The sequence below is a fragment of the Streptococcus caecimuris genome (assembly GCF_943193075.1).
GTDB classification, from domain to species: Bacteria; Bacillota; Bacilli; order Lactobacillales; family Streptococcaceae; genus Streptococcus; species Streptococcus caecimuris.
This window is the reverse complement of record NZ_CALPCT010000002.1, coordinates 1-57,671: the sequence shown is the minus strand read 5'-3', so window position 1 is coordinate 57,671 and position 57,671 is coordinate 1. Positions and strand designations below refer to the sequence as shown.

At 42.2% G+C, this 57,671-nt stretch carries 54 protein-coding genes, 1 tRNA gene, 1 other RNA gene and 2 pseudogenes (1 of these 58 running past the window's edge); 20 read left to right on the top strand and 38 right to left on the bottom strand.

The genetic code is table 11. From position 1 onward, the window contains the following. The 4 genes from NFR56_RS01130 to NFR56_RS01115 form a co-directional block, all read right to left on the bottom strand. Positions 1–524: the 5' portion of a transporter substrate-binding domain-containing protein gene (locus NFR56_RS01130; RefSeq protein WP_003004175.1), read on the bottom strand. It extends 355 nt beyond the left edge of the window; 524 of the gene's 879 nt are visible here — the first part of the coding sequence; it begins with the start codon at positions 522–524; its stop codon lies off the left edge, out of view. Positions 525–551: 27 nt separating this feature from the next. Beyond that, complete coding sequence (locus tag NFR56_RS01125; RefSeq protein ID WP_134974670.1) at positions 552–1,553, bottom strand: uroporphyrinogen decarboxylase family protein; 1,002 nt, start codon at positions 1,551–1,553, stop codon at positions 552–554. A gap of 99 nt (positions 1,554–1,652) precedes the next feature. After that, positions 1,653–1,853 (bottom strand): hypothetical protein, encoded by a 201-nt coding sequence (locus NFR56_RS01120; protein ID WP_003009954.1) that lies wholly within the window; start codon positions 1,851–1,853, stop codon positions 1,653–1,655. Positions 1,854–1,870: 17 nt separating this feature from the next. Then, positions 1,871–2,872, bottom strand: coding sequence for a uroporphyrinogen decarboxylase family protein (locus NFR56_RS01115; protein ID WP_134974669.1), 1,002 nt, complete (start codon positions 2,870–2,872; stop codon positions 1,871–1,873). Between the two features lie 435 nt (positions 2,873–3,307). On the opposite strand from NFR56_RS01115, the gene NFR56_RS01110 reads away from it, so the two are divergent. Next, the gene (locus NFR56_RS01110) at positions 3,308–4,165 is read left to right on the top strand and encodes a 5'-nucleotidase, lipoprotein e(P4) family (RefSeq protein WP_003004374.1); all 858 of its coding nucleotides are present in this window, start codon (positions 3,308–3,310) and stop codon (positions 4,163–4,165) included. Between the two features lie 62 nt (positions 4,166–4,227). Here the strand turns inward: NFR56_RS01110 and glmS are convergent, their stop codons facing one another. The 4 genes from glmS to NFR56_RS01090 all read right to left on the bottom strand — a co-directional run bounded on the left by glmS (position 4,228) and on the right by NFR56_RS01090 (position 9,351). Then, the gene (glmS, locus tag NFR56_RS01105; RefSeq protein ID WP_049482357.1) at positions 4,228–6,036 is read right to left on the bottom strand and encodes a glutamine--fructose-6-phosphate transaminase (isomerizing); all 1,809 of its coding nucleotides are present in this window, start codon (positions 6,034–6,036) and stop codon (positions 4,228–4,230) included. A gap of 373 nt (positions 6,037–6,409) precedes the next feature. Further along, positions 6,410–7,795, bottom strand: a complete 1,386-nt coding sequence (locus NFR56_RS01100) for a 6-phospho-beta-glucosidase GmuD (RefSeq protein ID WP_251457125.1) — start codon at positions 7,793–7,795, stop codon at positions 6,410–6,412. A 134-nt stretch (positions 7,796–7,929) separates the two neighbouring features. Next, a complete protein-coding gene (locus tag NFR56_RS01095) occupies positions 7,930–8,625 on the bottom strand; it encodes a gamma-glutamyl-gamma-aminobutyrate hydrolase family protein (protein ID WP_023919554.1) in 696 nt (231 codons plus the stop codon). 177 nt (positions 8,626–8,802) lie between these two features. Next, positions 8,803–9,351, bottom strand: a complete 549-nt coding sequence (locus NFR56_RS01090; RefSeq protein ID WP_003009944.1) for a TetR/AcrR family transcriptional regulator — start codon at positions 9,349–9,351, stop codon at positions 8,803–8,805. A gap of 229 nt (positions 9,352–9,580) precedes the next feature. On the opposite strand from NFR56_RS01090, the gene NFR56_RS01085 reads away from it, so the two are divergent. The 3 genes and pseudogenes from NFR56_RS01085 to NFR56_RS01075 form a co-directional block, all read left to right on the top strand. Beyond that, on the top strand, positions 9,581–10,282 hold the full coding sequence (locus NFR56_RS01085) for an ABC transporter ATP-binding protein (RefSeq protein ID WP_023919558.1): 702 nt from the start codon (positions 9,581–9,583) through the stop codon (positions 10,280–10,282). Positions 10,283–10,294: 12 nt separating this feature from the next. Next, on the top strand, positions 10,295–12,958 hold the full coding sequence (locus NFR56_RS01080) for an ABC transporter permease (RefSeq protein WP_021154352.1): 2,664 nt from the start codon (positions 10,295–10,297) through the stop codon (positions 12,956–12,958). 231 nt (positions 12,959–13,189) lie between these two features. Further along, positions 13,190–13,420, top strand: a pseudogene (locus NFR56_RS01075) (IS3 family transposase); the annotation flags it as partial. A 76-nt stretch (positions 13,421–13,496) separates the two neighbouring features. Here NFR56_RS01075 and NFR56_RS01070 read toward each other — a convergent pair. From NFR56_RS01070 to NFR56_RS01050, 5 genes are read right to left on the bottom strand one after another with little or no spacing between them, the layout of a single operon-like run. Then, complete coding sequence (locus tag NFR56_RS01070) at positions 13,497–14,120, bottom strand: endonuclease III domain-containing protein (protein WP_003009934.1); 624 nt, start codon at positions 14,118–14,120, stop codon at positions 13,497–13,499. Next, complete coding sequence (locus NFR56_RS01065) at positions 14,117–15,637, bottom strand: ABC transporter permease/substrate-binding protein (RefSeq protein WP_049489366.1); 1,521 nt, start codon at positions 15,635–15,637, stop codon at positions 14,117–14,119. The genes NFR56_RS01070 and NFR56_RS01065 overlap by 4 nt, the downstream gene beginning before the upstream one ends. Then, entirely contained in the window at positions 15,630–16,358 is a 729-nt protein-coding gene (locus tag NFR56_RS01060) for an ATP-binding cassette domain-containing protein (RefSeq protein ID WP_023919561.1), read from the bottom strand. Before NFR56_RS01060 ends, NFR56_RS01065 begins: the two co-directional genes overlap by 8 nt. Then, positions 16,351–17,205 (bottom strand): SDR family oxidoreductase, encoded by an 855-nt coding sequence (locus NFR56_RS01055; protein WP_023919563.1) that lies wholly within the window; start codon positions 17,203–17,205, stop codon positions 16,351–16,353. Before NFR56_RS01055 ends, NFR56_RS01060 begins: the two co-directional genes overlap by 8 nt. Before the next feature lie 18 nt (positions 17,206–17,223). Beyond that, positions 17,224–17,673: a MarR family winged helix-turn-helix transcriptional regulator gene (locus tag NFR56_RS01050; protein WP_003018359.1), complete on the bottom strand. Its 450-nt coding sequence runs from the start codon at positions 17,671–17,673 to the stop codon at positions 17,224–17,226. A 290-nt stretch (positions 17,674–17,963) separates the two neighbouring features. On the opposite strand from NFR56_RS01050, the gene cbiM reads away from it, so the two are divergent. The 3 genes from cbiM to NFR56_RS01035 are packed head-to-tail and all read left to right on the top strand — an operon-like array spanning position 17,964 to position 20,466. Further along, on the top strand, positions 17,964–18,947 hold the full coding sequence (gene cbiM / locus NFR56_RS01045; RefSeq protein ID WP_021154344.1) for a cobalt transporter CbiM: 984 nt from the start codon (positions 17,964–17,966) through the stop codon (positions 18,945–18,947). Beyond that, a complete protein-coding gene (locus tag NFR56_RS01040) occupies positions 18,940–19,728 on the top strand; it encodes an energy-coupling factor transporter transmembrane component T (RefSeq protein ID WP_023919566.1) in 789 nt (262 codons plus the stop codon). The genes cbiM and NFR56_RS01040 overlap by 8 nt, the downstream gene beginning before the upstream one ends. 12 nt (positions 19,729–19,740) lie before the next feature. Further along, positions 19,741–20,466: an energy-coupling factor ABC transporter ATP-binding protein gene (locus NFR56_RS01035; protein WP_023919567.1), complete on the top strand. Its 726-nt coding sequence runs from the start codon at positions 19,741–19,743 to the stop codon at positions 20,464–20,466. 76 nt (positions 20,467–20,542) lie between these two features. On the opposite strand, the gene NFR56_RS01030 is transcribed toward NFR56_RS01035, so the two are convergent. The 3 genes from NFR56_RS01030 to NFR56_RS01020 form a co-directional block, all read right to left on the bottom strand. Next, a complete protein-coding gene (locus NFR56_RS01030) occupies positions 20,543–21,214 on the bottom strand; it encodes a DUF4352 domain-containing protein (RefSeq protein ID WP_023919569.1) in 672 nt (223 codons plus the stop codon). Positions 21,215–21,404: 190 nt separating this feature from the next. Continuing rightward, positions 21,405–23,906 carry a leucine--tRNA ligase gene (gene leuS, locus NFR56_RS01025; protein WP_251457121.1) on the bottom strand — a complete coding sequence of 834 codons (2,502 nt, stop codon included), beginning with the start codon at positions 23,904–23,906 and terminating at the stop codon, positions 21,405–21,407. A gap of 123 nt (positions 23,907–24,029) precedes the next feature. Next, positions 24,030–26,006: a peptide ABC transporter substrate-binding protein gene (locus NFR56_RS01020; RefSeq protein WP_251457118.1), complete on the bottom strand. Its 1,977-nt coding sequence runs from the start codon at positions 26,004–26,006 to the stop codon at positions 24,030–24,032. 165 nt (positions 26,007–26,171) lie between these two features. Here NFR56_RS01020 and NFR56_RS01015 point away from each other — a divergent pair, with 165 nt between their 5' ends. Further along, entirely contained in the window at positions 26,172–27,494 is a 1,323-nt protein-coding gene (locus tag NFR56_RS01015) for a DUF1958 domain-containing protein (protein ID WP_251457115.1), read from the top strand. Positions 27,495–27,809: 315 nt separating this feature from the next. Here the strand turns inward: NFR56_RS01015 and NFR56_RS01010 are convergent, their stop codons facing one another. The 8 genes from NFR56_RS01010 to NFR56_RS00975 all read right to left on the bottom strand — a co-directional run bounded on the left by NFR56_RS01010 (position 27,810) and on the right by NFR56_RS00975 (position 36,034). Next, positions 27,810–28,901 (bottom strand): glycerol dehydrogenase, encoded by a 1,092-nt coding sequence (locus NFR56_RS01010; RefSeq protein ID WP_049506401.1) that lies wholly within the window; start codon positions 28,899–28,901, stop codon positions 27,810–27,812. A 14-nt stretch (positions 28,902–28,915) separates the two neighbouring features. Next, positions 28,916–29,584, bottom strand: coding sequence for a fructose-6-phosphate aldolase (locus NFR56_RS01005; RefSeq protein ID WP_049486453.1), 669 nt, complete (start codon positions 29,582–29,584; stop codon positions 28,916–28,918). Between the two features lie 15 nt (positions 29,585–29,599). Further along, the gene (locus tag NFR56_RS01000) at positions 29,600–32,038 is read right to left on the bottom strand and encodes a glycyl radical protein (protein WP_251457112.1); all 2,439 of its coding nucleotides are present in this window, start codon (positions 32,036–32,038) and stop codon (positions 29,600–29,602) included. Between the two features lie 141 nt (positions 32,039–32,179). Then, a complete protein-coding gene (locus NFR56_RS00995) occupies positions 32,180–33,481 on the bottom strand; it encodes a PTS sugar transporter subunit IIC (protein ID WP_049486454.1) in 1,302 nt (433 codons plus the stop codon). 11 nt (positions 33,482–33,492) lie between these two features. Beyond that, positions 33,493–33,801, bottom strand: coding sequence for a PTS sugar transporter subunit IIB (locus tag NFR56_RS00990; protein ID WP_013904534.1), 309 nt, complete (start codon positions 33,799–33,801; stop codon positions 33,493–33,495). Positions 33,802–33,814: 13 nt separating this feature from the next. Continuing rightward, positions 33,815–34,138, bottom strand: coding sequence for a PTS lactose/cellobiose transporter subunit IIA (locus NFR56_RS00985; RefSeq protein ID WP_049486455.1), 324 nt, complete (start codon positions 34,136–34,138; stop codon positions 33,815–33,817). Positions 34,139–34,304: 166 nt separating this feature from the next. After that, positions 34,305–35,276 (bottom strand): sugar-binding transcriptional regulator, encoded by a 972-nt coding sequence (locus NFR56_RS00980; RefSeq protein ID WP_049486456.1) that lies wholly within the window; start codon positions 35,274–35,276, stop codon positions 34,305–34,307. Positions 35,277–35,290: 14 nt separating this feature from the next. Further along, a complete protein-coding gene (locus tag NFR56_RS00975; protein WP_048717589.1) occupies positions 35,291–36,034 on the bottom strand; it encodes a DeoR/GlpR family DNA-binding transcription regulator in 744 nt (247 codons plus the stop codon). A 130-nt stretch (positions 36,035–36,164) separates the two neighbouring features. Here NFR56_RS00975 and NFR56_RS00970 point away from each other — a divergent pair, with 130 nt between their 5' ends. Next, the gene (locus NFR56_RS00970; RefSeq protein WP_048691616.1) at positions 36,165–36,941 is read left to right on the top strand and encodes a glycyl-radical enzyme activating protein; all 777 of its coding nucleotides are present in this window, start codon (positions 36,165–36,167) and stop codon (positions 36,939–36,941) included. A gap of 166 nt (positions 36,942–37,107) precedes the next feature. Here the strand turns inward: NFR56_RS00970 and NFR56_RS00965 are convergent, their stop codons facing one another. Next, complete coding sequence (locus NFR56_RS00965; RefSeq protein WP_251457109.1) at positions 37,108–39,003, bottom strand: M13 family metallopeptidase; 1,896 nt, start codon at positions 39,001–39,003, stop codon at positions 37,108–37,110. Positions 39,004–39,195: 192 nt separating this feature from the next. Here NFR56_RS00965 and NFR56_RS00960 point away from each other — a divergent pair, with 192 nt between their 5' ends. From NFR56_RS00960 to tpx, 4 genes are all read left to right on the top strand, one after another. Beyond that, positions 39,196–39,918: a metal ABC transporter ATP-binding protein gene (locus tag NFR56_RS00960; RefSeq protein ID WP_049515716.1), complete on the top strand. Its 723-nt coding sequence runs from the start codon at positions 39,196–39,198 to the stop codon at positions 39,916–39,918. Next, positions 39,915–40,757, top strand: a complete 843-nt coding sequence (locus NFR56_RS00955; RefSeq protein ID WP_003004302.1) for a metal ABC transporter permease — start codon at positions 39,915–39,917, stop codon at positions 40,755–40,757. Before NFR56_RS00960 ends, NFR56_RS00955 begins: the two co-directional genes overlap by 4 nt. Before the next feature lie 11 nt (positions 40,758–40,768). Next, positions 40,769–41,698, top strand: coding sequence for a metal ABC transporter substrate-binding lipoprotein/fibrin-binding adhesin FimA (gene fimA / locus NFR56_RS00950; protein WP_251457107.1), 930 nt, complete (start codon positions 40,769–40,771; stop codon positions 41,696–41,698). 79 nt (positions 41,699–41,777) lie between these two features. After that, positions 41,778–42,272 carry a thiol peroxidase gene (gene tpx, locus NFR56_RS00945; protein ID WP_223345465.1) on the top strand — a complete coding sequence of 165 codons (495 nt, stop codon included), beginning with the start codon at positions 41,778–41,780 and terminating at the stop codon, positions 42,270–42,272. Between the two features lie 34 nt (positions 42,273–42,306). Here tpx and NFR56_RS00940 read toward each other — a convergent pair whose 3' ends face one another. Beyond that, positions 42,307–43,332 (bottom strand): DUF3114 domain-containing protein, encoded by a 1,026-nt coding sequence (locus tag NFR56_RS00940; protein WP_251457104.1) that lies wholly within the window; start codon positions 43,330–43,332, stop codon positions 42,307–42,309. Between the two features lie 124 nt (positions 43,333–43,456). Here NFR56_RS00940 and NFR56_RS00935 point away from each other — a divergent pair, with 124 nt between their 5' ends. Beyond that, complete coding sequence (locus NFR56_RS00935) at positions 43,457–44,110, top strand: metal-dependent transcriptional regulator (protein ID WP_251457101.1); 654 nt, start codon at positions 43,457–43,459, stop codon at positions 44,108–44,110. A gap of 21 nt (positions 44,111–44,131) precedes the next feature. Here the strand turns inward: NFR56_RS00935 and dtd are convergent, their stop codons facing one another. From dtd to NFR56_RS00875, 12 genes and pseudogenes are all read right to left on the bottom strand, one after another. Further along, positions 44,132–44,575 carry a D-aminoacyl-tRNA deacylase gene (dtd, locus tag NFR56_RS00930; RefSeq protein WP_049486459.1) on the bottom strand — a complete coding sequence of 148 codons (444 nt, stop codon included), beginning with the start codon at positions 44,573–44,575 and terminating at the stop codon, positions 44,132–44,134. A 314-nt stretch (positions 44,576–44,889) separates the two neighbouring features. Further along, positions 44,890–47,109 carry a RelA/SpoT family protein gene (locus tag NFR56_RS00925; RefSeq protein WP_013904522.1) on the bottom strand — a complete coding sequence of 740 codons (2,220 nt, stop codon included), beginning with the start codon at positions 47,107–47,109 and terminating at the stop codon, positions 44,890–44,892. 83 nt (positions 47,110–47,192) lie between these two features. Next, positions 47,193–47,486, bottom strand: a complete 294-nt coding sequence (locus NFR56_RS00920) for a hypothetical protein (protein ID WP_023919596.1) — start codon at positions 47,484–47,486, stop codon at positions 47,193–47,195. Next, complete coding sequence (locus tag NFR56_RS00915) at positions 47,473–47,862, bottom strand: hypothetical protein (RefSeq protein WP_023919598.1); 390 nt, start codon at positions 47,860–47,862, stop codon at positions 47,473–47,475. The genes NFR56_RS00920 and NFR56_RS00915 overlap by 14 nt, the downstream gene beginning before the upstream one ends. 3 nt (positions 47,863–47,865) lie before the next feature. Beyond that, positions 47,866–49,182: a hypothetical protein gene (locus NFR56_RS00910; protein WP_023919600.1), complete on the bottom strand. Its 1,317-nt coding sequence runs from the start codon at positions 49,180–49,182 to the stop codon at positions 47,866–47,868. 2 nt (positions 49,183–49,184) lie between these two features. Then, the gene (locus tag NFR56_RS00905; RefSeq protein WP_021154325.1) at positions 49,185–49,577 is read right to left on the bottom strand and encodes a DUF1310 family protein; all 393 of its coding nucleotides are present in this window, start codon (positions 49,575–49,577) and stop codon (positions 49,185–49,187) included. Between the two features lie 142 nt (positions 49,578–49,719). Further along, positions 49,720–50,463: a 16S rRNA (uracil(1498)-N(3))-methyltransferase gene (locus NFR56_RS00900; RefSeq protein WP_251457098.1), complete on the bottom strand. Its 744-nt coding sequence runs from the start codon at positions 50,461–50,463 to the stop codon at positions 49,720–49,722. A 1-nt stretch (position 50,464) separates the two neighbouring features. Continuing rightward, the gene (gene prmA / locus NFR56_RS00895) at positions 50,465–51,415 is read right to left on the bottom strand and encodes a 50S ribosomal protein L11 methyltransferase (protein WP_049486462.1); all 951 of its coding nucleotides are present in this window, start codon (positions 51,413–51,415) and stop codon (positions 50,465–50,467) included. Between the two features lie 137 nt (positions 51,416–51,552). Continuing rightward, entirely contained in the window at positions 51,553–52,026 is a 474-nt protein-coding gene (locus tag NFR56_RS00890) for a GNAT family N-acetyltransferase (RefSeq protein WP_251457095.1), read from the bottom strand. After that, the gene (locus NFR56_RS00885; protein ID WP_251457092.1) at positions 52,023–52,457 is read right to left on the bottom strand and encodes an NUDIX hydrolase; all 435 of its coding nucleotides are present in this window, start codon (positions 52,455–52,457) and stop codon (positions 52,023–52,025) included. The genes NFR56_RS00890 and NFR56_RS00885 overlap by 4 nt, the downstream gene beginning before the upstream one ends. A gap of 49 nt (positions 52,458–52,506) precedes the next feature. After that, positions 52,507–53,050 (bottom strand): annotated as a pseudogene (locus NFR56_RS00880) (hypothetical protein). A gap of 54 nt (positions 53,051–53,104) precedes the next feature. After that, complete coding sequence (locus NFR56_RS00875) at positions 53,105–53,575, bottom strand: DUF3013 family protein (RefSeq protein ID WP_251457086.1); 471 nt, start codon at positions 53,573–53,575, stop codon at positions 53,105–53,107. 114 nt (positions 53,576–53,689) lie between these two features. On the opposite strand from NFR56_RS00875, the gene NFR56_RS00870 reads away from it, so the two are divergent. The 6 genes from NFR56_RS00870 to NFR56_RS00845 all read left to right on the top strand — a co-directional run. Further along, a complete protein-coding gene (locus tag NFR56_RS00870) occupies positions 53,690–54,961 on the top strand; it encodes a replication-associated recombination protein A (RefSeq protein WP_251457083.1) in 1,272 nt (423 codons plus the stop codon). Between the two features lie 66 nt (positions 54,962–55,027). Continuing rightward, positions 55,028–55,220, top strand: a non-coding RNA gene (gene ssrS / locus NFR56_RS00865) — 6S RNA. Positions 55,221–55,225: 5 nt separating this feature from the next. Beyond that, positions 55,226–55,298, top strand: a tRNA-Lys gene (locus tag NFR56_RS00860). A gap of 96 nt (positions 55,299–55,394) precedes the next feature. Next, complete coding sequence (locus NFR56_RS00855) at positions 55,395–55,808, top strand: helix-turn-helix domain-containing protein (protein WP_081103087.1); 414 nt, start codon at positions 55,395–55,397, stop codon at positions 55,806–55,808. 322 nt (positions 55,809–56,130) lie between these two features. Continuing rightward, positions 56,131–57,141, top strand: a complete 1,011-nt coding sequence (locus NFR56_RS00850; protein WP_031576934.1) for a YeiH family protein — start codon at positions 56,131–56,133, stop codon at positions 57,139–57,141. Positions 57,142–57,348: 207 nt separating this feature from the next. Beyond that, a partial coding sequence (locus NFR56_RS00845) for a transposase (protein ID WP_251457080.1) occupies positions 57,349–57,671 on the top strand: 323 nt, incomplete at its 3' end.

The following is a 57,671-nucleotide window of genomic DNA, read 5'->3' as shown; positions in this document are numbered from 1 at the left end:
TCATTGTATTCTTTAATAACATTCCACTGCGCATTTTGTGGTGAAATTGGAACCAATTTTCCTTTTTCTTTAGCGAAGTCATCGATATTCTTGTATTTATTCGCATCTTCTTTCCGTACGGTAAATCCGATGATACTTGCTCCAATTGGTTCTTTTGGAATGATAAATTTCTTGGCACGTTCTTCGGTATACCAAGCTCCTTTGGTTCCGATATCGTATTTACCAGATTCTAGACCGATCAAGAGATCGTCATCACTTGTTCCAGTGTACTCAAACTTGTAGTCTGGTAATTTTTCGTCAATGGCTTTGAGAACGGCTACTTCATAACCATCTGATTCTCCTTTTTCATCAACGAAATCATACGGTACATAGTTTTGAGTGTGGGCTACTTTCAAGGTTGTCACCTTGTTCGATCCTGTTGAGCCTTTACTGTCGTTTGCATGGTTCAAGCTCCGTCCAAGAATGGTTGCACCTGCAATGGCAAGCACTGCCACCCCACCGATAATCCATGTTTTTTTACTCATACTTTGTTCTCCCTTTTTCTATTTTCCTTATTCTGCTGCAGCTTCACGAACCCATTCGATTCGTTCTTCATCAATGTCACTTGGAATCGTACAATCGGCACCAATGACCAATCCTGTCGTTCCTGTTTCTGCGATGATGCGTTTGGTTTCTGCTTGGATCGCAGCCTTATCTCCTGTGTAAAGAAGACCATTTTTACCATTTTCAAAACCACCAAGAACCGTGCGTCCACCGAAGATTTCGCGTCCTTCTGCTAGGCTGATGCCTTCTGGTCCGACTGCCCAGTTAATGACTTGGGCTGGGTAGTCTGTGAAGAGATGGATATCATTGCGAGCTCCTTCGTAGCCACAGATATGAAGAATATTTACGCCACCGGCTTCCTTAGCTGCCTCTAAGACATGGAGTTCACTCGGTGCAATAATGGTTTTATAGACTTCTTGTGTAACCCGCGCATCTTGGATACTTTGAACACTGAGGTAGATCCCGTCTGCTCCTGCTTCTTTAATAATTCGTTGGCTCAAACTTGCAATATCTTGGCCAATTGTATCCAATACTTTTTTAAGAGTTGCTGCATCTTGATCGATAAAGTTGGCGATCAAGTCATCTCCTCCTGAAACTTCTCCGACCAACCATTTGAAGTAGGTCACTGGAGCAAAGATATTGTAGATAGCCACAATGTCTTCTTCAAAACCGGCACGGATTTTTTTAACGAGCTCTACTTGCTCTGTGATCCATGGATGATCTGCTCCGAGTGGTTCAATCCCTGCTAAGTCAGAGATATTTTCAAGGCCTTTGTGAATGGCTGGATTTGGATAAGCAAAGTAACCATCACTCATGAGTTTGACAAAGTCTGGTTTGACCTTGTGAAGGAAGTTTTTATGGCCATTGAGGTTTTTTTCAATAATTTCCGGATTTGAAAATCCTTTCAACCATTCTTCTTCTGTTGTAAAATGATGCCAAAATCCAACTGGCACACGGTCGACTGCTTCTCCTTTGAAAGCTTTTAACACTAATTCTCTTTTTGATGACATGTTCTTACCTCGTTCTATTCTTTTCTTGTTTGTTATCTTATCACTTCGATAATTGTTTGACTAATATATATTTTTTATCAAGCTCTTCATCTTTTTTTATCACTGATCTTCGAGAAGAAGAATTCCTGCTAGATCAGACGGGCGAAGGAGGGAGAGACTATGGGCTGGAATTTTCTCCAGTCTTGCCATATCTGGATCTTTTTTTGCTTTCCCCTGACTACTTGCTAGAGCAGCTTTACTAAGCCCTAGAAGCAAAAACAAAACGGTTACCAGGATACACCATACATTGATCTTTTTCATCTCCCTCTCCTTTCTTCTTACAATACAGCTGCTTGACGTACCCAATCTAAGCGTTCCAATTGGAAATCATCTGGCACGGTACAGTCTGCTCCAAGGATCAAACCACGACTTCCGGCTTCTGCCACCAAGCGACGCGTTTCTTGCTCAATAGCTTCTCGTTCCCCTTGATAGAGCAAGCCTTTTTTGCCATTGACAAAGCCACCCAAAACGGCACGATCGCCGAAAAGTTTGCGACCTGCGGATAGGCTAAGGCCTTCATGATGGGTCGCCCAGTTAATGACTTGAGCTGGATAATCCTTGAAGAGTTCCACTTCATTGCTGGCCCCTTCAAAACCACAGATATGAAGGATATTGATGCCTCCAGCTTCATTGGCTGCTGCTAGGACAGCGATATTGCTCGGTTCAATGATCTTGCGGTATTCTTCATCTGTCACACGCTCATCTTGGACCTGCTGGGTTGAGAAGTAAATCCCTTCAATACCTGCTTCTTGGATCAAGCGGCGACTTAAAGTAGCGATGTCTCCTGCAATCACGTCAAGGACATGAGCTAAAGTTTCTGGATCTTCCTTGATAAAGTCTGCAATCACTTGGTCTCCACGGGATTGGTCCGTACGGAACCAGCGTTTCAAATAAGAAATGGGCGAGAAGATATTGTAGAAAGAAGCAATCTCTTCATGGAAATGGGAACGAATCTCCTTGACCACTTCGATTTGTTTTTCAATCCAAGGATGATGCTCTCCAATCGGTTGAATATCCTTCAATTCTCGGATCGATTTGATCTCTCTCGAATAAAGAGCACTCGGATAGCGGAAGAAGCCATCGCTCATGATCTTGACAAAATCAGGTGAAATTTCTTCAACATAGTGTTGGTGTCCCTTAATACTTTTTGCTACTACAGCCGGATTGTCTAGACCCAATTCTTTTTCTTCTTGGGTCACATAATGGAGCCAAAATCCTACAGGGATTCGCTCTACTGTTTCGCCTCGAATGGCACGAAGAACCAATTCTTTTTTACTCATACTGTGCATCCTCCTCAATATTTCTCCAATAGAAAGGCTAACTGCTTTCCTTCTGGAATTTGTAACCATGATATCACCTCGAAAAGTAGCTGACTAATATATTTTCCCTATCAAGGCCTTAAAATTTCTTTATTAAAAAAGGTATCAAAAAAACGCAAGTCCTTGAAAATAGGGACTTGCGGGTATCTTTCTTTATTCTTTCATTTTAGAAGAAAAGGACCGCTTTGATCTTTTCTTGATCCGGTTATAGCAAAAAACTATACCCCTTCTTTTAAAGGAAAAAATGGCGTATGTTAAAGCAAAGAAACCTTTCATAACAGCATTTTTCCTCCTTTGTTCTTTTCACCGATTCCTAGACACCTTCTCCTCTTTCTTGTCAGGCAAGATTGAAAGGAGTATAATTTTTATAGAATAATTTTAAGGAGTGTACGGTTTATGAAAACAACAAAAACCACCTTTACCATCGTTTCTGCTCTTGCTTCTGTCATTTTACTGACGAGTTGTGGAAGCAATACCACTAAAACGCAAGAGACAAAAGCGAGCAGCACTAAAAATCAGGTGACGATGACCTATGACCAGCAGCGCTCACAAGAAAATACCATGTCTGTCCTTTGGTACCAAAAGGCAGCAGAAACCAAGGCTTTGTATTTACAAGGCTACAATGTGGCTACTGACCGTTTGAAAGAGATCCTCCAAACTCCTTCTGATAAGCCTTATTCCATCGTCTTGGATTTGGATGAAACTGTTTTAGACAACAGCCCTTACCAAGTTCAAAACGTCAAAGATGGTACGGCCTTCAATCCTAAAGATTGGGATGTTTGGGTGAAAAAAGCAGCCGCAAAAGCGGTGCCAGGTGCCAAAGATTTCCTTCAATACGCGGATCAAAACGGGGTTCAAATCTACTACATTTCTGACCGTACAACCTCTCAAGTAGATGATACCATCAAAAACCTTGAAAAAGAAGGCATTCCTGTTCAAGGACGTGACCACCTCATGTTCTTAGAAGATGGCGTCAAATCAAAAGAAGGCCGTCGCCAAGCTGTACAAGAAAAGACCAATCTTGTCTTGCTATTCGGGGACAACCTGGTCGACTTTGCAGACTTCTCTAAGACCTCTGAAGCTGATCGTGACAAAAAATTGGACGAATTGCAAAAAGAATTTGGTGAAAAATTCATCATCTTCCCAAATCCAATGTATGGATCATGGGAATCTGCTGTTTACCAAGGTAAAAAACTAGATGCCAAGGGACAAACCGAAGAACGCCTCAAAGCCTTGCAAGGTTTTGATAAATAAAGCAAACATCCTCGCTAGGAAAAACCTAACGAGGATGTTTTTTCTATATAGAATAGACAAATTTATTCAACTGTTACAGACTTAGCAAGGTTCCGTGGTTTATCAACATCGAGTCCACGATGAAGGGTTGCAAAGTAGGCAATCAATTGGGTTGGCACCACCATTGAGATTGGAGAGAGGTAAGGGTGAACCGCTGTCAAGACCAAATCATCTGTCTCTTTAGCGACATTTTCTTCTGCAATGGTTAAAACATGGGCCCCACGTGCTGCCACTTCTTGGATGTTCCCACGTGTGTGGCTGGCTAGGACTGGATCTGACAAGAGGGCGATGACCGGTGTACCCTCTTCGATCAGAGCGATGGTACCGTGTTTCAACTCACCCGCAGCGAAGCCTTCACATTGGATGTAAGAAATTTCTTTTAGTTTCAGACTGGCTTCCATAGCAACATAGTAATCTTGGCCACGTCCGATATAGAAAGCATTGCGGGTTGTTTCCAACAAGCCACGGACTTTTTCGTCGATCACTTCTTTTTCTGAAAGGGTTGATTCGATCGATTGGGCAACGATAGACAATTCGTGCACCAAATCAAAGGCTTTGGCCTTCTCATTGCCATTGGCTTCCCCAACAGCTTTCGCAAGAAAGGCAAGGGCTGCGATTTGAGCCGTATAAGCCTTAGTAGAAGCTACCGCAATTTCAGGACCAGCATGGAGCAACATGGTCATGTCTGCTTCACGTGAAAGAGTTGAACCTGGAACATTGGTCACTGTCAAGCTTGGAATTCCCATTTCATTTGCTTTGACCAATACTTGGCGGCTATCGGCCGTTTCACCAGATTGGCTGATAAAGATGAAGAGTGGTTTCTTGCTGAGAAGTGGCATACCATACCCCCACTCAGATGAAATACCGAGTTCTACTGGAGTATCTGTCAACTCTTCCAACATTTTTTTAGACGCAAATCCAGCATGGTAAGAGGTACCAGCCGCAAGGATATAGATGCGGTCTGCTTCTTGAACAGCCTTGATAATAGCTGGATCTACCACTACTTGACCAGATTCATCTGTATAGGCTTGGATCAGCTTACGCATGACAGTTGGTTGCTCATCGATTTCTTTGAGCATGTAGTATGGGTAAGTCCCTTTTCCAATATCAGAAAGGTCGAGTTCAGCCGTGTAGCTAGCCCGTTCTTTGACGTTGCCATCATAGTCTTGCACTTCAACGCTGTCAGCCTTGACAATGACCAACTCTTGGTCATGGATTTCCATGTATTGATTGGTTTCACGAATCATGGCCATGGCATCAGAGCAGACCATATTGTAACCATCGCCAAGACCGATCAAGAGTGGTGATTTATTTTTTGCCACATAGATGGTGCTTGGATCTTCCGCATCCATCAAAGCAAAAGCATAGGCCCCACGGATGATGTGGAGGGCTTTTTTGAAGGCTTCGAGCGTAGACAAGCCATCTTCTTCAGCAAATTTTCCGATCAAGTGGGCGGCGATTTCTGTATCTGTTTGCCCCTTGAAATGGTGACCTGCTAGGTATTCTTCCTTGATTTCAAGGTAGTTTTCAATGACCCCATTGTGGACCAAAACAAAGCGACCTGTTTCAGAGCGGTGTGGGTGGGCATTGTCCTCAGTTGGTTTTCCGTGAGTGGCCCAGCGGGTATGTCCGATCCCAGCTGTCCCTTCAACACCTTCTGCCTTAGTTGACAATTCTGCAATGCGGCCAACTGCCTTTACCAATTGGCTCTTGCCTTCACTAGCCAGGAAAACACCCGCAGAGTCATAGCCTCGGTATTCGAGTTTTTCAAGTCCTTGAATCAAAATATCAGTAGCATTTGTATTTCCTACAACACCAACGATTCCGCACATAGTTTTTACGATATAGCCTTGCTATACTTTCCCCTTTACTTAGTCAAACGACCCATGGTCGATTTCTCAGTTACTTTAAAATTGGTCTAGTCTAATTTGACCAAAAAGCAACCAGCGGAGTCAGTATACAATGCTTCTTCCAGTTTGTCAACTAGGAAATTCAAGAAAATTGGTCTAGTTAAGTTAGGGTTAAGATTAGAGACAAAGTCATCTAAGAAAATTTCCACTGTAAGAAAAATGCCTGAAACAGAATGGTTTCAGACATTCGGAATAATTGAGAGTCAAACCGTTTGGGGAACTGTTTGACTCCAAACTTTAAAACGACAATGCGAGGAGGCTCAAATTGAACGAAACACAGGCTGCGGATTTTGATTTAGTCTTCAAATCCATTGGCTTGGCTTAGCTCTTTAAACCAATGGCCAGATTTTTTGAGGGTTCGTTTTTGACTTTCGAGGTCCAACTCAACTAAGCCATAGCGGTTCTTGTAGCCATTGAGCCATGACCAGCAGTCAATAAAGGTCCAGATCAAATAGCCTTTACAGTTGGCACCATCTTGAATAGCCCGGTGGAGCTCACGAAGATGGTCTTTGACAAAGTCAATCCGGTAGTCGTCTTGGATCACACCATCCTTGCGGAATTTTTCCTCTCCTTCAACCCCCATTCCATTTTCTGTCAGGATCCACTCGATATTGCCATAGTTTTCCTTGATATTTTGGGCAATGTCATACAAACCTTGCTCATAGATTTCCCAACCTCGGTGGGGATTGATCTTGCGCCCTGGCATAACGTAAGGTTCATAAAATTGCTCAAAGAGTAGGGGAGATGCTGGATTTGGAGCATAACGAGGAGCTGCTACACGGAGTGGTTGATAATAGTTAACCCCTAGGTAATCCACTGTATTTTCCTCGATCAAGCGCAATTCAAAGGGGTCATAATCCGGCAAGAGATCACGCTCCCGCAGGATCTCCACTAATTCTTCAGGATAATGACCAAGAACAGATGGATCTAAAAAAGATTTGGCTTGAAAGAGCTCGGCAATGCGCGCAGCTTTCACATCTTCTGGATGCTGGCTCCGAGGATAGGCTGGTGTCAAATTGAGCACAATCCCAATACGATAGTTAGGATCCACCTCATGACAGGCCTTGACCGCTAGAGAGCTTGCTAACTGGGTGTGGTAGGCTACTTTTACTGCTGCTGCCGCGTCTACCTTATGAGGAAAATGGGCATCATAAAAATAACCAAACTCCACAGGCACAATGGGTTCATTAAAGGTGATCCACTGATCAACCAGATCCCCATAGGTCTTGAAACAAAAACGCGCATATTCCTGGTAAGCATAGGCGGTTTCTTTATTTTCCCAACCATCCCCTTGCTCTTGAAGAGCCATCGGTAAATCAAAATGATAGAGGTTGACCAAGAGGTGAATCCCTTTTTCTTTAATCTTTTCAAAGACACGGCGGTAGAAATCAACACCTGCTTGATTGATTTCCCCTCGTCCTTCTGGGAAAATACGTGACCACTGAATAGAGGTTCGAAAGGCGGTGTGCCCAGTTTCTAACAAGAGGTCCAGATCCTCTTCCCAGTGTTCATAAAAAGTCGATGTTTTCTCTGGTCCTTGCCCTTGATAAAAGCGGTTGGGCTCGATCCTATACCAGTAATCCCAGAGATTGTCTCCCTTTCCATCCTGGGCTATACGTCCTTCTGTTTGAGGGCCCGAGGTCGAACTCCCCCATAAAAAATCCTTTGGAAATTGATACATGTCCTAATCCTCCTCATTCTACTAGCTCTATTGTAACGAATCCACCTCCAAAACCTAGGCACAATTTACAGTCTTTCTTACGCAGATTAAAGAAAAAGCCCCTTAGGAAAAATTCCTAAGGGAGCTGGTCCTCTTTACAATTGAGTCACGACATATTCAAAGAGCTTGCGATCTGCTGGGCTCTTGTCAAAACGCAGTTCCGGATGCCACTGAACGCCGAGGAAACGACTCTCATCTGTGGATTGAACAGCTTCTATGATGTCATCTTTAGGATCCCGCGCGATCACTTCTAGGCCATCTGCCAAGTCTTTAATACTTTGATGATGGAAAGAATTGATGCGACTGGTCTTACCATAAATCTCTTGCAGGACCGTCTGATCCTTGGTCACCAACTCTTGGCTGGTGTACTGACCTGGATTGTCCTGCCAGTGGTGTTCAATGTCTTGATGCAGAGTTCCCCCTAGAGCGACATTATAGAGCTGGGTCCCACGGCAGACGGTAAAGATAGCTTTTTTAGCCGCACGCGCTTCTTCAATCAAGGCCAACTCAAAGAGATCGCGTTTTAAGAGGTAGTCATCACTGTCGATGGTGATTTCTTCTCCGTAAAACTTGGGCAAGACATTTTGTCCACCGGTGATGATGAGCTTATCAATCATCGATATGTAGTCTTTGGCCAAGGCCGCATCTCCAATCGGCAAGATCAAGGGAATCCCTCCTGCCTCTTTGACCGCTTCGACAAAACCAGTCGCCGCATAGCTCATGTTCGCGTCTGGATCATCTGGGAAGGGTCTTTCATTTCCTGTAATTCCAATCACTGGTCTTATTTTCATGCTTATTTCCATATTCTTTCATTCATCTTCAAGGCTTATTGTAACACAATTTCAAGCCAGACTCAATGGAGATTTTTTTGAAGAGACAGTCAACAATTAGAATGAAAGGACTCAGCCATCTAACTTCTGTCAATAAGAGGCAATTCTGTTTCAAAGCCCCTGAGGATTCTTAAGTAGTTACTTTTCTTTAAACCACTCCATCCCTGGGGAATCCAGTATAATCTTGGTCAATTGTTGGGGGTTTTCCTGAGTCCCATTGATAATCCAGTCGACAATAAGTCCTGTCAAACCAGAAACATACATGGTAATAGCATAGCGCTCTGGCATTTGATAAGCTGCCACAATGACTGGTCGAGAACGTGGCGTAGACTCAATCATCCCCAAGATAAAATAACGAATGTTGTCTGCAAAACGAAAGCTTGGATTTTTTGCAATTTCAGCAAAAAAAGCACTGTTCTCTTGGAAATAAGACAAGATGGCTTCTAAGGCTTCTTTGGGATAAAAGGTTTCTTTCCTCAAAATCATACGAACCGTCGTTATGGTTTCTTCTTTTAATTGCTCTAAAAAATCCTGTTTATCTAGGTAGTGCAGATAAAATGTCGAGCGGTTGACACCCGCTTTTTTAGTTAACTGACTAATCGTTATATCCTCTAAACTTTTTGTAGCCAAAAGCTGAATGAAGGCTTCTTTAATATCTGACTTAGTTGTCGTTTGTCTCTGTTGCATACGAACCCCTTATTTCTACATATTGTTGATTAAAGTATATCTCGAATTTTGAAAATGTCAACTATCATCTGATATTTTCAGTTATGATTATCATATTTTCTTCGTTATTTCAACACATTGTTGTTTTCTGTTGTAGCAATCGTATTTAAAAAATCATAAAATAACCTTCGTAATTATTCAACAGGTTGTTGTTTTAGCAGCTGATAATTTTTAAAGGAGACAAATACACATGGCGTATATTGAAATGAAACATAGTTACAAACGGTATAAAACAGGTGATGTGGAAATCATCGCAAACAATGATATCACTTTCGAAATTGAAAAAGGGGAGTTAGTGATTATACTCGGTTCTTCTGGGGCAGGAAAATCAACTGTTCTCAATATTCTTGTTGGTATGGATACCAATGATGAAGGAAAGGTCGTCATCGATGGGAAAGACATCTCCAATTATAATGCGAAACAATTAACAGCCTATCGTAGAGACGATGTCGGATTCGTCTTTCAATTCTATAACTTGGTCTCAAACTTAACGGCCAAAGAAAATGTAGAGTTGGCTTCTGAAATTGTCGCGGATGCTAAAGATGCGGAACAAACTTTGATTGATGTTGGTCTAGGAAAACGCATCAACAACTTCCCTGCACAATTGTCTGGTGGTGAGCAACAACGGGTAGCTATCGCTCGCGCCGTCGCAAAAAATCCGAAAATTCTCCTCTGTGACGAACCTACAGGAGCCCTGGATTACAATACTGGAAAACAGGTCTTGAAGATTCTCCAAGACAAGGCTCGCAATGAAGGAGCTACCGTTATCATCGTCACTCACAACGGGGCGCTTGCACCTATTGCTGATCGTGTGATTCGTATGCATGATGCGCGTGTTCAAAGTATTGAACTCAATGCCCATCCACAAGATATTGATAGCCTCGAGTACTAGAAAGGATGTCTCATGAATCGTAAAACTTATTGGAAGGACGTGAGAAAGTCTTTCTCTAGTTCTAAAGGACGGGTGGTTTCTATTGCTTCACTCATGGCCTTAGGTTCTTTCGCTCTTGTGGGTCTAAAGGTGACGACACCTGATATGCAACACACGGGAACAAGCTATTTTACTAAACACCAAACAGCTGACCTCACAGTTACTGGTAGCTATGGACTGAACCAGTCAGATCAAGACCTCCTAAATCAAGTCTCATCAGAGGCAAACATTGAGTATGGTTACTTTAAAGATGTAGTACTGAAAGGTTCCACTGATTCCTTTCGACTATTTTCAAAACCAAAAGATATCTCAACTTATGAGGTTGTAAAAGGAAAACTTCCAAGTAAGCAAGGTGAAATTGCTCTTTCTTCAGTCTATCAAGATAACTATAAGATCGGTGACAAAATTGAGTTTTCTGAAAAAGAGGGTGACAATGGTAAGGATGTCTTAAAAGAACACAGTTTTACCATCACTGGCTTTGTTCAGTCTTCTGAAATCTTATCAAGTGTTGACCTAGGTTCATCGACAGCTGGTAGTGGGGAACTCAAAGGGTATGCGGTTGTTCCTGAATCTAGTTTTGATTCCGACGTCTACATGATTGCACGCTTAGCTTACAAAGACGTCCGTGGAGCTAACCCCTATACCCAGGATTACACTGACAAGGTTTCCAAACACGAGGATGAGCTTGAAAAATTAGTAAAAAATCAGCCTGCTAACCGTTTGAAAGAATTAAAAGCTGATCCACAGGCTAAGATTGACCAACAAACAAGACAACTTCAGAAAGCAGAAACGGAGCTTAACAAGAAACTTGAACAAGCGAAAGCCAGCGGTCAGGATAAGAATCCTCTTGTCCAGGGACAATTGACTCAGGCACAAGATGAAATCGCTGACAAGAAGGAGCAAATAAAGGAAGCTCAAGAAAAAATCGATAGCATTGCTGAACCAAGCTACGATGTCTACACACGTCGTGAAGCTCCTTGGTCAGAAGGGTACGTTTCATATGAGACCAACGCTTCTGTTTTTCAGAACCTCAGTAATATCTTCCCTGTTATCCTCTACTTTATTGCTGCCTTGGTTACCTTTGTAACAATGGGACGCTTCGTCGAAGAAGAACGGATTAAGGCAGGGACATTCAAAGCTCTCGGTTACCAAAACAAGGACATCATCCGTAAATTTATTATTTATGGATTCGTGACGAGCATGATTGGTACTGCTATTGGGGTTGCTGCTGGACATATTCTCCTTCCAACTATCATATACAATAGTTATAAAGAGCGAATCCTCCTCGCACCAATTGAGTTACACTTTTATCCATTTAAGACTCTTCTAGCTATTGTGCTTGGTCTTTTGTCCACAGTTCTTCCCGCTTTCATGGTAGCCAAGCGCGAATTAGGAGAAAAGCCAGCCCAACTTCTTCTTCCAAAACCTCCAACATCTGGTTCTAAGATTCTTTTGGAGCGCATCACCCCACTTTGGAACCGGATGAACTTTACACAAAAAGTCACTGCCCGTAATATTTTCCGATACAAGCAACGGATGTTCATGACTATTTTTGGTGTCTGCGGTTCCATCGCACTTCTCTTTGCTGGACTCGGTATTCGTTCTTCTATTGGAGACCTTAACACACGCCAATTCCCTAACATCATTCGCTATGATATGATTGTCGCAAACAAGGATCATCTGGATGGGCAGGAAAAGGAAAACATCCAAAAATTAATTAACGATAGCAAGGTCAAGGAACATCTTTCTATTCATTACGAAATGCTTTCAAAAGTGGCAGGAAATAATAACGATCGTCAAGATATCACAACCCTTGTGGTCAAAGACAAGGATCAAGAAACTCTACAACATTACATCAAGCTCAATAATCGTGAAACTGGTCAAAAACTCGATTTGACCGACAAAGGGATTATTATTTCTGAGAAATTGGCAGACTTAGCTGGCGTTTCTGTAGGGGATGAGTTAACCGTTCAAAATAGCCAAGACAAGGATATCAAACTCAAAGTTGCTGGTATTTCTGAAATGTATATGGGTCACTTCATCTTTATGAATGAAACTACTTACAGAAATGCTTTTGGTAAAGAGGCGAGCCAAAATGCTACTATTCTGACACTGAAGAATCACTCAGACAAAAACGTTGAGCAAACAGCCAGTCAATTTATGGAGCTTGATGGTGTCAAAGGGGTTGTTCAAAATACTACTCTAAAGGCACAAATCAAGACCATCGTCAACTCCCTTAGCCGTGTTATGGCAGTATTGATTGGGATTTCTGTTCTTCTTGCTTTAGTTGTTCTCTTTAATTTGACAAATATCAATGTTGCAGAACGTATCCGTGAGTTATCAACCATTAAGGTTCTAGGCTTCTTTAATAGAGAAGTGACACTCTACATCTATCGAGAAACCATTTATCTCTCTATCATTGGTATCTTGGTTGGATTCGGACTTGGTTGGGGATTGCATCAATACATGGTAGAGGTTATCCCTCCTGAAAATATTATGTTCAATCCAGGTCTGAGCTGGCTCATCTATGCCATTCCAACACTTGTTGTCATTATCATTCTGACAGGTCTCGGTATCTTTGTGAACCAACACCTTAAGAAAGTCAATATGCTCGAAGCCCTAAAATCTGTTGAGTAACATACGATCTAAGCTAATAAGTAGAGCTAAAGTACAAGGATAACTTCCTTATTCTAGACAAACGTCATTTTGGGCGTTTGTCTTTTTTATTTTTTAAATGATTTACTTTATCATCTGGTATTTCCATCCAAAAATCTGATTTTAAGTAAAATAAAAAGGGATATTCGCTATTCATTTCACCAATCTTTTGATATTTAACAAGGAGGCACATACTTTTGGATGACTCTTATACTCCAGTCATCTATGTCATGTAAATACAATAGTCCAGATAACGGCATGATGGAATCCTTCTTTGGCATTCTGAAGTCTGAGATGTTTTATGGTCATGAGAAAACGTTTCAGTCACTTGAGCAATTGGAACAAGCTAGTGTAGACTGTATTAATTATTACAACAACAAACGCATTAAGATAAAACTAAAAGGACTTAGTCCTGTGCAATACAGAACTAAATCCTTTGCTTAAATAAATTGTCTAACTTTAGGTTAGTACAAAATCAGTTTCTTTTGTGGAGTCAAAGGACTACTGTCCTAGGCTCTTTTTATCGTAACCAACTTTCGTCTAACTGGCCTTTACTTTTGCCAAAAGCTTTCCCATGTTCATCAATGACAGCATGAATCTCTTGGCATTGTTTGAGAGTGAGGCCTTCCAAGACGTTACCGTAAACAGCATGCATGTCATTATAGGTATCAAAGTTTCCAAATCCTAAGCGTCGAAAAAGTCTTCTCGCATATTCATCCGAAATAAAAACGGGACGATCAAAAAGATAAAGTAAAAGTGCATCTGCAGTCTCTGGTCCAATCCCTTTTAACTCCAACAGTAGCTTCCGTAAATCTTCTGTTCCAATTCTGGCAAGAAACTCAAAACCACCAACTTCTCTTAACCAGGTCAGAAGTCCCCTAATCGTTTGTGACTTTTGCTTGAAAAATCCGGCAGGTCGAATACGTTCCTGTAACTCTTCTAGCGGTAAAGCCAGGATACCCTCTACTGTCATGACATCCATTAGACCAGCTAAAGCCAACTTAGCATTCTTCTCTGTTGTTCGCTGGATCAGAATGGTCGATACCAAATCTTCAATCTTGTTATCCGATTGCCACCAATTTTGTTCTCCATAGTGCTTGCAGAGTCGCAAAAGAGTTTCTTGTATTTCTTCTTGCTTAATCATTTCTTCAATAGTCCTTGTTTTACCAAAAACTCACGTGCGACTTTAGCAACAGGTTTTCCTTCTACTCCCACTTGGTAGTTCATCTGACTCATTTGGCTCTCTGTGATTTTGCCAGCCAACTTGTTCAGAATGCCTTCCAATTCTGGATGTTTCTTAAGAAGAGCTTCTTTCATGAGGGGTGCTCCTTGGTAAGGTGGGAAGAGGTGTTGGTCATCCTCTAGAACAACTAAATTATATTGAGCAATTTCTGGGTCTGTTGAATAGGCATCTGTTATTTGAATATTGCCTTGTTGGATTGCCTCATAGCGAAGTGCCGGCTCCATGGTAGCCACATTAAGATTTAGTCCATAAACTGATTGAAGTCCTTTGTTTCCGTCCTCACGGTCGTTAAATTCCAACGTGAAACCAGCTTTGAGCTTGTCCTGAACTTTCTTGAGATCAGAAATCGTCTTCAGATTATACTCTTTCGCAATACTTTTCGGAACAGCAATCGCATAGGTGTTTTGATAAGCCATGGGTTTGAGCAAGGCTAGATGATCTTGTTTCCTTATACCATCACGCGCAACCTCGAAAACTTCTTTGGAGTCGTTGCTGACTTTAGGAGCTGGTTGCAAAAGAGAACTTGTAATGGTCCCTGTAAATTCTGGATAGATATCGATATCACCCTTTTTAAGCGCTTGATAAAGGAAATCTGTCTTCCCAAAGTTAGGCTTAACCGTCACTGTCATGTCACTATTTCCCTCAATGAGAAGTTTGTACATATTCATGAGAATTTCAGGTTCAGGCCCCAATTTCCCAGCTATGACTAGATTTTCTTTTTCTTTCTGAGGAATCATGCTTGGAGCATAACTCGCCCCCAAACCAAGGAGCATCACCGCAAAGGCTGCAACAATCGTACGCAACTTTGCCTTTTCCAACCATTTGAGAATGATATTGAAAAGAATGGCCAAAATGGCTGATGAGATTGCGCCGATTAAAATGAGACTGGCATTCCGACGGTCAATCCCCAAAAGGATAAAGGAACCCAATCCTCCAGCTCCAACAAGAGCGGCTAAAGTCGCTGTCCCAATGATCATAACGGTTGCTGTACGAACCCCCGATACAATGACAGGCATGGCCAGTGGAATTTCAAACTTCTTGAGTCGCTCCCACTTGGTCATTCCAAAAGCAATCCCTGCCTCCTCAAGACTAGGATCAATGCCGTTCAAGGCTGTGATTGTATTTTCCAAAATCGGGAAAATAGCATAAATGACTAGAGCTGTAAGGGCCGGTAAGGTTCCAATCCCCATGAAAGGAATAAAGAGACCCAACAAAGCCATTGAGGGAATGGTCTGGAAGATACCCGCAACTTGTAACACCCAGTTCGCTGCTTTTTTATGGCTATTTAGATAAACTGCCAGCGGAATCGTCAGAAAAATAGCGACCAATAAGGTCAAGAGAGACAATTGTAAGTGTTGTCCAAGGGCTGTAAGCCAGTCCCCAAAACGTTCTTGAAAAGTTGTAAGTAGTTTAGACATGGTGAGCACCTCCAAACAAATCTGCGACAAAGTCTGTCGCAGGCGCTTGTAAAATTGTTTCAGGGTCTGCCACCTGACGAATTTCTCCTTCCTGTAGCACCGCAATGCGATCCCCTAATTTTAAGGCCTCATCCGTATCATGGGTTACGAAGATGGTCGTCATGCCGAATTCTTTATGTAAATCTTTTGTAAGAGCCTGCAACTGCTTGCGAGAGATGGCATCCAAGGCTGAAAAAGGTTCGTCCATCAATAGAATTTTTGGTTCTCCAATGATAGCGCGCACAATGCCAATCCGCTGTTGCTCCCCACCAGATAATTCACTAGGCATGCGATTTGCATACTCTGCAGCAGGGAGACCCACCTTATCCAAGAGTTCTTCTGTCTTAGAAGTGATTTGTTCTTTAGTCCAGCCCTTCATCTCAGGAATCAATGCTATATTTTCAGCAACGGTCAAGTTAGGAAATAAGGCAATGGCTTGAAGGACATAGCCGGTACTGAGACGTAACTCCCGTTCATCATAGTCCTTGATACGTTTCCCATCCATATAGATATTGCCATCTGTCGGCTCCAAAAGACGGTTAATCATCTTGATCATGGTGGTCTTACCAGATCCTGAAGGACCCACTAGCACCATGAATTCTCCATTTTCAATGCGGAGATTGACATCTTTCAAAATGTCCTTTTCCGTGTAGCGCAAGGCTACATGTTTGTATTCAATCATATTTTTCCTCAATAAGTTTTCTGTCTCTAAGAATATCCAATAAGCTACTTGCTGGATGCCCTAGGACTTTTTCGACATCTGCTGAAACTCCAGCTTGTTCTCCAGCTTTAATCGCTGTATAGGTACTGACCCAGGCATCATACTCCCAAGTTTGTGCTGGCCATTTTTTCCGTGACTCATAGGCTTCTTCTACTGATTCATCCACATACGCGATGGTCTTACCGGTCTCTTTTGAGAGAAGCGCTACGATCTCTTCCATGGAAAGTTCCTCTGGTCCTGTTAGATTCAAGGTTTGATTTTCCCATTTCTTAGCATGTAAAAGAATCTCTGCTGCAACACTAGATGTGTCCTTACGGGCAACTGCTGAAACCTTCCCACTTCCTGCTGGACCACGAATCTCTCCATTTTCAAGAGCAATATCTATCAAGAAGTCCAAGTAAAAATTATCTCTCAAAAATGTATAGGTGAATCCTAACTCCTTGATATAGGCTTCCGTCTGGGCATGATCTCGAGACAAGGTAAAGGTTGCTTTTTCATCTGCTCCGTAAAAGGAGGTATAGACGATATGCTGCACCCCCGCTAGCTTTGCGGCATTTAAAAAACTCGTGTGTTCCTCAACACGCTCTGGATTTTCCCGAGCAGAGACCATCAATAAGACATCGATACCCTTTAAGGCCTCAACCACCTCTGGAGTATTGGCATACACCATCTTACGAATTTCCGCTGACGCGTAGACTGTTGCCCGCTCTGGACTTCTTGCCAGATGGATAGAAGCAATTCCTTTTTTATCGACAAGATCAGACACATAGGAACCTAATTTCCCTGTTACACCTGTAATTCCAATCATAACTGTTGCCTCCTTTCCCTAGATGTCATTTTCTTTAGCTTTTAGATTTGTGATAATCCGCTCTTGATAGGCTTCAAATTCTTGAATTTCTTGATCCGAAAATCCTTGGTAGAAAATCTCACCCAACTCTTTACTAACGCGGTCACCGATTTCTTTTTGCGCCCAACCGAGGTCTGTCAAAGAAATATATTTTTTCCTTTTATCCTGTGTGCAAGGTTGAATCGTAACCAAGCCTTGTTCTTCCAATTTCTTAACCATACTGGTCAATGTATTATTGGCTAGACCCGTCGCAAGAGCGATATCTGTCGCAGTAGCGCACCCCAACTCTTGCTTCCACAAAATCGTTAAAATTTTCCCCTGTTCACTTCGGTATTGAGCATCTGGTTCCTTGCTCAAGAGTTTTTGAAAAAGTCGCCCGTTCAATAAGCGTATCTGTAAAGCTTGGTATCCCCCTTGCATCTTGTCCATTTTGTCTCCTTTTTATTTCTATATCGAAATATCAAAATCATTGTACCACTGCTTGTTACATCTGTCAACTATTTCGATATGGAACCAATAATTTTATCCAAATTCACCTTAAAAAAGCCTTTCTAGCCCTTCAAACTAGTTTTTTCTTCTTCTTTCTACTAATTTCTTTTAGCAAGATAGCCCTCTTTCTAGCATGTGTAACAAATGTTGGACTCGTTTTGTAACGACACCTGATTTTATAATGTGGTAATCTGTTAACGAAAATAATTCATACTAACGGAGAATTTGTTATGCATATACCAGATAATTACCTTAGTCCTGCAAGTTGTGCGGTTTTAGCGGTTGCTGCTGCACCTGTTATTGTCTTATCTGTCAAAAAAGTCAAGGTGCAATTAAAAGAAAATAAAGAGCTGGCTCCGATGCTTGGGATCGCTGCTTCTTTGTCCTTCTTATTAATGATGTTTAATGTTCCTGTCCCTGGCGGAACGACCGCTCACGCTGTCGGAGGAACCCTTCTTGCCATTCTCATAGGTCCCTATGCAGCCTCTCTGGCGCTGACAGTCGCCTTACTGCTACAGGCCTTCTTATTTGGGGATGGAGGTATTCTCGCTCTTGGGGCCAATATTTTCAACATGGCCATTGTGATGCCTTTCGTTGGTTATGCTATTTATAGCTTGTTCCGCAAGCACCATCAGGAAACGCTTGGCGTCATTGTCGGCTCTTATCTTTCGATCAATGCTGCAGCCTTCTTAGCTGGTGTTGAATTGGGATTGCAACCACTCATCGCTTCAGAAGCTGGTCAGCCGCTCTATAACCCTTATGGATTGAGTATTACCGTACCTGCCATGTTGGGAGCTCACCTCCTTGTAGCAGGTTGGGTCGAAGCCTTCTTCACCTTTGTGATTTACCGTTTTGTCAAACAAGTCGCTCCTACAGAGTTGTACACACCAAGTTCAGTCAATACAACTTCATTCGTTAAAAAAATTCGCTGGGTGCTCCTTGCTTTGATCGTCCTCAGCCCACTTGGACTTCTCGCAGATGGGACAGCCTTTGGTGAATGGTCTGCTGAAGAATTGGGTAGCCTGCTTCATGGCAAAGTTCCAACAGGGATCAAAAATGGATTCTCATTTGATGCCTTGTTTAGTGATTACACCATTCCTGGAACTAAAATTGCGATCGGCTATATTCTCTCAGCCGTGACAGCCGTCCTTATCTTCTATATCATCAGTAAAATCATTCGATCAATGAACGGAGAAAAAACTTCTCATGCGTAAACTCCCTGACTGGCTTCATCAAGAGCAAGCAACTCTTGAAGCATCCAAAAGCCATCACTATTTACAAATGAATCTTCAAACATTGCGCCACTTTCTTGGCAAAATGAAACAAACGACGCCCGCATTCAAGGCCAAAACTTCGTCTTGGATGCGACTCGTTTCCTTTTTAATTCTAGCCATTCTCATTACGACTGCCCACCATCCCATCCAACTGTGGTTGATTGGTATCCTTTTGTTAATGCACATTGCCATGCTTCCTGGAGAGGTCCTACTCCACCTCTTTAAGGTCCTGTTCAAGGTGCTGCTGATTTCCACAATTGTGATATTACCTAGCATCTTATTTCAAGGATTTCAAAATGGAGGGCTCTTTTTGCTACGTGCAGGGATGATTGTCCTCAATATTTCCCTCTTTCTAGCCACAACGACAAGTGTGCAACTGGTCGAGGCCCTTCGTCAGTTACGTGTTCCAAAAACCTTTGTGCAAACCATTGATATCACACTCAAATATGGCTATATCTTAGGGAAACACTTGCAACAACAGATCGAATGCGTCCAGCTGAGAACAGTTGGGCAAAAGGTGAATCTCAATCTCTTTGGCTCCCTCCTTGGTCTCTTGTACCTATCCACAAAAAACCATACAAAAGAAGTGTACGAAGCGATGATTCTTCGAGGCTACGGCATGGATACAAAGCGCAAAGAAGCCTTCCACTGGAAGAAGGAAGACGTCTTTTTCCTATTGGAATTGGCAGTTCTCACGACCTTCACGATCTTACTTGGCTAGAAAGGAAAGTATATGATTCGCATTCAAGATGGAAATTACCACTACACCGAGGAGACTGGAATCCATGATATTCAACTCCAGATCCAAAAGGGGGAAACCGTTGGCCTGATGGGTCCAAACGGAGCGGGAAAATCTACCCTTTTTAAAATTCTGGTTGGACTCTTGCCCCTCTCTTCTGGTCAGTACCACTTCAAGGACTGGACCATTGACCAAGACTTCTTGAAAGATCCCCATCGTGCTGGGCAACTCTTCCAGCAGGTTGGACTCATTTTTCAGAACAGCGATACCCAATTGTTCAATACAAGTGTCTATGATGAACTGGCTTTTGGGCCACGCCAATTAGGTTTAGCCGAAACCGAAGTCCAACAACGCGTCAAGGATACGCTCGGTCTTTTAGAGATTGAACACCTGAGAGATCGCATTCCCTACCATCTTTCTGGTGGCGAAAAGAAGCTAGTCGCTATCGCCAGTGTCCTCACCATGAATCCTAGTCTCTTGCTATTTGACGAGCCTTTTAACGGCCTCTCGCCAAAATACCAGAAGCTGATTGTCACCTTGCTGCAAGAACTAAAAACAGCTGGAAAAACAATTGTGATTTCCTCCCACCATTTCGAACAAATCGCACCGATTGTCGAACGGGTCCTCCTCTTTTCTGAAGAACACACCATCACAGGCAGCTACGATCGAGCCGATTGGGAAAATGACCCGGCCATTCAACAATCCTTCACTACATGTTAAAAAGCCTCGGTAAATTTTTTTACCGAAGTTTTTTTGATGAGAGAGACAAGCGTAATATCTATACATAAACAACTTATCAATCCAAGTTTATTTTTCCTTTTTGTGTTCCCCAAACACCGGTTTGTACTTGTAATACAAGTCCGGATGCATTAGCAGTTTCCGCATTAAGGTCGAAAACCACATTACCAGTGATGCTGTTTTCCGGATTTAACTCTGAAAGAAAGAATTTTCCTTCCTCATTAGCATACATACCAGCTACACTATCGGTTTCATACTCCGTATCACCTTTTAGCAGTTTAAAGAAATCGTTCGTAACAGTAATTGATTTCTTTCCTGAATTTTTTACTGTTACATTCAAAATCAAGTAGCTACCATTTGCTGTCTTTCCGTACTCTCCTCCAACATTTTGAGAAATAGACTTAGAATTTACAATATATTCAACATCCCCCACTTTAGTAACTTCACCAATTTTGGGAATCGCTTGTGCTACAGATTTCTTCTCGGCAGACTTACTCTCTTCAGATACTGCTGTTTTCCCATTTTTATCATTAGTTGCTTGCTCAGTGGAACTGGTCGTTTGTGTTGTCGTTGAGTTACCTGTTGAATTTTTTGAAGTTATTGAACCTCCACCCTTCGTTACAGCACCATAAGCAATTAACACTACAAGCAAAATAAACCACCATTTCTTGTAGAAAGGTGTTTTTTTCACATAAACGTTCCCGTTTTCATCCTTGATTTTCTTAGACATAAGAAATCTCCTTTAAACTTTTTCTTTGATATAATTATAATGTATTTGCTCAAAAAAAAGCATTTTGAGGGATAAAACTAAAAATTTCTTTAAATAGTGATTTATCTCTATGAAATTATGTAAATTATTTTGTTCATTCTCTAAATGAATTCAAAAATCCCCCAGAATTTAGCTCTGGAGGATTCATTTTTTATTTCACAACAATATTAACAAGCTTATTAGGGACACTAATCACCTTCACGATTTCTTTGCCATCAATCTCTGCTTTGACTTTTTCGCCAGCCAGAGCGACTTCTTGCAATTCTTCGCGTGACAGGTCTTTTGCGACCATGAGTTTAGCACGGACTTTTCCTTTGATTTGAACGACAATTTCAATTTCATCTTCAATCAATTTGCTTTCGTCCCATGTTGGCCAAGCCACATAAGAGATAGACTCACCGGTTGCTGCGACTGTTTGCCAGAGTTCTTCTGCTAAGTGAGGCGCAAATGGGGCAATCAATTGGATAAAGCCTTTGGCGTAGTCTACATAGAGTTTGTTTTCCTTGTTCGCCGCGTTGACAAAGACCATGAGCTGGGCAATGGCTGTGTTGAATTTCATGGACTCGATTTGCTCTGTGACAGCTTTAACGGTTTCGTTATAAACCTTGTCAAGAGCACCATTGTTTTCCGCAACGATTTCTTTACTTGTAATCAAACGGTACACACGGTCGAGGAATTTACGGCTTCCTTCCAGACCTTCTTCAGACCAAGCGATGGAGGCATCGAGTGGTCCCATGAACATTTCATAGACACGAAGGGTATCGGCACCGTATTGTTCCACCACATCGTCTGGGTTCACCACGTTCTTGAGGGATTTAGACATCTTAGCTGGTGCTTGTTCCAATTCTTCCCCTGTTTCCACATGGAAGAAGGAACCGTCACGTTTTTCAACCTTGTCAGTCGCTACAAGAGCACCACGGTGGTCACGGTAGCTGGTTCCCAAGATCATTCCTTGGTTAAAGAGTTTTTGGAATGGCTCTTTAGTCGGTACAACACCAAGGTCATAGAGGAATTTATGCCAGAAACGAGCGTAAAGCAAGTGAAGTACGGCATGTTCTGCACCACCCACATAGATATCGACTGGCAACCATTGTTTGAGGAGGTCCTCATCAGCTAATTTCTCTGTGTTATGTGGGTCGATATAGCGGAGGTAGTACCAGCTTGAACCGGCCCATTGTGGCATCGTATTGGTTTCACGACGACCTTTGACCCCATCTTCACGAGTCACTTCCAGCCAGTCTGTCAAGTTAGCTAGTGGGCTTTCACCAGTACCTGAAGGGCGGATGTCCTTGGTGACTGGCAGTACAAGTGGCAATTCACTTTCTGGAACAGCTGTTGAAGTTCCATCTTCCCAATGAATGATTGGGATTGGTTCACCCCAGTAACGTTGACGGCTAAAGAGCCAGTCGCGGAGACGGTAGGTAACCTTTTCTTGACCAAAGCCTTTTTCTTCTAGCCAAGACACGATTTTAGCAATCGCTTCTTCTTTGTTGAGACCGTTCAAGAAGTCAGAGTTGACGTGAAGGCCATCTTCTGTGTAAGCAGCCTCTTCAACGTTTCCACCTTCCAAGACTTCTACGATTGGAAGACCAAACTGTTTAGCAAATTCCCAGTCACGCTCATCGTGGGCAGGTACGGCCATAACAGCACCTGTACCGTAGCTAGCAAGAACATAGTCGGCAATCCAGATTGGAATTTCTTTGCCATTGACAGGGTTGATCGCATAAGCACCAGTCCAAACCCCTGTTTTTTCCTTAGCAAGGTCTGTACGAGCTAAGTCTGATTTAAGACTAGCTTGGTGTTTGTAGTCAGCCACAGCTTGAGCCTGCTCTGGGCTTGTAATAGCGTCAACCAAGTCATGCTCAGGAGCTAAGACAGTGAAGGTCGCACCGAAAAGAGTATCTGGACGTGTCGTAAAGACGGTGAATTCCTTGTCTGTTCCTTTTACTTTGAAGGTGACATTGGCACCAGTTGATTTCCCAATCCAGTTGCGTTGCATGTCCTTGATAGACTCTGGCCAGTCAAGGTCATCCAAGTCAGCCAGCAAGCGCTCCGCATAGGCAGTGATTTTGAGCATCCATTGGCGCATTGGTTTGCGGACAACTGGATAGCCCCCACGCTCAGAGGTTCCATCAGGAAGAACTTCTTCGTTGGCGATAGCTGTTCCTAGTTCCTCAACCCAGTTTACTGGCACTTCCGCTTCATAGGCTAAACCTTTTTCGTAAAGCTTGGTGAAGATCCATTGCGTCCACTTGTAGTAGTTCGGATCTGTCGTATTGACTTCACGGTCCCAGTCATAAGAGAAGCCAAGCGCATTGATTTGGCGTTTGAAGTTGGCGATGTTTTCCGCTGTGAATTCCGCTGGGTCATTCCCTGTATCCATAGCGTATTGCTCTGCAGGCAAACCAAAAGCATCCCATCCCATTGGGTGAAGGACATTGTAACCTTGGGCACGTTTGAAACGGCTAAGGATATCAGTCGCTGTGTAGCCTTCTGGGTGTCCTACGTGAAGACCCGCTCCAGATGGGTAAGGGAACATGTCCAAAGCATAAAACTTAGGTTTTGAAGCGTCTGTTCCTGTCTTAAAAGTGTGATGGTCAGCCCAGTATTTTTGCCACTTAGGCTCGATTTCTTTATGATTGTAAAAACTCATAGCGTCTCTCCAATTTTCGTGATGCTCCTATTATACCATTTTTAGGCGATTTTTAAAGGTTCAGACAAAGAAAAAGACAGGTCCCATACGGGACCTGTCTCTCCTGTTTTCTTCAAGAAAAGTCTATTTCACATGCTTTTCAAGTTCTTCTTGCGCTTTTTTATTGGATTTTTCTTTTTCTTTCTTCCATTGATCACGCACTTTGTCGTAGTCTTTAGCCGATACGACCTTGTCTTGAACTTCTAAATACTTATAGTTGAAGGATTGACCCTTGTGGCCTGTCCAAGCAAAGGCTGCGGAGTATGGTACAGTCTTACGAACACCTGGAGAAGCTCCATCTGAATGGATCGGAATCAAGAGTGCACTATCGGTCAACCAAGCTTGAGCGGCAGCATATTTTTCGTAACGCTTGTTCACATCTTTGGTTTCATTGTGCGCATCTTCGATCAATTGATCGTATTCATCAAAACCAGCTGCTTTTGCGGCCGCATTATCCGTACCAGCATCGAATCCAAAGTAGGCATTGGCATTTTCGCCAGATTTACCACTAGTGATATCAATGTAAGAAGATGGGTCCGTATAGTCTGGTCCCCAACCCAAGTTATTGTTCAAATCCCAGTCTTGTTGCGATGCATTTTCAGCAAAGTAGGTAACCCGTTGCAGGTCATCATCTGAGATCATTTTCAGATCAATAACAATATTTTCTGCTCCTAAAGTTGACTCGATCGACTGTTTGAAGGATTGGGCTTGTTTGATTCCTTCTGTATAAGTTGAAGAAGTTGGAAGGTCCAAATGAATTGGGAATTCAACTCCTTGAGCCTGCAAATCTGCCTTAGCTTTGGCAAACTCTTCTTTGGCCTTGGTTGGATTGTAGAGGGTATCTTTTCCATCTGCGACAGAGACCCCTTTCCATTCATCCCCATAAGCTTCCAAGTCTTTTTCTACTGCATCCCCAAATTGTTGGCCATTGATTTGGACAAAGTTTGGTGGCGTAAAGGTATTACGGATGACCTTATTGGCAGCAGCTTCCCCGTTCGCCTGAGCTACATATGCCTTACGGTTGAAGGCAAACATAATGGCTTGACGGAAGTCTTTATTTAAAATTGCTTTCTTAGTTGAAGTCTTTTGAGCATCTGTGGTCTTGGCTGTAATTTCATAAGACTGACGGTCAATGTTGAAGGAAAGGTTGTAGGTTGAGGAACCTTGGTCACTAAAGACGATATCGTCTTTGTGCTTCTTCTCTACACTCTTATAGTTAGAGCCACTTGGGAAGACACGGGCAACCGTATAGTCGCCTTTATCAAATCCACGGATCAAGGATTCTGAATCTTGTCCATCATAATAGGTCAACTTGACTTTACTGATCTTGACATTATCCGCATCCCAATATGTTGGGTTCTTTTCCAAGGTCGCAGAAGATTTAGAAGTGATGGACTTGATCAAATAAGGACCGCAGTAGAGGATACTAGATGGAGAAGTTCCTTGACCATAGTCATCTCCTTTAGATTTCAGGAATTCTTCGTTAACCGGCATCAAGATCCCCATCGTAGTCTTAGAATTCCAGAAACTTTCCGGTTGGCTCAAGGTATATTGAACGGTATAATCATCAATAGCCTTTACTCCAACAGTTGAGAAATCAGATGTCTTCCCTGAAACATAATCATCCAAGCCTTTGACAGATTTTTGGACCAAGTAAATCGCTTGTGATTTCTTGTCTGCCGCGTGTTTGAGGCCTGTGACAAAGTCTTGGGCTTTGACTTCTCCATATTCTTCCCCTTCAGAAGTCATCCATTTGACCCCTTTACGGAGTTTATAAGTATAGGTCAAGCCATCCTTGGAAACAGTCCAGTCTTTAGCAAGCGATGGGATCAAGTTCCCGTACTTGTCCACTTCCAACAAGCCATCTATCGCATTTCCTGTAAACTCGGAAGTCGATTTTTTATTGGAAATCGAGTAGTCTAAGGTATCCGGATCCTGGGTATAGACATAGCTAAATGTCTGACCACCAGAGCTACTAGATTTCCCTCCTGAGCAGGCTGCCAGTACACCAGCTGATAAAAGCAGAGCGCTGGTAGCTAAGAGTACCTTCCCTTTGTTCATATAAATCACCTCATTGTAAAAAATGTTATACTCAATTTAAATTATAGCACTTTCTAGGGAAATGTAAACGCTTTTACTGCGAAATTATTCTATTTTTTCTTTATTTTTTCAATTTCTACTTTTTCTAGAATTTTTTCAAGTTGAATCTCTGGCCTGTATGATATAATGGAATCTATGAATTATGTGAGACATTTATACAAACGACTAAAACACAGCCTCTTGTCCCTCCTTGTAGGAGTCTTGACATTAGGCCCTATTTCCACTGCCTTTGCGGACGACATCTACCAGCAAGAAGATGTCATGAAAATCGCAGCTGATGCTGGACTGGTATTGGATGATTTTTACAAGCCTAAGGCTGACATCGTCATCGACGCCAATACTGGAGCTATATTGTACGGAGACAATATCGACACGGTCCGGGACTCAGGAAGCATGGCCAAACTCATGAGTGCCTATGTAGTCTTTCGGACCCTCAAAGAAGGCAAGATCAAATATGATACCGTGGTTACAGCAACAGAGGCAGACCAAGCCATCTCGGAAAACAATCTGTTAAGTAACTCACCTATTGTAGCTGGTGTTGACTACAAAGTATCTGAATTGATCAAGATGCTCTTTGTTCCATCTTCCAGTGCGGCCGTGATTATGCTGGCCAACGCCGTTACTGACAATGATCCCGATAAGTTTTTGGACTTAATGAATCAGTACGCGCAAGAAATGGGGATGAGCCATACCAAATGGCACAATCCAAATGGGGCGATGATCTCGGTCCTTCAGGGCTACTACAATCCTCAGCGCTACGATGTCAATGCGAATAACGAAATCACAGCGCGGGACATGTCTATTCTGGCTTATCACATCGTAAACGACCTGCCAGAAATGTTGGAATACACCAAGCAAGCTCACACTACGATCATGGAAGGAACCCCCTACGAGCAAAGCTACGATAACTACAATACTTCCCTCGAAGGTGGAAAATTCGCCCTTAAAGGAACAGATGGACTCAAAACTGGATCCAGCCCGACTGCTGACTACAACTACACCGCGACAACCAAGCGGGGTAAACAGCGGATTATCGAAGTCATTTTGGGGGTTGGAAACTACGATGTCGAGATCGCCGAAAGTTACCGCAATCAAATCGGGAATACCTTGGCTGAGAAAATGTTCGCAGACTACCAGTATAAAAAAATCCTTTCTGCAGGCGATCATACCATCGACGGGAAGACCATTCACTTGAAGCAAGACTTCTATGCGACCGTTAAGAAGGGGACGAAGCCAGCCCTTAAACTAGAAGACAACCGCCTAGTTGTTCAGAACGGCTTGCAACAGGTATCTCCAAGCATTAAACCGGGAGTGGCTGTAAGTGAGTCTAAAGCAACGACCTCTAGCAGTAAAAGCAAGGGACTCGATGTCATGTGGCTCTTCTGCTTCCTGCCTGCCGGAATTTTATACCTGATCTTTAAACAAACCGATCCAAAAAGAAGAAAATAGAAAAAGAACTCCCATTACCATAAGGTATGGGAGTTCTTGGTTTGTCGACAAAGCCATCTTAGGAACTTTCCTTAGGTGAGTACGGACGTCAGCGAACTTCGAAGAAGTTCCATGACTTAGTTTTGAGCCTAAGGTCTCAAAACTCCCGAGTGCCTGAAACAATTGTTTTCAGGCACTTTTCTCACGGCGGAAAGTTCCTAAGTATTTTTTAATGAGCCTTAAAAAGTATCTAATTTTAATTTTTTAGGCATCCATTAGTTTGTTTGATGTAAAAAATCAGTTTGTCTACATTATCTGTGAATGACAGATATTGATTTAGTCTAAACCTTGAACATAGGCATCTACTGCTACGATGGCTTGGGCAATATCAGAAGCCTTCACTTCAAATGGCATTTGATGGATGGTTTCTCCTTCGATGGTGGCTTGTTGACCAACTTTGAGAAGATCTTCATAACTTGCAGTTTCAAGATGCATTTCTTTCAGAGTGGTTGGCATACCGATTTGTTGATAGAAACGAATGTATTTATTCAATTCTTCCTTAGGACGGTTTTCTAAGAACAATTGAACTAACGTTCCGTAGGCTACTTTTTCACCGTGAGTCAAATGGTGGATGTCCCCAGTAAGGGCTGTAAAGCCATTATGGATGGCATGGGCAGCTGCTAACCCACCACTTTCAAACCCAATACCACTAAGAAGGGTATTGGCTTCAATGATGTTTTCAAGAGCAGGGGTTACGACTTTGGCTTCACAAGCAGCCATGGCTTGGAGTCCATCAGCAAATAAGGTTTCTTCACAACGTTGTGCAATGGCGACACCCGCTAAGGTTTGTCGTTGACCCAACATGGTTTTTCCATTGGCTTGCATTACCGCACGCGCTTCGACCCAAGTCGCTAATCCATCTGCGATTCCAGAAGCGAGCAAACGTTTTGGTGCTTGAGAGATGACTTTGCTATCCACCAAGACCAATTCTGGGTTTTTAGAATAGAAAATATAGCGAGCAAAGGCACCTTCATCCGTGTAGATAACTGACAAAGCGGAAACGGGAGCATCTGTAGAGGCAATGGTAGGGGCAATCACAACTGGTGATTTTAAAAGATCGGCAATAGCTTTCGCACTATCGATGGTCTTTCCTCCACCAAGTCCAATGACCAAATCACAGCCATTTTCTTCTGCCAAACTAACCACACGATTGATTTCGTTATCAGAAGCTTCTCCATTAAAGAAGACTGGCAAGACTGTAAATCCATACCGAAGGAGATATTTTTCAAATCGTTCTCCTACGATTTCATAGACTACTGAGTCGCATAGTAATACAGGATGACTCCCCAGTTCTAAAATAGGTTTTGCATTTTCAAATAAGGCATTTTCCCCTTGAATGTAACGTGACGGACTTGCAAAATTTCTCATATACTCCTCCTTTATCAAATTATATTCTGATGATGAATAGCTGACCAATCATTTGCAAAATCATTCACCGCTTTTTCAATTGACGGCATTCCAAAAGCCGCTTCAAAGACATCAGCCCCAGCAGTGATGGCTTGTGCCCCTTCTTTGAATGCTCGATTGACTTGACCGACATTCTTAAAGGATGCTGCTAGAATTTTGCTTGATGATTGATTTTTTTCGATTGAATCTGCCAATTGTGCTATTACCTGTGCTGAATCAATATTCAAGTTCTCCATTCGATTATAATAGGGAGCAAGGTAATCTGCGCCTGCTTCAATAGCCAAAAGACCTTGAAATACAGTATAAATTGCGGTTGCAGTAATTTTATAACCTTCTGATTTTAATGTTTTGATAGCTGCCAACCCCTCAGGAGTAACCGGAACTTTAATAAAAACATTTCCGCCACATTCTTGTCGAATTTTCGCAGCATCTTTTAAAATACCGTCATAATCTTTCGCAACAACTTGCACATGGATAGAAGGAGCTTCACCAATGATCTCCCGAACCTCATGAATCCGTTTAAAGAAATCGATTTCTCCTTCTTTTTTGGCAATTGTTGGGTTAGAGGTTACCCCAGCAAGAGGTAACACTCGAGCCCATTTTTTTATTTCATTTATATTTAAAGTATCAAGCATAAATTCCATATACATACCTCTTTACTATAGAGTATGCTCTGTCCGTCCAATAATATCATCTTGTGTAGCTCTTGATAGTACATTGAAGAAAGCTGAGTAGCCTGCAACACGTACAATTAAGTCACGGTGTTTTTCCGGATGTTTTTGAGCATCTAATAACGTTTCTCTAGAAACCACATTATATTGAATATGGTATCCATGTAGACGATTAAAGAACGTACGGAGTAAAGCAATAAGTTTTAATTTATCTTCTTCTTTGGCTAAAGTTTGTGGGTTTACTTTTTGGTTCAGTAAAACACCACCAACTATTTCATCTGTTGGCAATTTAGAAACTGATTTTAGAACAGATGTTGGGCCATGTTGGTCCATATTGTGGGATGGAGAGCATCCTTCTGCTAGTGGAGTTCCAGCATTACGACCGTCCGGAGTAGCTAATGTTCCACGACCTTGTCCTACATTGGCTGAAATAGAAGATGTACCTGAGTAACGGATACCACCGATTGGCCCACGTCCATAGCGAGTATTTGGATATTTAGCAATTTCATCCACATAAATATCGTATGCTTCTCGAACTAAGCTGTCTGCATAGTCATCATCGTTTCCATACTTCGGTGCATCATGGATAAGCATCTCTTGGATTTCTTTTCCACGTTCGCCCTCGTAATCGGTTTCCAGAGCATGCCATAGTTCTTGTGGTGTTAAGCGCCCTTCTTCAAATACCAGTTTCTTGATCGCTGCAAGCGAATCGGATAAGTTTGCAATACCCACTTGTAAACCAGAAATATAATCGTAGACAGCCCCACCTTCTTTTAGGTGTTTTCCACGTCCAATACAGTCATCTGTCAAAGCTGAACAGAGGATATCTGGCACTTCTCTTTCAAGAGATAGGTCGATAGAGTTTTCTACGATCACACTCATGCGGGTTAAGTGGCGTAAGGTCTTGTCCCATGCTGTTTGCAATTCATCGAAGCTCTTCATGTCTTTAAAATGACCAAAGCTTGGTGCAAAGCGCTTGCCAGAAGCAGGATCGATTCCGTCATTCATCGTAATGAGCAAAACTTTAGGGAAGTTCATATAACTCATACCTGTACAGCGATATCCCCACTTACCTGGAACAGCTGTTTCTACACAACCAATTGCACTGTAATCATAAGCATCTTCTTCAAGCACGCCTTTTGAAATAAAGGATGGAATAATGATCTCATCATTATTGAAAGCAGGCATACCGAATCCGAGCTTCATAACTTCAATACATTCGTTCATGAAGCGGGCATCCAAACCAGCATGGTAACGAACAGTTAAGTTTGGTTGAGGAAGGTGAGTTTGAGCAACAGACTTCAACACTAAATAAGACAATGGGTTAACAGCGTTTTTCTTATCACGCGTTTGACCACCAATCGTAACATTTTGATAAAGCGGACTACCTGCAGATGAGAAGGTATGTGCTTGACTACGTACTTTGTTAATTGTAATAGTCTTAATCCAAAGGTTGGTCAAGCGTTCAACAATACTCTCTTCAGTTTCCCGTCCACTTTCCAAATCAGCTTTAACGTATGGATACATATATTGGTCAAAACGGCCATATGAAAGTGAGTGTCCATTTGATTCAATCTGAAGAATACATTGGATAAACCAAACAGACTGAACAGCCTCTGCAAATGTACTTGCAGGCTCGTATGGAACTTTTGAGCAAATCTCTGCAATTTCAAGCAATTCCTTCTTACGTTCAGGAGTTGCTGTCTCAGCAAGTTGTTTAGCAAGTTCAACAAATCGTTGAGCATAGGTCTTAACAGCATCAACTACGATAAAGATAGAATCGTAAAAATGGTACTTATCAATGCTAGCTGGATCCGTTAGATCTAGGGCTGCTTTAGCTTGGCGGGCTCTTTCTTCAAAACCTTTCAAGCCATATTGCAATAATTTTTGATAATTGACTGCTAAGTGGGCATCTCCTGAATTCATCTTCCCTTCCATACCGAAGAATCCTGTTTCCATATAGACAGATACTTCTTCAGGTAGAAGAGCTCCAGCTCTTGCACGTAAGTTATTATTTTCCCAGAACGGTGCGATACTACGGAGCTGCTCTTTCGTTTCTTCCGTAATATAGAAGACGTCACCATCCCGCTTTTCAAAAAGATCCAATTCCTTCAGAACGAACTCTAAAGTATATTCTGGGAAGATCGGAGCATCTTTATTAGAGGATGCTTGGTTTCCAGCAATCATGGATTCATCCTCAATATAGATTGTCATATTTTCAAGAATCTCTTTCAACATATAGGCACGTTTAAGAACATTTGGTTGTTCCTTATAACGATCATATGCCTTAGTTGCAAGAACGGCACGTTCAGCGTCGATATAAGGCTTCTTGTTTAAGACATCTTCACGATACTTATTCATGCGTTCAGTGAGGCTTCCAAAATATTCTGTTTTAATGCTTGTACTTGCTACTTCTACTTGTTTCATTTTTTCAAAACCTTTCTTTTGAAATTATTTTGTTTTCTTTCGTAACTATAGTAGCATTAAATTTTACGAATTTCAATGAATTATGGATAATACCTATAAATTCTATTCTAGTCGCACATCTGTGCACTCCTAATAAACGCACTATTTTTCAGCTTGTAATTCGTTGTTATAGGCAAGATTATCTTGGAATTTGAAGAATGGGAAATATACGACAGTCGAGGTTGCGAGAACCAGCACTTGAACGAAAGCACCTTGCCAACCTCCAACCATAAATCCAGAAATAATGGCTGGTGTACTCCAAGGAAGGGTCACACCTGAGAATGGATGCATGAACCCAATAGCAATTGAAGTATAAACAATTATCGCTGCTAAAATTGGAACGATAATAAATGGAAGGAACATCACTGGGTTCATTACAATTGGGAAGCCAAATACGACGGGTTCATTAACATTGAAGATTGCAGGAAAAGCTGCAACTTTCCCAAGTGCCTTATATTGTTTTGACTTAGCAGCAAATAACATAGCAACAACCAAACCAAAGGTTATACCTGATCCAGACAAAATAAGGAAACTATCTAGGAATTGTTGAGTTACAATGTGAGCACCATTTTCAACGGATAGCTTCCCAGCTGCCAACATTGATTTATTGGCATCCAGGTTAGAAAGTAGTAAGGCTGTTACTACACCATTGACAACTGATTGTCCGTGCACACCAAACCACCACAAGAACGAAATAAAGAAGGCAATTCCAATCGCTCCGTAAAGTGATCCTGTTAGACCTTGTAGAGGAACCTGAATGACATCATAGATCATTTCAATGAAAGTACCGCCACTTGTCACTACTTTTGATACGATATAGACAATCATTGATAGTAAGAAAATCACGAAAGCAGGAATCATCGCTTCAAATTGTTTGGCAATGGCTTGAGGTACTTGTTCTGGCATTTTAATAACAATGTGTCTTTGGATAAACACAGTATAAATCGCACCAACTACCAGACCTATAATAATAGCCCCGATAATCCCTTGACCACCAAACCATACTTTTGCAATGGCATCACCAATTGGTTCTCCCTTAGCTGGTACATAAGAAGATTTTAACAAGATAAAGTATGAAGATAGGGACAAAACTCCTGCTGGCAAGGGTTCTACTCCACTGTTTTTAGCATATGAATAACCAATGGAGAAGCACGAAATTAAGCCCATGATGGCGAATGTTCCTGAATAAACCTGCATAAATGGCTCTGTCCACGTATCGCCAAATACACTAGCAATAGCCTGATTAAGGCCTTCAAATGGTAATTGCCCAATAATCAGGAACAAACTACCAACTACCGTTAATGGAAGGATCGCTAACATCCCATCTTTAAGAGCAATAATTCCTTTCAAGTTTACAAACCGCATGATTGGAGCGATAATTTTCTGAGAATTAAAATTAGACATGGGAAGCCTCCTTATTTTTCTCCTAGCAATTCTAGAGCTAGATTTAGTACTTTCTTACCATCCAACATCCCATAATCTGCCATAGGGATGACAGCAATAGGAATATGGTTTGCCTCACAAATCGCTTTTGATTTATCCAAAGTATAAGCTACTTGAGGGCCCAACAAAGCGACATCGATTTCAGGAGCAAAATCTGCTAATTTCGCTTGAGAATAGGCATCGATTTCAGCATCAATCCCTAATTCCTTAGCCGCCACCTTCATATTATTTACCAACATTCCTGTTGAAAATCCTGCTGCACAAAACAATCCAATTTTCATCTTCTTTTCCTCCTTATTGTTTCGCTGAAAGTTCTTTACGTAAGTCAATCATTTCTTTGATCAAGTTAATCTCTGTGATTGAAGTCATTAAGTGATCTTGTGAGTGCACAAACAAAGCTGTAATCTCTGTCTTTGTCCCACCTGCTTCCTGGGCTAAAAATTGTGTTTGCAAGTTATGCGCTTCTAGCAATGCTGCATCTGCTTTCGCAATTTCGTCTTCAGAAGATGTAAAATCGCCCTCCTTAGCATATGATAAAGCTTGGTAAATATGCTGTTTAGCATCACCCGCATTTAAAATCAATCCCATAATAATTTGGTCTGCAACAATTATTTCCATGTGCACTACACTCCTTTATCAATCTACTGAAAGCGCTTTTTCTATTGTCAATATACCATTTATATTTTTGCCGGTCAATAAAAATCACAACATTTGATTATTGTTTTTGTTTTTTGCACATTTGTGCTATTCAACTCAAAAAAATAAGGACTGCATTCCTGCTGTCCTATTTTTTAGTAAATTGCTGATCACCATCTAATTCTAAGACTTTTAAGATCGTTGCTTCATCTGTGACTAAATGATTGATATAGTTGGCTTTCAAAACCGATAAAAGTGCTTTTGCTTTCTGATCACCGTAGGCCAAAGAGATGGTGTTTGGTACCTCTCTCAATTCCTCCAATGTGATAGATATTGTTCTTTCCTGTAATTCAGGATAAACGGGGATACCTTCTTGATCAAAGAAACGACAGCATACTTCTCCTACAGCATGTTCTGACTCCAATTTCTTAAAATCATTTGATGTCAGCATATCAAACCACTGAGGATTCTTGCTATCTGCATAGCCACCAATCCCTACAGCCGCAACATCCAAACAACGCCAACTAGCTTTCAAATCCTCAAAATACTTAGAAGATAAGATGCCTTCCGTCACCTCAGAATTTTCTTGAATGACACTCGCGTTTATAAAATGACATTCCCCATGAAATTTACTCGCCATACTGTAGATCAGCGTATTGACATGGTAGCGAGCATGAATATGACTGGGACCTCCAGCTAGGGGATAAAACTGTACACCATCCAAGCGCTTCGTTCCAACTTGTTCTACCATTAATCTGAGAGACTTGCCCCATGAAAATCCGACTGTCATTCCATCTTCAATCAAATTACGAAGCATGACCGCACTTGCTTGCGCCAGTCGCTTTTCAAGGCTTTCTCGAGGTTCATCAACTAGATTCGGTATAATCTCGATAGCTTTTAAGCCATATTTTTGTTTGATATAATTTTCTAAATGGAAGAGGCGAGTATCAAAGTTTTCGATTTCAATTTTTACTACGCCCTCTTTCTTGGCCTCTGCTAGCATTCTGCTGACAGTTGTACGGTAGATTCCAGTTTCTGCTGCGATTTGCGATTGACTTTTGTCTTCAACATAGTATAGATAGGCTAATTTAGCAAGTAACTTTTTCCGTTCATCTTTCAATTGGCTTCTCCTTCTTATACTAAAGTTAAAATTGTTTGTGAATCCTCAAGTTTTTCTTTCGCTTCTTGAGATATATTCTTATCTGTTATGACTCTCGAAACTTGTGAAAGTGCAAATCGTCTGACAGTTCCACATTTCCCAAATTTACTTGAATCTGTTAAGACAATCACTTCTTTAGAAACATCGGACATAGCTTGAACAACTTCACTTCTCATCATATCTTTCCCAGTAAAGCCAAGTTCGTCATCATATCCGTCTACCCCTACAAAAGCAAAGGGAACTCTAAAAGAACGGATTAATTCTTTCAAAAGCGGACCTACAGTCACTCTCGATTCTTTTTGAAATTCACCACCAAGTAGGATGATTTTACAAGAATCATATTCCTGAATATAATCTGCAATAAAGTAAGAATTTGTCACAATCTTGACATTCTTTTTTGTTTGGCAAATTTCTTCCGCTAGCAAGGCACATGTAGAGCCCGATTCAATCAAAACCGTGTCGTTATCCTTAATTAATTTAGCAGCTTCCCTGGCTATTCTTTTCTTGGTATCATATTGAAAGGACAGTCGAACATTGATATCATCTCCACTATTTAAAACAGCATAGCCGTGTTCTCTATGCAATAATCCTTTGGATTCTAGCTTGTCCAAATCCTTTCGAATGGTCACTTTAGAGACTTGTAATTTCTCAGACAAACTATTAACATCAATCTTTTCAAATTCCGATACTAATTTCAATATTTCATCTAAACGTTGCATTGTTTTTACCTCTTCTCTATTTTAGCAAATTTTCGAGTGAATTCAAAACAAAATAAACTTTCGTTCGTAATTGAATTAGTTTCTTAAATAATGTATAATGGACTTACTAGATTGATAGGAGAGCAAAAATATGGAACAAAATCGCGGCATAATCTTTAATATCCAACACTTTAGTATCCATGATGGCCCTGGAATCCGAACTACTGTATTTTTAAAAGGATGTCCCCTACGTTGTCCATGGTGCTCCAATCCTGAATCCCAGCGTGCAAATCCTGAAAAAATGTTGGATGCTGTTACTAAAAAGGAAACCATCACAGGAGAAGAAAAAACAGTTACCGAGATCATAGATGATGTCTTAAAAGACGTTGACTTCTACGAAGAATCTGGTGGTGGCCTTACCCTGTCTGGTGGAGAAATCTTCGCTCAATTTGAATTTGCCAAAGCTATCTTAAAAGCTGCGAAAGAAGTTGGACTTCATACTGCAATCGAAACGACAGCTTTTGTTGAACATGAGAAATTTGTCGATCTCATTCAGTATGTTGATTTTATTTATACAGACCTTAAACATTACAATACACTTAAACATAAGAAGGTTGTCGGAGTCAACAATCATCTGATTATTAAAAATATTCATTATGCCTTTGCTCAAAACAAAACAATCGTTTTACGTATTCCAGTCATTCCTAATTTCAATGACTCTTTAACTGATGCTGAAGAATTTGCTTCCCTTTTTAATTCTCTCAACATCGATGAAGTACAACTTCTCCCATTTCACCAGTTTGGAGAAAACAAATACAAGCTTTTAGGACGTCGCTATGAAATGGAAGGAATAAAAGCCCTGCATCCAGAAGATTTATATGACTACCAGCAAGTTTTTTTAGATCATGACATTCACTGTTATTTCTAATCCATTCAAAAATCCCCAAAACTAGTTTCAGTAGATTGAAACTTGGCTTTGGGGATTTTTATTTTTTTACGACCGTCGAGAAAAAGAGAGATTGCCTGGTGGGCATGGCCCACATGGTCAATCTCCTATTTTCTTCTCGCTTTTTTTACGGGCTTAGTATCTTGATTTACCAAATGATCACACGATCTTCTGGTGCGCGCCACATGCCGTCGCCTTCTTTGACATCAAAGGTTTCAAAGAATTCGTCAAAGTTTGGTAATTGGACATTGGTGCGGAGTTTTCCTGGTGCGTGGACATCGACACTTGCGAGGAGTTGCATGTACTCTGTCCGAGCTTTCATGCGCCAGATGCGAGCAAAGTTGGTGAAGAATTCTTCTGCTGAGAAATCTTCCTCTTTCTTAGCGGCTTCAAGGGCTGCAGCGATACCACCGAGGTCTGCTACGTTTTCAGAAACGGTCAATTTCCCGTTGATCTTGGCACCGTAAGAGTCTTGTCCTTCAAACTGATCGATGACTTTTTGAGTCCGAGCGGTAAAGGCTTCGTAATCTTCTGGCTTCCACCAGTCTTTCAAGCTACCATTCTCATCAAAGGAAGCACCATTGGTGTCAAAGGCGTGGGAGATTTCATGGGCAATGACTGCACCGATTCCGCCGTAGTTAGCTGATGACGATTGGTGAAGGTCATAGAAAGGTGCTTGCAAAATCGCTGCTGGGAAGACGATTTGGTTTTGTTGCGGATCATAGTAGGCATTGACCATATTAGCTGGCATATGCCATTCGCTCCGATCGACTGGTTGGTTCCACTTGCTCCAAGTATGGGCAATGGAAATTTCGTAAAGGGCTTGAGCATTTTCCACCAAGGTCTTGCTCTCGTCGATGATCTTCTTGGCGTATGTTTCTGGTAATTTTTCAGGGTAGCCGATATGCGGTGTGATGACATTGAGCTTGACAATAGCTTTTTCGCGAGTTTCAGGAGCGAGCCAGTCTGCTTTTTCCAGACGATCCTTGTAGACCTCAATCATGGTTGCTACTTTATGCTCTACGTCTGCTTTTGCTTCTGGTGAGAATTTTTCACCCGCATACCAGAGTCCAAGCGCTTGGCTATATGGTACTTCTGCTAATGACAAGGCCGCCTTTTCTTTTGGACGAGGTTCTGGAATACCTGCAATCGTACGACTATATTCACCAGCCAAGACACGGATTTCTTCGGTCAAGAATAAAGTCCAATCTACGGCTGCACCGAGTTTCAATCTTGCATGAATGGTTTCCCAGTTGGCTGCTGAATAGAATGTTGGTGCGAATTCCTTCCAGAAACGCTCTTCTGGAACGATGATTTTATCTGGTGTTTGTCCGATCACTTCTGTAAAGAAAGTATCGAGTGGCAATTCTGGAACCAAGGCCTTGAAATCTGCCCACTCATAAGGATGGTAGAGTTTGTTGTACTCGGATCTTTCTTCATTTGACAAGATATATTTGGCCAATTCTGCATCCGACGCAATGACCTTATCCAGGATATCTTTGATTTCTGCCTCTGAGAATTCAAATTTAGGTAAAAGTTTTTCCATCATTTGGCGCCAGATAGCCAGTAATTCTGGGCCTTTTTCGTTACCTTCTTCATAGTAGGTCGTATCTGGCAAGATATGAGCCGGCGCTTCTCCCCACAAGACATTCATTTGGGCATTCATATAGTCTGGTGACACCATAAATGGCATGAGATTTGGTTTGCCAGCTAGTTCATAGGTACCCAACTTGCTGGTATAGTCTTCAAAAGAAGTCAGAGCCTTGATTTCATTGATCAAGGGCATAGCTGGAGCGACACCAGCTGCTTCCCGTGCATCAAAATCTGCCACCATTTTGTGGTATTTGACGAAGTTTTGCAGAATGCTGTCTTCAGGCAGCTCTTCTCCCCGTTGCCATTTCCCAGTGATATCCAACATCAAGTTTTCGATGTCTCGATCTAAGTCCATAAAACCACCAGTTGACGGTTTGTCATCAGGAATCACAGCTGTCTCAGCCCATGCCCCATTGACGTAATCATAAAAATCATCTTGTAAACGTACCATGATCTTCTCGCTTTCATTCTTTTGTAATAACCTTATCAAAAATAGGAACTTTTTTCAATGATTTCAAGAGATTTAAGTTGAATTATTTTAAAAATTAACTTGACTTAACTTTTTATTCGTGTATAATTATTTCAAAAATTAACTTGACTTAATTTTTTTATTCATGTATATTAATGGTAAAGGAGCAAAATCATGATTCAATTTGAACATCTCAGTGTTGCTTACCAGCAAACACTGGCCTTGGAGGATCTTTCCCTCACCATCCAGGGTCCAACCATCCTAGGCATTCTTGGCCCCAATGGGGCTGGAAAATCAACCCTAATCAAGGCCATGCTAGGACTTCTCCCTCATGCGGGAAAGGTCCAGCTCGATCAAAAAGATCTCAGCCAAGTTCTTCAACGGGTGGCCTACGTCGAACAGAAATCCGCTATTGATTTCCACTTTCCCATCACGGTGAGAGAGTGCATCTCACTGGGTCTTTATCCCCACCTTTCTATCTTCAAGAGAAAAAGCAAAGAAGATCTCCAAAAAGTGGAAAATGCCTTGAAACTTGTCAATCTTCTTGATCTAGCGGATCGCCAGATCGGCCAGCTTTCAGGAGGGCAATTCCAACGGGTGCTGATCGCCCGCTGCTTGGTCCAAGAAGCGGATGTCATTTTTTTGGATGAGCCCTTCGCAGGGATTGACTCTGTCAGCGAAGACATCATCATGCAGACCCTCCAGACCTTGAAACAAGAAGGCAAGACCATTCTGATCGTCCATCACGACCTCAGCAAGGTCCCAGCTTATTTCGACCAGGTCCTCCTCCTTCATCGTAAACTGATTGCATTTGGGAAAACAGAGGAAACCTTTACCAAAGAAAATCTGCATGCAGCCTATGGGCATGAACTCTTTATAGGAGGTGGCGTCGGATGATTACAGAATTTATCGATGGATTACAGCAATTCCACTTCTTACAGAATGCCCTGATCACAGCCATCGCCATCGGGATTGTCGCTGGAGCCGTTGGATGCTTCATTATTTTAAGAGGCATGTCTCTCATGGGAGACGCTATCTCACACGCAGTTCTTCCTGGTGTGGCTCTCTCCTTTATCCTGGGCATCAATTTCTTTATTGGCGCCATTGTCTTTGGTCTTTTAGCTTCTGTCCTCATCACCTATATCAAGAGCAACTCCATCATCAAGAGCGACACTGCAATTGGGATTACCTTTTCTTCTTTCCTCGCCTTAGGAGTCATCCTGATTGGAGTCGCTAAAAGTTCCACCGACCTTTTCCACATCCTCTTTGGGAATATCTTGGCCGTCCAAGACCGGGATATGTGGATAACCATCGGTGTTGGTGCTGCGGTCTTGCTGGTGATTGTCCTGCTTTTTCGCCCCTTGCTTCTCACTTCATTTGATCCGGTTTTGGCTCAATCCATGGGCGTCCGGGTCAAGGTCTACCACTACCTCCTTATGGTGCTTTTGACATTGGTTTCTGTTACTGCTATGCAAAGTGTCGGAACCATTCTCATCGTCGCCATGCTCATCACACCCGCTGCGACGGCCTATCTCTATACCAATAGTCTCTGGTCCATGATGCTCCTTTCATCCGGATTAGGTGCTCTTGCATCCATCCTGGGACTCTTTATTGGCTATAGCTTAAACATCGCCGTCGGGTCTTGTATTGTCCTCACTTCTGCTGTCTTCTTTCTCATCAGCTTCTTTATCGCTCCTAAGCAGAGAAAGAATAAGCACGCTCTTTCATCTCATTAAAGGGGAAACACATGAAAAAAACCGCTTCTATCCTCGCCCTCTTTGTGGCGCTCTTATTTGGTCTGTTGGCCTGTAGCAAAGGCTCTTCTTCTGGAGCTTCTGGTAAATTGAAAGTGGTCACCACCAACTCCATCCTTGCAGATATAACTAAAAATATTGCTGAGGATAAGATCGATCTGCACAGTATCGTTCCTGTCGGCAAAGATCCTCACGAGTACGAACCGCTTCCAGAAGATGTCAAAAAGACTTCGCAAGCAGACCTCATCTTCTACAACGGGATCAACCTCGAAACCGGGGGCAATGCTTGGTTTACTAAATTGGTCAAAAATGCCAATAAAGTTGAAAACAAAGACTATTTCGCAGCTAGCGACGGAGTCGACGTCATCTACTTGGAAGGCCAAAACCAAGCTGGAAAAGAAGACCCTCACGCTTGGCTCAATCTCGAAAACGGGATCCTCTACGCTAAAAACATTGCCAAACAATTGATCGCAAAAGATCCCAAAAACAAGGACTTCTACGAAAAAAATCTAGCTGCCTATACTGAAAAACTCAACAAGCTCGACCAAGAAGCCAAACAAAAATTCAACAATATCCCAGAAGATAAGAAGATGATTGTAACCAGCGAAGGCTGCTTCAAATACTTCTCCAAAGCTTACGGCGTCCCATCTGCCTATATCTGGGAAATCAATACGGAAGAAGAAGGCACACCTGACCAAATCAAAACGCTGGTAGAGAAATTGCGTCAAACCAAAGTACCGGCCCTCTTTGTCGAATCCAGTGTCGATGAGCGTCCTATGAAAACTGTGTCTAAGGATACCAATATCCCGATCTATGCAAAGATCTTTACTGACTCGATTGCCAAAGAAGGGGAAAAGGGTGATAGCTACTACAGCATGATGAAGTGGAACTTAGACAAGATCGCAGAAGGATTGAGTCAGTAGCCCCTTCAGATTTCTAAACAAATCAGTGGCCCCTCCTCCGGTATTGCGGTACAATAAAAACAAAAAAAGGAGTCTTTTTATGGCAACATTTTTAGGAAACCCTGTTACCTTTACCGGATCTCAACTTCGAGTAGGGGAAATGGCCCATGATTTTTCATTGATCACTCCAGCTCTGGAGAAGAAATCTTTAGCTGATTTTGCTGGCAAGAAAAAAGTCCTCAGCATCATCCCATCCATCGACACAGGGATCTGTTCGATGCAAACACGTCACTTCAACAAGACCTTATCGGACTTGGAAGACACTGTCGTCTTGACGGTCTCTGTCGACCTTCCTTTTGCTCAAGGTAAATGGTGCGCTGCTGAAGGGCTCGACAATGCTATCATGCTCTCAGACTACTACGACCATTCTTTCGGAAAAGCTTACGGCCTCTTGATCAATGAATGGCACTTGCTTGCGCGCGCTGTCTTGGTCTTAGATGCAGATAATAAGGTGACTTACGTTGAATACCTAGACAACATCAACAGCGAACCAAATTACGACGCTGCAATCGAAGCCGTCAAAGCACTTGGATAAATGAAAAAAGAGGTCTGTGACCTCTTTTCCATTGCTATAAAATCCGATGGAGTCCATTCTGTAGGAGGACACGCCAGCGTAAGCGAGGGATGCCTCTGAGGAAACTCCGCACGCGCTGTGCCACTTGTTGCTTGTAGCTCTTGCCTCCTTGTGCAAAGACCCCTTTTCGACTCCAGTAGCCTTCGACACTGCGATCATTTTTAGGGGCTAGATAGCGAACACCTTGACGATAAAGGACCTGCTTCCGAAAGGCTGGGTCCCAAGCTTTGACGGGATCAATATCTAAGTCCTTATGGGTCCGTCCCCTAGCCAGCCCGTAGTTAAAACTAGCCCCATTGACAATGCCATTTTCAGAAACTTCTACTGGATCGACTTCATTGAGAAAACGCCCGGCTTGATCGAGAATATACTCCGTATGGAAATTTAACAAGACCTTGAAATTGACTTGTTGGGAGACCTCTGATGGATAATGAAGGTGACCATCTGGCCCTAGGGAGACCTTATTGTGAAGGCGGGCAGCCGCATAAGCATCCACCGTGACCGCTCTAGCCTCCTGTAGGTAAGCTTGTAAGGCCTCCTCGTCAGTCTGTCCAGCTCTGGCCTCATGCGTCCGAATCCACTGAGCTTGGTAACTTGACAGTAGGTAGCGCAACTGGTGAACCTGGCGTTTCAAGAGCTGATCTCCCGACTGATCTGCCAAGGGATCCTTTCTAAAAGCGATTTGCACGACGCGTGAAAAAGCCTTCCAAAAGTCGGAACCTGGCGGACAATCGGGAGCCATCCTACTCAGAAGAAAAGCTGTTTCTTCACAAGTTCCAGACAAGTCACTTGGCATAAGAAGAATTTTCATGACTCCCCTCAGCAAGTCTTGAGCAGCAGTTTCCGTTAGATCCTTGATCTCTTGAAACCACATGTTTTGAAACAGAGGACTGGCAAAGAAAAAGACAGACTGGTATTGTTCTTGGTAGGCTTGTGGATCTTTCAATCCCTGCAAGTGCTTCTCTAGATAGGCTAAACTATTTTCTCTCCAGCCTAGTCTCGCTAATTCCCGTCTGTTCATGATGCCGTCCTTTCTATGCTTCTATACTACCATCTTTTGGAGCTTGAGACAATTCTCATTACTCCACTAGCGTTTTTGAGGATTTTTTTGATATACTAGAAGTGAGCGAAGAAAAGAGGAAAGCATGACACCAAACAAAGAAGATTACCTCAAGTGCATTTACGAAATTGGCACAGAAGTAGAAAAAATCAGTAATAAAGAAATTGCCAGTCGCATGCAGGTCTCTCCACCCGCTGTGACCGAGATGATTAAGCGCATGATCTCTGAGGGTCTCTTGGTGAAAGATAAGACCCATGGCTATCTACTAACAGATCTGGGCTCGCAATTGGTCTCTGATCTCTACCGCAAGCACCGCTTGATCGAAGTATTTCTGCTGAAAAATCTTGGCTACACAACTGAAGAAGTCCATGAAGAGGCAGAAGTTCTCGAGCATACCGTTTCTGAACATTTCATCGACCGGCTGGATCACATGCTTGGAAATCCTAAGACCTGCCCTCATGGTGGGACAATTCCAAAGAAAGGTGAAAGGCTTGTCGAAGCCTACCAAGACCGTCTCAGTGAAACGACTGAGCCTGGTCTGTATATTCTGCAAAGGGTCTATGACACCTATGAATTGTTAAAATTTTTAGACCAGATCCATCTCCAAATTGGTGATACCATCGCGTTTCAACGGTACGATGACTACACAGGACTCTATCACTTAGTCATCCATGGACAAGAAATTTCTATCAACCAAGTGATCGCCCAACAACTCTATATTGAAAAACATGCAGTCTAATCCGACTGCATGTTTTCTTACTTATGGATTTTTTGTATCTAACAAAATCGTCACTGGACCATCATTGATCAATTCAATCGCCATATCGGCCCCAAAGATCCCTCGTTTGACAGGGACTTCTTTTTCTAATTGATCATTAAAGGCATCATATAACTGACTGGCCATATCTGGCTTGGCAGCCCCTGTAAAAGCAGGACGGTTGCCTTTTTTGGTATCCGCAAAGAGGGTAAATTGAGAGATCGATAAGATTTCCCCTTGGATATCTTTGACCGAAAGATTCATCTTATCTTCCTCATCTGAGAAAATACGCATCTGCGATACCTTGCGAACCGCATAATCCAAATCCTTCTGGTCATCCTCAGGCCCCACTCCCACTAGGAGCAACAAGCCTTGCTGGATCGCATTGTAGACTTGACCATCAATGGAAACTGAGGCACTCTTAACCCGTTGAATCACTAATTTCATTTTACTATCCTATATTATAAATCTATTTGGCATTCACTACTAACCTTCAAAGAACATCAACTTCAGACAAAGCAGCAAGACACAGACAGTACTTCAGTACGGCAAGGCGAGCTAACCAACTAATAAAAGAGTTCTGACCATGTTCTTACTTACTTCAAAGAAAATCGGCTCCAGACAAGGCAGTGCGACGCAGGAAGACTATCCGAAAACCAAAGGCTGTTCAGTTGCTTTTAGGGCAAGGCAGCGAGACACAGACAGTACTTCAGTACGGCAAGGCGAGCTAACGAAGCTATAAAAGATAACTGAGTAGCCGATTAGCCGTTGGTACGCTTAACAGAGTACACCTCCGGCACACTCTTAATCTTATCCACAACCGTTGTCAACATCGATAGGTTCGGAATCCCAAAGGAAATGTGGATATTGGCAAATTTCATGTCTTTGGTTGGTTGGGCATTGACAGTTGAGATCATCTTAGCTGTATTGGAAAGGACTTGGAGTACATCGTTCAGAAGTCCGGCTCGGTTGAGTCCGTAAATATCGATGTGGGCGATATAGTCTTTGGTCGTGTTGTTATCTTCCCATTCTACATCGATCAAGCGTTGCTCGTAGTTGTCTTGAGCGCGAAGATTCATACAGTCTCTGCGGTGAATGGCGACCCCACGTCCTTTGGTGATGTAGCCGACAATTTCATCGCCTGGAACTGGGTTACAGCACTTAGCAATCCGAATCAAGAGGCCAGAAGCTCCTTGGATAACCACGCCACCTTCATGACGAACCTTCAAGGTATCTTTTTTATTTTCAACCTTGACCTCGCCACCTTTGACTAGCTCTTCTGCTTCTGCGCGTGCCTTGGCCCGTTCTTCTTCCCGGCGTTCATCCTCCGTCAAGCGGTTAAAGATGGTAATAGCCCCAATCTCTCCAAAACCAATCGCCGCAAACAAGGCTTCTTCTGTCTTATAGCTTGATTTTTGTAACACTTTGTCCATGTGCTTTTTGTCCATGAACTTATTGGCTACCAAGTCATGCTCGTGGAATTGGGCCATCAAGAGGTCACGACCCCGGTTAATCGACAATTCCTTGTCTTGATTTTTAAAGAATTGACGAATCTTGTTGCGCGCCTTGCTGGTTTTGACAAGGGTCAGCCAGTCACGGCTCGGACCAAAGGAGTTGGCATTGGTGATAATCTCCACCTGGTCTCCCGTCCGAAGTTTGGTATTGAGGGGCACCATCCGGCCGTTGACCTTGGCACCAATCGCTTTTTCCCCAACCTTGGTGTGGATTTCATAGGCAAAATCGATCGGTCCGGAATCTTTCGGAAGCGAGCGCACGGTTCCATCTGGTGTGAAGACGTAAATTTCTTCTGCCAGGATGTCTTCTTTTACATTTTCAACAAATTCTTTGGCATCACCTGACTGGTCTTGGAGTTCCATCATCTCCTTGATCCAATTCATTCCAATGGCCGATTCCTTACTGTTGACTTGGCCCTTGATCCCTTTCTTATAGGCCCAGTGAGCCGCAACCCCGTACTCAGCAACCTCATGCATTTCCTTGGTTCGGATCTGGAATTCAATCGGTCCTTTAGGGCCATATACAGTCGTATGGATAGACTGATAACCATTGGCCTTCCGGTTGGCAATATAGTCCTTAAAACGCCCCGGCATTGGCTTCCAGAGCTCATGGATGTAGCCTAGCATAGCATAGACATCGCTGGGGGTATCCAGGATACAGCGGATGGCAATCAAGTCATAGATTTCATCGAAGCGTTTCTTTTTATCCTGCATCTTGCGATAGATCGAGTAGATATGCTTTGGTCGACCGTAAATTTTCCCATGTAAGTGGCGTTCCCCAGCATAGGTCTCAATCTTGTGGACGACTTCTTCCACCAACTCTTCTCGCTCGCGACGTTTTTCCTTCATCATGTGAGAAATCTTGTAGAATTCTGTCTCATTCAAATAACGGAAAGACAAATCCTCCAACTCCCACTTGACGCTAGAAATCCCGAGACGGTGGGCGAGTGGCGCATAAATCTCCATGGTCTCACGCGAAATGCGTTCTTGCTTGTCCTTGCGCAAATGCTTGAGGGTGCGCATATTATGCAAGCGATCGGCTAGTTTGACCAAAATGACACGGATATCTTGAGACATGGCCATAAGCATCTTGCGATGGTTTTCCGCCAACTGCTCTTCGTGGGACTTGTACTTGACCTTCCCGAGCTTGGTCACCCCATCGACGATCACGCGCACATCATGACCAAATTCGCGCTCTAAATCATCTAAAGTCGCATCCGTATCTTCTACGACATCATGCAAAAAGCCGCAGGCGACCGTCACAGCATCCAGTTTCAGCTTGGCAAGGATTCCTGCCACTTGAATCGGGTGAATGATATAAGGCTCGCCAGACTGACGGAATTGCCCACTATGACAATCAACTGCATAGACCAAAGCCTTTTGCACAAAAGCAACATCCTCAGGTGATAAATATTTTTTTGTAAGGGCAACGACTTGGTCCCCTGTTAAATTCTCTTCTTTCGGCATGTAGTTTCTCCAGTTTCTTGGATACTATTTTAACACTTTTAGAAGCAGATGGGAACCAATGAAGCTACTTTAATATACGGATACTACTTTGTCTTACAAAACTCTTGCAAAGCGTTTAACTCCAATTTTTTTCTTCCAACCCCTTCTTTAACAGAGTTTGAAAATTTTCCAGCCAAATCCGAATCAATAGTTCCAATAACCTGATCTAGAGAACTTTCAAGTTCTGTTATACTAGATGAAATTCTTTTTTTAATGCTTTTTTGGTCAACAGTTGCCTTTGTTAAGGCTATTTCCCCCATAAATTTAACACTAAGAAGAGCTGCCATGAAACGCTTATCTTCGTATGTTAAATCATTTGTAAGATCAATTTTCGACATACATCTCCTTTCGTAATTTTGCAATCTCATTCGCATATTTTTCAGAGGCTACCTGTAATTCTTTTTGTTTTAACTGATGCGCTTCCTCAATATGAGCTAGTTCGTGATAGTGCTCTGCATTCAATTCTTCATAAACATCTGATAATTCCCGATAATAATCCGATAAAATTTCCGTATTACCCATCGTCTTAGAGAAATATCCTACTTCCTCTTCCATCATTTCAATGCTTTGTTTTGTAAAACAATACTGATCATGGATATGATTCATTCTTTTCTCTAGTTCTTTCATCTCCATTTTTAATTCTTCTTCAGTACCATTCCATTTTTCTTCTACTTCTCTAATCGCATTAATGTATTCAATCTCTTTGTTACCCATTCTTTACCATTGCAATTGAAATTGGCTTGCTAGAGAAACATCCGTGCCTATTACAGTTGCAATTCCTTTCGCCATGTCTGTTGATAGACTAAAAATACTTTCTTTTATTTTTAGAGTATCTTTTTTAATTTTTTCTAATTCTGTGATGCGATTCGTCTCAATCGTTTCTTTTGTTGCACCAATTTGAGCAAGTGCGCTTATAATATCACTTTCTGTGCAACGGGTCCCTAATACAGTTGAACGGCAAGAAATTAATAACGTCTCCCAGGTTCCTTTTATATCCGCAATACGGAAATCACAGACAGCTAAAATATAATCAGAGGCAATGAGAGTAAACTCCTTCAGCGACTCCACTATTCCCATTGCCTGAGTCGTATCCATGAAAATAAGGTCACTTCCAGAAAGTCCGCTCTTTTTCCAAGTCTCCAATGCTTGTTTCTTTAACTGCAGTTGTTCTTTTGTCTGCTTTATTCGAGCTAACCGATAGTCATCTAAACCCTCTTCTTTGACGTTCAAGTAGCCAGACTTGTAGTCGTAACCACCCCACATATGTTGTTTTCCTAAATTGCCTGCATCCTTACTGTCAATTCGAACAAGTGTTCCAACAACTCCTTCATTCCCCTCTTCAGAATGTTCCCATGTGACCAAGTCACGCTTGTCTATAAAATTAAAAATTTTATATTTAATCTTATCGACCTGTTTCTTTTCTGCATCACTTAACTGTGGATAAAGGTTAGGCGCTTCATATATATAAGCCTCATCCACTCTGTTTAAATACTTATCTTCCAAAGATCCAAGTGAAGCTTGGAGATTTAAGCCCCCTAAAGAATGGGCATAAAATTTGAAACGCGCATTCGGATATCTATCCATTGCTGCTTTTACTTCTTTCGAAGCCGCATCAAGCTGGGAAATTTTCCCGGTTTTTATCCCAAGTCTCTTGGCCATTGATATTTGTAATGCAGTTGGAGCATCGGTGAGCACCCAATCATCTACAGCCCCCATGAAATTTTTATCAAATTTAGCTTCCGATCCCTCAAACAAAATTGTTACTTCATGCACATCTTCTGGTCTGGTTTCATGAGTGATTTTTTTATCTGTCACAATATATCCATTTAAACCAGATAGAGCTCCTTGAAACCGTGCTTTCAAGTCTTCGAGAGAGGAAACCATATCCTCTTCTGGTGCCTGGCCAAAAACTTCAGAAACATAGCCTATTGTTTTTTTCTTATTATCTGTATCAATTTTTACTTTATTTCCAACTTTGTATTTCGTATATTCCTGCCATGCAATATCATTCTTTTGTTCATCATTAAATACCATTTTTAATCTCCTATTAGATTCTGTAGTTCTGTAGACTCAGACATCCCTACAGATCTAATCGGGCCATCTTCACTACTCTTCCTCAATCCCATACTTCCAGTTATCTCTTTATTTCCATTTATAGTCACTTCAAACATTATCCCCCCCATTGGATTGTGTTCGATCGTTTCATCATTAATTTCATACGATTGGATCTTACCTTTTGGCGTCAAGGCATCTGGATCTGTTGCCTTTAGTTCTTCTTCTATCAACTTTTCCACTTCCTTACTATGCACGATCTGAACCATTTCATGTTGAAAATCAAGATGGTTCTTTACAAGTAGACCTCCCCATAGCAACACTCCTAATAGCAACACTCCAAATATATAACGACCGATTTTTCTTTTTGGTTTCATTTTCATCCTCCATAAATTCCTGTAGTATCACTTTACACTATTTAGTTTTCAAATTTATTACTCTTACTTTAATAATTCGTAAAAATTTTTGAAAATAGAAGATTTTTGTAAAAAAAAATAACGAAGCGATTTCTTCACTTCGTTAGTTCATTAATTCTGTAACAACACTCACGGCGCTGAGGGCATAGAGTGGTGCGGTTTCTGCACGGAGAATGCGAGGTCCAAGGCCTGCAAGGACTGCTCCTTTGGCTATAAGACTTTCAATTTCTACAGGGGAGAGGCCACCCTCTGGTCCAAAGATAAAGAGCAATTTTGCCCCTTTTTCAAGACCCGAGACTGTTTGGATAAGCGCAGCGGCTTCTCCTTCTTTGGCTGACTCTTCATAAGCCACTACGATAGAGTCAAACTGGTCCAGTTGGGCTAGAAAGTCTGCCTTTTTCTCAAAAAGGGTAATGCTTGGGACCAAATTCCGCTTGCTTTGCTCGGCTGCTCCAAGGGCGATTTTTTCTAGTTTCTCGACCTTTTTACCCAATTTCTTGCCGTCCCACTTAGCAACGGACCAGTCTGCAGGGAAGGCCCAGATTTGGCTGGCACCGAGTTCCGTTACTTTCTGAGTGATGAACTCGAGCTTGTCTCCCTTGGGAAAGCCTGATGCGATGGTCACTTGGACTGGCAGTTCCACATTGTCAGCTAATTCCTCGATTAGCTCCAACTTACGGGCTTCTACATTTACCACGCGCGCCAAACGCTTGATCCCATCATCAAAGACCAAAGTCACCTCATCATCTTCTTTTAAGCGCATGACCTGAAACATGTGCTTGCTGGTCTCCTTGTCCTCTATGGTGACAGGTGAGCTAGCCAAACCTTTTACAAAATACTGCTGCATGCTAGCCTCCAATCACACCGGAGATATCCTTGGTCTTCTTGAAGACGCAGGCATTCCATTCCCCTTGGATCATGTGGGTTTCAAGGAAAAATCCAGCTGACTCAGCCGACTCACGTACCATGTCCCATTTGTCCTTGATAATTCCACTCATGATCAGGTAACCTTCGTCCTTGACCAAACGATAAGCATCATCTGTCAGATGGATAAGAATATCCGCCAAGATGTTGGCCACGATGACATCTGCCTCAATCTCCACGCCCTTGAGCAAATCGCCCGGAGCTACATGGATGTTTTCCATTCCCGGGTTGAGTTCAATATTTTCCTGAGCGACGCGAACCGCTACGTCATCCAAGTCATAGGCGAAGATTTCCTTGGCACCAAGAAGGGAGCTAGCGATGGAAAGGACTCCTGAACCTGTCCCCACATCTAGCACTGTCTCCCCACCACGAAGAACCTGCTCCAAGGCAAAGAGACTCATCTTGGTTGTTGGGTGAGTTCCTGTCCCAAAGGCCATCCCTGGATCCAGCTTGATAATCTTTTCTCCCGCCGTTGCCTCATAGTCTGTCCATGACGGCACGATGGTCAAGTCATGAGTGATACGAGCTGGTTCATAGTATTTCTTCCAGTTGTCGGCCCAGTCTTCCTCAGCCAAGGCAGTCGTGCCCATCTTAACCTCTCCTAGATCCATAAAATCCGTCAATTCTGCCAAGCGAGCCTGCAAGTCCGCTTCAACCGCTGCTACATCAACCGTTTCCGGGTAGTAGGCCGTCACCACGATTTCTTCTTGTTGTTCGACGTCAGGAAAAATCTCACCGAATCGATCGACATTTCCCACATAGTCCATGCTGTCTTCAATCGCGACCCCTTGGGCGCCTAACTCGATCAAGAGATTAGAGACCAACTCTTCTCCCTCACGCTTTACTGTAACCTTTAACTCTTGCCATGTTTCCATAATTAAGATACCAAGCCCGTAAAACACAAAGCCAAAATAGGAAACTCTCTGAAGATACTTGTGTCTAAGAGAAGTTTATCTTTTTGGCACAGTGTTTAGGGCGGGTTCAGTTTAGAAATTTAACCGAACCATCCTTTCTATTTCTCTATCAATTTTTTCATGTAGACCATATCCATGCCTTCTTTTTCAGGCTCGATATGGGTTTGATGGTAACCATTCTTCTCGTAGAACGCGACCATACCTGCATCCTGTAACACCGTACACAAATCCCACTGTGTGATGGTTGGAAATTCCTCTTCTAGCAAGCGCAATCCTTCAGATCCATACCCTTTTCCTTGATACTGGGGCAAAATCGCTGCGGTTCCCAACCAAGCTTTCGTTAACTCTTCATTGGTCTGAATTCGTAAAAAACCTATCTTTTCTTCATCTTTTTTTACAAAGTAGTAATAGCTATTGGGACGCTCCACTAATTTCCACTTAATTCGTTCGCGGTCCTCGAGATAAGGGTCATATTCATCATGGTATTTTTCATAAACAGCCTTAAAGCTGGCTCTCTGAATTGCAATAATAGTTTCTAAATCCTCTGCTCCCGCTCGAACAAGTGTTATCATAAACTTTCCTCCAAATAATCCCTCAATCTCCCCTGTAGCTGAGGCACTGCCTGTTTAGACTTCAAAAACTCCTCAATAGGCATCAGTTTATAGCCCTGCCCTTCATCTCCAAAGGTAATATTGTCAAATTGTTCTTGTCTTAGCTGACCAACCATAAAGACCGATTGCTTGCCTTCAAAGATTACGCTAGGATAAATTTTTCCCCAAAGCAAACAATCTTCATTTAAATGAATTCCCAGTTCTTCATGAACTTCACGCGCTGCGCATTCAAAGGGACTTTCATCCCCTTCACGGCCACCACCTGGCAACTCCCACATGTTGGGACAAGGGATATCGTCCTTGTCATCACGTAAGATAGTCAAGACCTTATCCCCACAAATCAAGGCAATCTTGCAACCTTGGAAATCCATTCTGCTATCTAATAATTCCATGATATTTACTCTTTTCTATGATAACAATTACTCTCTAGGAAAATACGAGCTAGCTTTCTTCGATTACTTTTTGGCACTCTGCATCCCAGTACGCCTGCCATCTACCATGTTTTTTTAGCAAAATAAACCGTAAACTCATCATTTATATAATCTGCAACATATCGAAGATTAGGCGGATTTTCCTCACCATTTAATATCCAAGGATGGAAGTAAAATGTCCTTTCCCATCTCTTCTGAGTATAGCCGAGATCCTTGGCATACTGAGGGATGGGTTGTTGCATCTCACTTTCCAAATAGGACTGAATGGCATTGTCAATACTATTTAAACGAGCTAATAGTTGTTGGAACTGATCTTCCTCTTCCGTTTTAAAACCAACTAAAAATTCAAATTCCGCAAAGTCTTCAGGAAATTCAAGTTCTGTGACTGTGCCATCTTCTGCATAACGTCCCTCCTCATCGACAAGGCGACGAGTTCCAGACTTCAACACTCTCTCGAAATCTAAATTCGCAAAGCGATTACGGGGAAGAATGCAAACTGATTGCTCAGATTTATCTGACCTTCTCCTGAAAAACTGTTTGACTTTTTCTAGCATAGTTTTCCCCTTCTCCTTGAATCCAGTATTCAAAAAAACCACTTAGAATCTTTTCTAATATCTCGGATAGGGATAAAACGTGCTTTCTTCTAGGCCAACTTTGCCTTCTTCAAAAACTTCTTGGTTCCAGACGATCTCAAAGCTCTCTGCTTCTTCGTCTGCTAAGAAATCCATGAGCTCATCCAAGGCCAGCTCGGCTGTATCTCGAAGGAAAGTCGCAAAATAAGCTAGAAACTCCCGAGACAATCCTTTTTTAGGCTCATAAGGAATCGTCGTTAAATAGGCATCTTCCTCCACATGCGACTTGGCTGGATTGTAAAAGAGCACGGCTTCTTCAAAGAAAATATCCTCATCAGACTCTTCACCCGCTTCATCAACCAAGGCAACCCCTCCTGTATTCTGTGCTTCCAAGAGGAAAGCCACTTCTACCGCATGGTTTTTCTTATCCCAATTGATCTCAAAATCAAAAGGAAAAACCTTGTCCATCTCCTCTTCTAAAATATCCAAAAATCCATATTTAGACATAGCGTCCTCTTTCTAATTTCCCACTCTTAGAGCGGAATATGATACAATAGTTACTACAATCTTACCATAAAAAACGCCTCTTTGAAAGGAGACAAAGCTAGAAAGGAGAAGGAAATGCCCGACAATCTCGCACTCCGTATGCGCCCACGGACGATCGATCAAGTCATTGGTCAACAACACCTGGTCGGAGAAGGCAAAATCATCCGCCGCATGGTCGAGGCCAATCGTCTGTCTTCCATGATTCTCTATGGACCTCCGGGGATCGGAAAGACCAGTATTGCTTCTGCCATCGCAGGAACGACCAAGTATGCCTTTCGGACCTTTAATGCAACGGTTGACAGTAAAAAACGCCTCCAAGAAATCGCAGAGGAAGCCAAGTTTTCAGGTGGCTTGGTCCTGCTTTTAGACGAGATCCATCGCCTTGATAAAACCAAGCAAGATTTTCTTTTGCCTTTGCTCGAAAGCGGTCTGGTCATCATGATCGGTGCAACGACTGAAAATCCCTTTTTCTCTGTCACACCCGCTATTCGTAGCCGCGTACAAATCTTTGAGCTGGAACCGTTGACGACGGAGGAGGTCAAGCAAGCTCTAAAAACGGCGCTAGATGATCCCGATCGTGGCTTTGACTTTCCTGTCATTCTCGATGAGGACGCTTTGGATTTTATCGCTACTTCGACCAATGGAGATCTTCGTTCCGCCTTTAACTCTCTCGATCTGGCGGTGCTGTCGACCTCTGAAAATGCAGAAGGCATCCGCCATATTACGCTAGAGATCATGGAAAACAGCCTCCAGCGTAGCTACATCACCATGGACAAAGATGGAGACGGCCACTACGATGTGCTCTCTGCCCTACAAAAGTCTATCCGTGGTTCGGATGTCGATGCTAGTCTCCACTATGCAGCTCGTTTGATCGAAGCCGGAGATCTACCCAGCCTAGCTCGTCGCTTGACTGTCATCGCTTATGAGGATATCGGTCTGGCCAATCCAGATGCGCAGATTCATACCGTGACAGCGTTACAAGCAGCTGAGCGCATCGGCTTTCCTGAGGCCCGCATTCTCATCGCCAACATCGTCATCGATCTAGCCCTTTCGCCGAAATCCAACTCAGCCTACGTTGCCATGGACAAGGCGCTGGCTGATCTTAGAAGTTCTGGCAACCTTCCTATTCCTCGCCACCTCCGCGATGGTCATTATGCTGGAAGCAAGGAACTGGGAAATGCGCAAAACTATAAATACCCTCACAACTACCCTGGCAACTGGGTCAATCAGGACTACTTGCCAGACAAGCTCAAACACGCTTCCTACTTTATTCCCAATGAAAATGGCAAGTACGAGCGTGCTCTCGGAGCCACCAAGGAGAAGATTGATCAATTTAAGAAAAAGTGACATCGGTTTCAAAAAATTGAGATTTTTCCTTGAAATATTTTCAAAATGTGGTATCATATACATATAGAAACGCTGTGGTGTACGACTTCACACTTAAGTGTTGACCGACTATTTTTTGTATTATTAGGGAAACAAAAGACTTCTGGCAGTATGCAGGCCGTTTCACGCGGAAGCAGCTAAGTCAGAGCGAGTTGCCCACCTGCTTAATTGCGCGGGTTCAATACAAATCGTGAAGTATCGGCACCAATACAGCTTTTTATATTTGCCTCCTTAGCTCAGTTGGTAGAGCAGTAGACTCTTAATCTATGGGTCACAGGTTCGAGCCCTGTAGGGGGCATCTACATACAACAGGAAAAAGCCTTGATTTACAAGGCTTTTTTGTTTGTCTATAACTGATTTGCCCCATCATTTGCCCCACATTTTTTTATGAGCAATCTTTCCAGACATCTCTGACTACGAAAAACAAAAAAGCTATCCTACCTTTGCAAATTTAGATAAGATAGCAGAATATTTTAATGCAACTCCAACTCAACTTTTTGGAACAAGTAAGGAGATTGAATTAGAAAAGAGTGTTCTTGAATCGAATGAATACTCTGATAAAGTAAGTGAGATCTTAAAGGCTGTCAAATACATCGAACATTTTCTAGAAACTGATGGACAGTACTTAGAGGATTTACTTTACCTAACAAGAGGCAACCAACTATACACAGAAGATGGAGATGAGTTGTATATTGATCCAACTTCTCAGAAAAGAACATTTCATAACCAATATGAACCTGGTTTTATTGTAGCAAGAGATAAATCCCCACTAGAACTCTTAATTGAAAATAAGGACCTATTAGATTAAAAAAGCGAGGATATGTACTGATCCCAAAAGTTAGACAGAAAAAAATCTAACTTTTGGGATCAGTACATTTTCAACTCTCTTATTTATTTTCTTATCTCACATAATTACTTCACATGTCCAGGCTCATCAAATTCATTTTTTTCAATAACATATGCCACATTTGCATCCTTATTGATCAAAGAACATATATCTATTATATTACAAAAAGCTCTCTGACCGCAAAATTCCGTTAATTTACTACCTTATTCCTACTTTCTATTTTCTATTTTACTTTTCTGATAAATAAGATTATAATAAGGGGTATTTATTTTCGGAGGTTTTTATGTCATTTCTATCAAAAAATTGGGCAGGACTGTTAGCCTGTCTGATCATTTCTATCATCTCTTGGGTTTTAGGAGGCTTTCTGCCTGTTGTGGGAGCACCTGTTTTCGCCATTTTTATCGGAATGATTCTCTACCCCTTTCTCACTCCCTATAAACAACTGGATGCTGGTTTGACTTATAGCTCCAAAAAATTGCTTCAGTATGCTGTTATCTTACTTGGTTTTGGACTCAATATCTCTCAAGTTTTCGCAGTTGGAAAATCTTCCCTTCCTGTCATCCTTTCGACTATTTCTATCGCTTTAATTATTGCTTTCTTTTTCCAACGATTTTTTAACATGGATACAAAGCTAGCTACCTTGATTGGGGTAGGCTCTTCTATCTGTGGCGGTTCTGCCATTGCAGCGACTGCTCCTGTTATTCACGCCAAGGAAAAAGAAGTAGCCCAAGCCATTTCTGTTATCTTTTTCTTCAATGTCTTGGCAGCTCTTATCTTTCCAACTCTAGGTTCTTGGCTCCATCTCTCCAACGAAGGTTTTGCTCTCTTTGCGGGTACTGCGGTCAACGATACTTCCTCTGTAACAGCCACAGCTAGCGCCTGGGATAGTCTGTATCATACCAATACTCTAGAATCTGCAACCATTGTCAAACTGACTCGTACCTTAGCTATTATCCCTATTACTCTCTTCCTCTCCTATTGGCAAAGCCGTCAACAAGACAACAACCAAGGAGTAAAGCTTAAAAAAATCTTCCCCGTTTTCATTCTCTACTTCATCCTAGCTTCTCTGCTAACTACCGTCCTTACTTCTTTTGGTGTTAGCAATAGCTTCTTTTCACCTCTCAAACAGCTCTCCAAATTCCTCATCATCATGGCTATGAGTGCTATTGGTCTCAAAACTAACCTCGTTGCTATGATCAAATCCAGTGGAAAATCCATTCTTCTTGGAGCCCTTTGCTGGATTGCTATCATCCTGACTAGTCTTGGCATGCAATTACTCATCGGTATTTTCTAAGAAAAAAGGGAGCCTAAAGGCTACCTCAGAACGTAGACAGACGTCATTTTTGGCGTTTGTCTTTTTGTATGTTCAAAGATATTTTGTCTTATCATCTACTATTCCATCCAAAAATCTGATTTAAAGCAAAATAAAAAGGGATATTCCCTATCTGAACTGCACCCTAAAAGTTAGACAGAAAAATCTAATTTTTGGGGTGCTTTTATTATGAAATTAACTTTTGAAGATAAAGTTCAAATATATGAATCAAGAAAGCAAGGAGAGAGTTTTAGGCGACTTTCAAATCAATTTGGGATAAAGATTTCTAATCTTCAGTACATGATTAAATTGATTGATCGTTATGGAATAGAAATCGTAAAAAAAGGAAAGAATTGTTACTATTCTCCTGAACTAAAACGAGAAATCATTGATAAAGTCTTACTTGAAGGTCGTTCACAAAGAAGTGTAAGCCTTGATTATGCTCTCCCAAACCAAGGAATGCTTCCAAATTGGCTGGCACAATACAAGAAAAATGGGTATACTATTGTTGA

Bases quoted from the DNA above. Each gene is read 5' to 3' on its own strand.
- NFR56_RS00885 (WP_251457092.1), bottom strand. From the start codon at position 52,457: ATGGAATTATTAGATAGCAGAATGGATTTCCAAGGTTGCAAGATTGCC.
- NFR56_RS00990 (WP_013904534.1), bottom strand. From the start codon at position 33,801: ATGAAAATTGGATTGTTTTGTGCAGCAGGATTTTCAACAGGAATGTTG.
- NFR56_RS01020 (WP_251457118.1), bottom strand. From the start codon at position 26,006: ATGAACAAAGGGAAGGTACTCTTAGCTACCAGCGCTCTGCTTTTATCA.
- dtd (WP_049486459.1), bottom strand. From the start codon at position 44,575: ATGAAATTAGTGATTCAACGGGTTAAGAGTGCCTCAGTTTCCATTGAT.
- leuS (WP_251457121.1), bottom strand. From the start codon at position 23,906: ATGAGTTTTTACAATCATAAAGAAATCGAGCCTAAGTGGCAAAAATAC.
- NFR56_RS01060 (WP_023919561.1), bottom strand. From the start codon at position 16,358: ATGATTGAATACAAACATGTAGCCTTGCGCTACACGGAAAAGGACATT.
- prmA (WP_049486462.1), bottom strand. From the start codon at position 51,415: ATGGAAACATGGCAAGAGTTAAAGGTTACAGTAAAGCGTGAGGGAGAA.
- NFR56_RS01010 (WP_049506401.1), bottom strand. From the start codon at position 28,901: ATGAGAAATTTTGCAAGTCCGTCACGTTACATTCAAGGGGAAAATGCC.
- NFR56_RS00900 (WP_251457098.1), bottom strand. From the start codon at position 50,463: ATGCAGCAGTATTTTGTAAAAGGTTTGGCTAGCTCACCTGTCACCATA.
- NFR56_RS01055 (WP_023919563.1), bottom strand. From the start codon at position 17,205: ATGATTGGAATTACAGGTGTAACAGGGAAATTAGGTTCCTATGTGTCT.
- NFR56_RS01040 (WP_023919566.1), top strand. From the start codon at position 18,940: ATGCGTAAACTCCCTGACTGGCTTCATCAAGAGCAAGCAACTCTTGAA.
- NFR56_RS00915 (WP_023919598.1), bottom strand. From the start codon at position 47,862: ATGGGTAACAAAGAGATTGAATACATTAATGCGATTAGAGAAGTAGAA.
- NFR56_RS00965 (WP_251457109.1), bottom strand. From the start codon at position 39,003: ATGGTACGTTTACAAGATGATTTTTATGATTACGTCAATGGGGCATGG.
- NFR56_RS01095 (WP_023919554.1), bottom strand. From the start codon at position 8,625: ATGAAAATAAGACCAGTGATTGGAATTACAGGAAATGAAAGACCCTTC.
- NFR56_RS00850 (WP_031576934.1), top strand. From the start codon at position 56,131: ATGTCATTTCTATCAAAAAATTGGGCAGGACTGTTAGCCTGTCTGATC.
- NFR56_RS00910 (WP_023919600.1), bottom strand. From the start codon at position 49,182: ATGGTATTTAATGATGAACAAAAGAATGATATTGCATGGCAGGAATAT.
- NFR56_RS01005 (WP_049486453.1), bottom strand. From the start codon at position 29,584: ATGGAATTTATGCTTGATACTTTAAATATAAATGAAATAAAAAAATGG.
- NFR56_RS00920 (WP_023919596.1), bottom strand. From the start codon at position 47,486: ATGTCGAAAATTGATCTTACAAATGATTTAACATACGAAGATAAGCGT.
- NFR56_RS01015 (WP_251457115.1), top strand. From the start codon at position 26,172: ATGGAATCTATGAATTATGTGAGACATTTATACAAACGACTAAAACAC.
- NFR56_RS00940 (WP_251457104.1), bottom strand. From the start codon at position 43,332: ATGAACAGACGGGAATTAGCGAGACTAGGCTGGAGAGAAAATAGTTTA.
- NFR56_RS01070 (WP_003009934.1), bottom strand. From the start codon at position 14,120: ATGATTAAGCAAGAAGAAATACAAGAAACTCTTTTGCGACTCTGCAAG.
- NFR56_RS00960 (WP_049515716.1), top strand. From the start codon at position 39,196: ATGATTCAATTTGAACATCTCAGTGTTGCTTACCAGCAAACACTGGCC.
- NFR56_RS01100 (WP_251457125.1), bottom strand. From the start codon at position 7,795: ATGTATCAATTTCCAAAGGATTTTTTATGGGGGAGTTCGACCTCGGGC.
- NFR56_RS00870 (WP_251457083.1), top strand. From the start codon at position 53,690: ATGCCCGACAATCTCGCACTCCGTATGCGCCCACGGACGATCGATCAA.
- fimA (WP_251457107.1), top strand. From the start codon at position 40,769: ATGAAAAAAACCGCTTCTATCCTCGCCCTCTTTGTGGCGCTCTTATTT.
- NFR56_RS00905 (WP_021154325.1), bottom strand. From the start codon at position 49,577: ATGAAACCAAAAAGAAAAATCGGTCGTTATATATTTGGAGTGTTGCTA.
- tpx (WP_223345465.1), top strand. From the start codon at position 41,778: ATGGCAACATTTTTAGGAAACCCTGTTACCTTTACCGGATCTCAACTT.
- NFR56_RS00875 (WP_251457086.1), bottom strand. From the start codon at position 53,575: ATGTCTAAATATGGATTTTTGGATATTTTAGAAGAGGAGATGGACAAG.
- NFR56_RS00890 (WP_251457095.1), bottom strand. From the start codon at position 52,026: ATGATAACACTTGTTCGAGCGGGAGCAGAGGATTTAGAAACTATTATT.
- NFR56_RS01120 (WP_003009954.1), bottom strand. From the start codon at position 1,853: ATGAAAAAGATCAATGTATGGTGTATCCTGGTAACCGTTTTGTTTTTG.
- NFR56_RS01110 (WP_003004374.1), top strand. From the start codon at position 3,308: ATGAAAACAACAAAAACCACCTTTACCATCGTTTCTGCTCTTGCTTCT.
- NFR56_RS00985 (WP_049486455.1), bottom strand. From the start codon at position 34,138: ATGGAAATAATTGTTGCAGACCAAATTATTATGGGATTGATTTTAAAT.
- NFR56_RS00975 (WP_048717589.1), bottom strand. From the start codon at position 36,034: ATGCAACGTTTAGATGAAATATTGAAATTAGTATCGGAATTTGAAAAG.
- NFR56_RS00955 (WP_003004302.1), top strand. From the start codon at position 39,915: ATGATTACAGAATTTATCGATGGATTACAGCAATTCCACTTCTTACAG.
- NFR56_RS01030 (WP_023919569.1), bottom strand. From the start codon at position 21,214: ATGTCTAAGAAAATCAAGGATGAAAACGGGAACGTTTATGTGAAAAAA.
- NFR56_RS00970 (WP_048691616.1), top strand. From the start codon at position 36,165: ATGGAACAAAATCGCGGCATAATCTTTAATATCCAACACTTTAGTATC.
- cbiM (WP_021154344.1), top strand. From the start codon at position 17,964: ATGCATATACCAGATAATTACCTTAGTCCTGCAAGTTGTGCGGTTTTA.
- NFR56_RS00935 (WP_251457101.1), top strand. From the start codon at position 43,457: ATGACACCAAACAAAGAAGATTACCTCAAGTGCATTTACGAAATTGGC.
- NFR56_RS01085 (WP_023919558.1), top strand. From the start codon at position 9,581: ATGGCGTATATTGAAATGAAACATAGTTACAAACGGTATAAAACAGGT.
- glmS (WP_049482357.1), bottom strand. From the start codon at position 6,036: ATGTGCGGAATCGTTGGTGTTGTAGGAAATACAAATGCTACTGATATT.
- NFR56_RS01090 (WP_003009944.1), bottom strand. From the start codon at position 9,351: ATGCAACAGAGACAAACGACAACTAAGTCAGATATTAAAGAAGCCTTC.
- NFR56_RS00925 (WP_013904522.1), bottom strand. From the start codon at position 47,109: ATGCCGAAAGAAGAGAATTTAACAGGGGACCAAGTCGTTGCCCTTACA.
- NFR56_RS01000 (WP_251457112.1), bottom strand. From the start codon at position 32,038: ATGAAACAAGTAGAAGTAGCAAGTACAAGCATTAAAACAGAATATTTT.
- NFR56_RS01065 (WP_049489366.1), bottom strand. From the start codon at position 15,637: ATGTCTAAACTACTTACAACTTTTCAAGAACGTTTTGGGGACTGGCTT.
- NFR56_RS01115 (WP_134974669.1), bottom strand. From the start codon at position 2,872: ATGAGTAAAAAAGAATTGGTTCTTCGTGCCATTCGAGGCGAAACAGTA.
- NFR56_RS01080 (WP_021154352.1), top strand. From the start codon at position 10,295: ATGAATCGTAAAACTTATTGGAAGGACGTGAGAAAGTCTTTCTCTAGT.
- NFR56_RS01050 (WP_003018359.1), bottom strand. From the start codon at position 17,673: ATGGACAAGATGCAAGGGGGATACCAAGCTTTACAGATACGCTTATTG.
- NFR56_RS01125 (WP_134974670.1), bottom strand. From the start codon at position 1,553: ATGTCATCAAAAAGAGAATTAGTGTTAAAAGCTTTCAAAGGAGAAGCA.
- NFR56_RS00995 (WP_049486454.1), bottom strand. From the start codon at position 33,481: ATGTCTAATTTTAATTCTCAGAAAATTATCGCTCCAATCATGCGGTTT.
- NFR56_RS01035 (WP_023919567.1), top strand. From the start codon at position 19,741: ATGATTCGCATTCAAGATGGAAATTACCACTACACCGAGGAGACTGGA.